This window comes from Bradyrhizobium sp. IAR9, assembly GCF_013408065.1.
Lineage (GTDB): Bacteria > Pseudomonadota > Alphaproteobacteria > Rhizobiales > Xanthobacteraceae > Bradyrhizobium.
In genome coordinates this window covers 169,833-224,775 of record NZ_JACBZW010000009.1, presented here as the reverse complement: position 1 = coordinate 224,775, position 54,943 = coordinate 169,833, and the positions used below count along the sequence as shown (strand labels likewise).

Sequence of the window (54,943 nt, the reverse complement as noted above, 5' to 3'; positions counted from 1 at the left end):
CGAACCCGCATGTCGCGCGCCTGCCCGCGGCCGCGGTCGGGTGAGTTTTCGAAGGCGGTGATGGTGGGCATGGGAGGCTCCGGGGTGGTTGCGGTGTTGGTCCAAAGGACGAATGGTGGGGGCGGATTCCGACAATGCGCCCGCTTTCATTTTAGTCGCAGCTTTTTGCTCCACCCAAGGTGTCGTCCCGGCGAAGGCCGGGACCCATACCGCGTGATCGCCGTGTTGCGGACGGTCGCAGTACCGAGCAACCAGTCTCCGCCAAACTCCTCCCTGTGGTTATGGGTCCCGGCCTTCGCCGGGACGACGGCGGAGTGGAAAAAGTGGGGCTCCCTGTCGGAATGCCGCGCGCTCTTTCGTCCTTGGGACACCGGCGCCGCGCCCGAGCCGAAAGGAGCCCCATTCATGACCTCGATCACGCCGTTTCTCTGGTTCGACAACAACGTCCCCGAGGCCGTCGCGTTCTACAAATCGGTGTTTCCCAATGCCAAGGTCGAGACCGTCAGCGACTTCATGGCGGTGTTCGAGCTCGAAGGCCAGCGCTTCCACGCGCTCAATGGCGGGCCGCACTACCGCTTCAACGAGGCGGTGTCGTTCTTCATCAGCGTCGAGACGCAAGAGGAGGTCGATTACTTTTGGCAAGCGCTCACCGCCGACGGCGGCGAGGAATCGAGGTGCGGCTGGCTCAAGGACAAATTTGGCCTGTCCTGGCAGGTGATCCCGACGGCGCTCGGCCGCTATCTCGGCGACCCCGACCGCACCAAGGCGAACCGCGTGATGCAGGCGATGATGGGGATGCGGAAGATCGTGATCGCGGAGCTCGACAAGGCGTATGCGGGGTGAGGCGACGGTGCCGTAGGGTGGGCAAAGGCGCGCTCTTCGCGCCGTGCCCACGCACTGCTGGGACTCGCGAAGAAATCGTGGGCACGGCGCTGACGCGCCTTGCCCACCCTACGAGGCTTTGTGTTTGAGCAGGACCTCGAGTCAAACCCACGATGTCGTCCCGGCTTAGTGCGTAATTGCGCACGGGGGCCGGGACCCATACCGCGTGATTTATATGTTGCGGATGGTCGTAGTACCGGGCGACCAGTCTTCGCCAAACTCCTCCCTGGGGTTATGGGTCCCGGCCTGCGCCGGGACGACGGCGGAGTGTGACGCGCTATCATTCGCCGATCCTACGCCGCGATCCAAGCCGCCAACTCCCGCCACGGCTCCAGTGTCCAACTCCCCGACGCTGCACCGGACGGCGAGGGCAGCACGAAAATCTCCGGCCAGCTCCCATCCCGCTCTTGCCGCCCCAGCGCAATCGACGCCGACGGCCGGCCGTAAAACAGGCTCGCCGCCTTCTTGCTCGTGAACGCAATCGTCCGCGGCCGGTACTTTTCCATCTTCGCCCTGAAGCCCGGCACGTCGATCGCCTCCGCCGCGATCTGGTGATCCATCCCCGCGCCCGACTTGGAGAGATCGGTGAAGCCGATCCCGAGCTCGATCAACTCCGCAAACTCGCTTGGCTGATAGCGCCGCGGCGTGATCCCGGCCTCATGGATCGCCCGCCAGAAACGGTTGCCGGGATGGGCGTAGTAATGCCCGAGCTCAGCCGAGCGCGTCGAGGCGGCAGTGCCGACGAAGACGAGGCGGAGGTTGGGGCGGAGTTGGTCGGGGAGGCGGTGGGGAGTGGGCCCGGGCAATGTCAATGATCCACGTGTAGCCCGCATGAGCGGAGCGATATGCGGGACGACAAAGACACCAGACCTCGCTACGCTTATCCAGCTTTGCCTACCGGCGGTAAAACGGGAAGACGATAGAAATGGCAATTGGATTTAGCGAACGCTTTGATTTTGGTCCCATCATAGGATGGGAACTCTATCAGGTGACGATCGACAAGTATCACATCATGTTCTGGTTTGAGGACGAGCATGCCTTGTTGAATGTCGCGGACCGTTTCTCGTTTCGATCCTCCGATGGTGCGGTCAATTTCTCTTACGAGATCTACGGCAACGAAAAATCCTTGAATGTTGATCGCATTCTACGAACGAAAATCGTCGAGACGAGGATTGTCAGCAAGGATCAGCTCGATCTCATGTTTGAAAATGGAGACGTGCTATCCATCTACGATAATCCAGAGCTTAGGTCCTGGTGGTTCCTCGGCGGTCGCCAAAATGATCCGGTCATCCAGAGAACGGGTTGGTCACTTGCAATCGGAGATCGAGATCCGGAGGACCTCACAGAGCAAGAGTACCAAGGTCGGCGCACCCAATGTTAACCGCTGGCCGCATGTTTCTAGCATCTTGTTTGATCGACGCCGTGCCAAATTAAAAGAGGCCAGGCTTTTGCCCGGCCTCTCAATTTTCGGATGGATGCCCGGGGCAAGCCCGGGCATGACGACAAGCGCGTGAAGCCCCTCACAGCACCCGATTGCTCTCCTTCACCTTCTCTGCATCCAGATAAACGCTGCTCCCCATCTCCTTGAACTTCGCGCTCATCTTGGCCATGCCGTCCTCGGCGGTGCCGGCCATCGACATGCCGACGCTGTTCGGATCGTTCAGCGTCGCTGCGTAGTCCCGCACGTCCTGGGTGATCTTCATCGAGCAGAACTTTGGTCCGCACATCGAGCAGAAATGCGCGACCTTGTGGGCTTCCTTGGGCAGGGTTTCGTCGTGGAAGTTCTTGGCGGTGTCGGGGTCGAGGCCAAGGTTGAACTGGTCGCTCCAGCGGAAGTCGAACCTCGCACGGGACAGCGCGTCGTCGCGCAGTTGCGCGGCGGGGTGGCCCTTGGCGAGATCGGAGGCGTGGGCGGCGATCTTGTAGGTGATGACGCCGACCTTGACGTCGTTGCGATCGGGCAGGCCGAGATGCTCCTTCGGCGTGACGTAGCAGAGCATGGCGCAGCCGAACCAGCCGATCATGGCGGCGCCAATGCCCGAGGTGATGTGGTCATAGCCCGGCGCGATGTCGGTGGTCAGCGGTCCAAGCGTGTAGAACGGCGCCTCGCCGCACTCCTTGAGCTGCTTGTCCATGTTGATCTTGATCTTGTGCATCGGCACGTGGCCGGGGCCTTCGATCATGACCTGGCAGCCCTTGTCCCACGCAATCTTGGTGAGCTCGCCGAGCGTCTCCAGCTCCGCGAACTGCGCGCGGTCGTTGGCGTCGGCGATCGAGCCCGGACGCAGGCCGTCGCCGAGCGAGAACGAGACGTCATACTTGCGCATGAGGTCGCAGATCTCGTCGAAATGGGTGTAGAGGAAGCTCTCCTTGTGATGCGCTAGGCACCACTTCGCCATGATCGAGCCGCCTCTGGAGACGATGCCGGTGACGCGGCTGGCGGTGAGGTGGATGTATTGCAGGCGCACGCCGGCGTGGATGGTGAAATAGTCGACGCCCTGCTCGCACTGCTCGATCAGCGTGTCCTTGTAGAGCTCCCAGGTCAGCTTCACCGGGTCGCCGTTGCACTTCTCCAGCGCCTGGTAGATCGGAACGGTGCCGATCGGCACCGGCGAGTTGCGCAGGATCCACTCACGCGTGGTGTGGATGTTGCGGCCCGTCGAGAGGTCCATCACGGTGTCGGCGCCCCAGCGGATCGCCCACACCATCTTCTCGACCTCTTCCTCGACCGACGACGTCACCGCCGAGTTGCCGATGTTGGCGTTGATCTTGGTCAGGAAGTTGCGGCCGATGATCATCGGCTCGAGCTCGGAATGGTTGATGTTGGAGGGGATGATGGCGCGGCCGCGCGCGATCTCATCGCGCACGAACTCCGGCGTGATGAAGGCGGGCACCGAGGCGCCGAAGCTCTCGCCGTCGGCAAGGGCTGCTTCCGCACGCTCGAGCTGCTGCTTTCGGCCGAGATTCTCACGGGCGGCGACGTAGATCATCTCCTTGGTGATGATGCCGGCGCGGGCGAATTCGAGCTGGGTGATCTTGTGGCCGTCGAGGCCGCGCAGCGGCTTGTGATAGGCGCTGAAGGCGCGCGCGGCGTTGTCGGTGGAGACGCTGCCATTATCCTCCGGCTTGATCTGCCGGCCCTGATATTCCTCGACGCCGCCGCGCTCCAGCACCCAGGCCTTGCGGTTGCGGGCAAGGCCGGCGTTGACGTCGATGGTCACGGACGGATCGGTGTAGGGGCCCGAGGTGTCGTACACCGGCAGGTTCGGCTCGCCCGCGCCTTCGGAGAGGATGATCTCGCGCAGCGGCACGCGCAGATCGGGCGCAGCGTCCGGCGAGGCGAAGATTTTTCGCGAGGAGGGCAGGGGGCCGGTGGTGACGGCGGGGACGGTTTTCTCGGGATTGGAGCGGATGTTCATGGGATCCTCCGGTTTAATTCCTGGGCGCGTTTGTTGATCTCGTCATCCTGAGGTGCGAGGCCTGCGGCGCGTATGCGCCGCTGGGCGAGCCTCGAAGGATGAAAGAGCCGGGCCGTCGCCCTTCGAGGGCCGCTGAAGAAGCGGCCACCTCAGGGTGACGGGATGAAAAGGGGACGGCGTACATCACGCATCCTCCTTTGAACCGTCGAGCCATTGCCGCACGCGGGCATCCGGGTCGGCGTTCTGCGTGACGTCGCTGACGACGGCAATGGAATCCGCACCCGCCGCAAATATCTCCGCGGCGTGCTCGAACTTGATGCCGCCGATGGCGACCAGCGGGATGGAGCCGATGCGCTTCTTCCATTCCGTGATCTTCGGAATGCCCTGCGGCTCGAAGCGCATCGATTTGAGCGTGGTGAAGAAGATCGGGCCGAGCGCGACGTAGTCGGGCTTGGCCTTGAGCGCGGTTTCAAGCTCGGCATCGTCATGGGTGGAGATGCCGAGCGAGAGGCCGGCCTCGCGGATGGCCTTGAGGTCGGCTTCGGCCAGATCCTCCTGGCCGAGATGCAGATATTTGGCGCCGGCGACGACGGCGGCGCGCCAATAGTCGTTCACGACCAGCTTGGCTTGCGTGTCCTTGGTGATCGCCAGCGCGTCGGTGACGATCTGCAGCGCGTCGGCGTCGTTGAGCTCCTTGGCGCGCAGCTGGATGGTGCCGACGCCGAGCTTTGTCAGTCGCTCGACCCATTTGAGGCTGTCGACGACGGGATAAAATCGATCAGGATACGGCATGCCAGAACGGAGTCCCAACGACAGGGGTGGAGGGGGAGGCGAAGTCGCGGGCGTTCATCAGCCCGGCTTCATAAGCGGTGCGGCCGGCATCACAGCCGAGGCGGAAGGCGTTCGCCATCGCGACGGGATCGGCGGCTTTTGCGATCGCGGTGTTGAGCAGCACGGCGTCATAGCCGAGCTCCAGCGCCTCGGCCGCGTGGCTGGGAGCGCCGAGGCCGGCGTCGACCACCAGCGTGATGTCGGGCAGGCGCTCGCGCAGCAGCCTCAAGGCATCGCGATTGGTGATGCCCTTCGCGCTGCCGATCGGAGCCGCCCACGGCATCACCACCTTGCAGCCGGCATCGATCAGGCGGTTGGCGACCGAGAGATCCTCGGTGCAATAGGGGAACACTTCAAAGCCGTCCTTGATCAGGATGGTGGCGGCTTCGACGAGGCCGACGACATCGGGCTGCAGCGTGTCGTTGTCGGCGATCACCTCGAGCTTGATCCAGCTCGTCCCGAACAATTCGCGCGCGAGCTTTGCCGTGGTCACGGCCTCGCGCACGCTGCGGCATCCCGCGGTGTTCGGCAGCACGGTGACGTCGAGCTCGCGGATCAGCTTCCAGAACGCGTCCCCGGTCTTGCCGCCGGCGGATTCGCGCCGCAGCGACACCGTGACGATGTTCGAGCCGGAGGCGCGGATCGCTTCCTGCATGATCGCAGGCGAGGGATAGAGCGCGCTGCCGATCAGCAGGCGGGAGGCGAAGGATTTGCCGTAGAAGGTCACCATGGCTTCAATTTCCTTGCGGGCGACTTGCACAGACCGTCATCCTGAGGTGCGCGCACTTGCGCGCCTCGAAGGATGACAGCGCCGCTTGCGGCCATCCTTCGAGGCGAGCCGAAGACGGCTCGCACCTCAGGATGACGGCGTCGTTTGTGGCGACAGGCATCACCTCACCCTCCCTGCCGCGGCGTGATGATCTCGATCTCGTCGCCGGCCTTCAGTGCCGTCTCGGCCCAGCGGCTCTTTGGCACGACGTCGTAGTTCAGCGCGATCGCAAAATGCGTGCCCTCGTAGTCGAGCTCCGAGAGCAGCGCATCGACGCTTCCCGAAGTCACCTCGCGCTGCTCGCCGTTGACGATCAAACGCATCGCATCACCTCGTTGTCGATCTGGCCGCGCTCGACATAGGCGAGCGTCAGCTCGGCGAGCGCCGGCGCGATCAGGAAGCCGTGCCGGTAGAGGCCATTGACGGAGATCGTCTTGCCGCGAATGCCGATGCGCGGCAGATTGTCGGGGTAGGCGGGACGCAGCCCCGAGCCGAATTCGACGATGCGGGCCTCGCCGAAGGCGGGGTGCACGGCGTAGGCCGCGCCCAAAAGCTCCAGCGCGGAGCGGACACTGACGCCGGTGTCCTCGGCCTCGATCGAGGTCGCGCCCAGCATGAACAGATTGTCCTCGCGCGGGATCACGTAAAGCGGCCAGCGCGGATGCATCAGCCGCACCGGGCGCGCCAGCTGCACCTCGTCTGTCTCGATCAGGATCATCTCGCCCTTGACGCCGCGAAGCTCGCTCTGCTCGTCGCGGGCGCCAAGGCCGCGACAGTCGATCACGATGCCGTCGAGATCCCCGGCTGCGACGTCGCTGGAGAACTTGATGGTGCCGCCGGCGGCGCGGATGCGATCGTGCAACTGCGGCAGCACGCGGCGCGGCTCGACATGGCCCTCGGCCGGGAAGAACAGCGCGTCGCGGAAGCGGCCCTCCAGCGAGGGTTCGAGCGCGGCGAGGCCTGAGGCATCGAGCCGGCGGTGGTCCTCGGTCATGCGCGCAAAACGCTCGAAATCGTTGCGTTCGCGCGGATGGGCGACGACCAGCGAGCCGTTGAAGGGCGTGTCGGGCAGCTCGCGCCGCCAGAGGTCGAGCGAGCGCAGCCCCAGGCGGCTGACGATGGGTTCGGCGACCTCGGACTCGCAATAGGGCGCGAGCATGCCGCCGGCCCAATGGCTGGTAGCGTCCGTCATCGCCTCGTCACCGCGCTCGTGCAAGGTCACGGCATGGCCGGCCTGCGCGAACAGCAGGGCTTGCCAGGCTCCGGCGATGCCTGCGCCGATGATGGATACCGGTGAATCCGGTCGCTTGGTCGTTTGCAACATCCCTGTCCCTTCGCCGGCATGACCCGGATCAGGTTCAAAGGGTCACCGCGGTCCTGGGCGGTATTGCCCATTTAGCGGTATCTCAGCTCCTCCTCGGAGCACCCCTCGGAACGGCTCTAATGTATGCCACGGAGGCGGGGTGGTCAACGCGTGTTGCGGGAACCCTCATGCCCCGGACGCAGCGCATCACGCAGTGCTGCGCTGCTGAGCCGGGGCCCATGCTGATGCAGGGATGCTGGGTCCCGGCGCTGCGCAGCAACGCTACGCGCTGCAGCGCGTCCGGGACACGAGCGGCTATTGCGAGGCTTGCGCCCGCGCATTGCGGACACGCTGGGCCAGCTTCCTGTGCGGAGTGGCGCCGAACATCGGCTGCGGGTTGCCGTTGGGCTCGAGCCAGGGTTGGCCCATATTGCCCATATTGGTATCGCCCATATTGGCGATTTGCACGGCCTGCTGCCGCTGGCGTTTGGCGGCGTAGTAATAGCCGCCGGCGAAATAACGCACGGCCCGGGCATGGTCGCCGTTGGCGGCACGATAGGCGCCGGCGAGGTATTTCACGGCATAAGTGAGGTTGGTGTTGGGATCGCGCAGGCCGGCGGCGTCGCCGGTGTAGCCGACCCCGCGGGCGGTCGCGAGCTTGATCTGCATCAGCCCGATGGTGCCGCCGCGGCCGACGAGGTGCGGCTGGTAGCGGCTCTCGCGCATGATCACGCGATGCACCAGCGCTTCCGGCACGCCGTTGGCGCGGGCATGCGCCGCGACCATCTCGGCATATTCGGCTTCGCCCGCGACTGCGGCCTGCGGCAATGTCAATCCGGCCGCGAGCAGCGCGGCAATGCATAAAATTTTCATCAGATATCCCTGAGGTCCCCTAGGTGACCTGCGCCCAGCCGCCGTTAGGCCTTCCGAACGCGGCGATGATGTGACCAAACGCCGCCATCGCCCGATTTTGCGGTGCCGAGCCGCGGTTACGACTCAAAGCTGGCGCAAGAGAGCTTCGGGGACGGACGATCCCCGCTCGCGGCAGCACGCCTGTCTATTCGCGCGTGCCAGCGAAAGCGAGTAAGAAGACGCTGCAAATCGGGAGAGGTGCCATGACAAAAGCAAACCTCGGCGACATCCCCAGACAGAACCCCTGTGCCCAATGCGGCACGCCGATTCCAAAGCCTGACTGGATCGAGCCGGGCGAGGGGCGCGTCTCCTATCTCTGGAATTGCCACGCCTGCAATTATCGCTTCGAGGCGGTGGCCATCTTCGACGAGACCGCCATCGAGCACCCGCCGCTCGCGGCGTGAGTCAGGCGGCGAGCCGCGGCTGCTGCCAGAGCGGCAATTGCATTCGTACGATCAGTCCATGTGGGTTGCGGTCGTGCAGCGACAGCTCGCCGCCATGGGCGAGCGCGATGGCGCGCGCGATCGACAGGCCGAGCCCGAAGCCGGTGGATTCGTCCATGGTGCGCGCATCGTCGCCGCGCACGAACGGCTCCAGCATCTCCTGCTTTCGGGCATCCGAAATGCCAGGGCCGTCGTCCTCGACGTCGATGACGAGCGTGGTACCCGAGATGTCGAGGCGGATCGTCACCTCGGCGCCGAAGCGCACCGCGTTCTCGACCAGGTTGGTGACGCCACGATGCAGATCGTCGGGCCGCGCGGCGGCGGTCGCGGACGCCGGCCCGTCATAATGCACGACATGGCCCATGTCGCCGAACTGGTCGGCGACGAGCTGGAGCGTGCTGGCGATGTCGACCAGCGTCACGGCTTCGACCTTGCGGTCGTTGCGCAGTAGCGACAGCACCGATTCCAGCATCGCGCGCATCTGGTCGAGGTCCATCAGCATGCGCTTGCGGTTGCCCTCGTCCTCGATGAATTCGGCGCGCAGGCGCAGCCGCGTGATCGGCGTGCGCAGATCGTGGCTGATCGCGGCGAGCATCCGGGTGCGATCCGACATCAGCCGGGCGATCCGCTCATGCATGCGGTTGAGCGCGCGCGCCACCGAGCGGATCTCTTCAGGGCCGCGCTCCGGCAGCGGCTCCGCCTCGCCGTCGACGCTGAAATTCTCGGCGGCCTTGGCGAATGACGATAGCGGTGCTGCCAGCGCGCGCGCCGCCCACAGGCCGAGCACGCTGACGCAGATGAAGGCGGTCATCAGCGCCGTCAGCCAGGGGCCGCCCCAGAACCACGGGCGCGGGCCGCCCTCGACATGTCCGGCGATCACGGTGCCGTCGGGCAACTCGACGCCGACGCGGGATGCTGTGCCGCCCGAGGTCAGCTGGACCGCCCTGTAGCCGCGTCCGAGATGACGGCGCATCCCGCGCAGATGCTGATTGTCGCTCTCTGCGACGTTTGCGGTGCCAGGTGCGAGCATTTCGATGCCGAGCTTGGGGAAGGCGCGCGCGAGATCGGCGACGAGGCGCGGACGCTCGCCGGCCTCGGCCGAGCCGAGCAGCAGCGCGGCATCGGTCAGCTGATGCGCTCCGTCCGGCGGCGTGTCGGGGCGGTCGGGCCGGCTGATCAGGAAGGCGGTGGTGACGACGAGATGGAGCGCGACGGTCGAAGCCAGCACCAGCGCGGCGATCTGCCCGCCGATCCCCTTGAGGTGGAAGAATCCGATCGGCTTCATCGTTGGCGTCCCCTTCAACTGCTCAGGGGCGCCGCAACCGCTTCAATGCTCGCTGCTTGAGTGCCTTGAGGACTCGCCACCTGCGTTCGCGGCGTGAACAGATAGCCGCCGGAGCGCACCGTCTTGATGAGCGTGGGATCGGTTGGATTGGGCTCGATCTTGCGGCGGATGCGGCTGACCAGCACGTCGATGGAGCGTTCGAACGAACCGGTGCTGCGCCCTTGCGTGAGGTCGAGCAGGCTGTCGCGCGACAGCACGCGGCCGGGCCGTTCGCAGAACGTGCGCAAGAGATCGAATTCGGCGCTGGTCACCGCGACGCGCGCGCCTTCGGGATTGCGCAGCTCGCGCAGGCGCAGGTCGATGTGCCAGCCCTCGAAGGTGAGCGTGGAGGCGCCTTCGATCGAGCTCGCCGCCTGGGCCGCGGCCTGGCGGCGCAGCACCGCGTTGATGCGGGCGAGCAGCTCGCGCGGGTTGAACGGTTTCGGCAGATAGTCGTCCGCGCCCATCTCGAGGCCGACGATGCGGTCGACGTCCTCGCCGCGCGCGGTCAGCATGATGATCGGCGTCTGCGCCTCGGCACGCACCTTGCGGCACAGGCTGAGGCCGTCCTCGCCCGGCAGCATGACATCGAGGATGATGAGGTCGACGCGGTGATCGGCCATGGCGCGCGACATCTCGCGGCCGTCGCTCACGGCGGTGACGTTGCAGGCGTTGTTGCGCAGGTACTTCGCAATCAACGTCCGGGTTTCGCGGTCGTCTTCGACGACCAGGATGTTGGGATTGGGAATGGCCATGCGCTTTGTTTGTCCAGGATTCGGGCCAAATGGCGAAGATTTTTGTTTCGGATTGTTTCTGCCGGGCTTCCCGCAACAGGCGGCAATCGCGCCGTCGCGAAGCGGCAAGGTCTCGTTAAGGCCGTTAACCATAGCGTGGCGTGGTCCGCGACGAAACCCCGCAAAATCCACGGAGCCATCATGACCTCGATTTCGGCGGCCTCCGCCAACAACCACCCCTCGCCGCTGCAGCGGCTGCAGCAGGAATTGCAATCGGAAGTGTCCGCCGGCACGATCTCGTCGTCGGACCAGTCAGCGCTCTCGACGGCGCTGACCGACATCGACACGGCACTCCAGCAGAGCCGCTCGAGCGACCAGTCGAGCGGCACGCGTCCCTCCAAGGAGGACATGAAGTCGAAGATCGACGACCTCATCTCGAACGAGGTGTCGAACGGCACGCTGACCTCGGACCAGGCCGAAGCGCTCAGGGGCGTGTTTCAGTCCGCCTTCGCGAGCGGTCCGGGCGGGCCGGGTGGCGCCGCCGGTGCAGGCGGACCTCCGCCCGGTCCGCCGCCGGACGACAGCGCTTCGGATTCGGCGTCGTCTGCGGATTCGACCAGAAGCACGTCGACCGATGCCTCCGCGGCCGAAATTCTCCAGCAGTTCCTGCAGGCGCTGCAGCAGTCGCAATCATCGAGCTCGTCCTACGGCGCCAACGGCAGCTCGTCCGGCAATTCCGACCTCTCCGCGCTTCTGATCGACTACAAGAGCTGACCCTGAGCGACGCGGGTCGGCGCGGGTCCTCGCCACGATCGTGCTTCACCCAGGGCACATGATCGTCGGCGGGGAACCGTGCGCCGCAAAATGTTCCTGGGTGACACAGTCCCTGCGAGGTTTCCGCACTCGCGCATCGCGCGACGAAATTGCGGCGCGCACGGAACTGCGTGTGATCAGCGCTGTTTTCTCCACACGAGTTTTTTTCTGTGAAGGAGAGGACAACATGCTGACGAAATCCATCGCCGCCGGCCTCGCCGGCACCGCACTGCTTGCGACCATTGCGTTCGCGCAATCGCCGACCGCCACCACCGACAAGGCGCCGACCGCGGCAACCGCGACGACGGCCACCACGACCGCTTCCGGCGAGTGGCGTACGTCGAAGATGTCGGGCCTGAAGGTCTATAACGAGGCCAACGAGAACATCGGCTCGATCAACGAGCTGCTGATGGACAAGAGCGGCAACGTCAAGATTGCCGTGATCGGCGTCGGCGGCTTCCTCGGCATGGGCGAGCATCTGGTCGCCGTGCCCTATGAGAAATTGAAGTTCGTCAACGAGGCCGTCGCCTATACCGGCACCGGCACGAACCCGGGCGCCAAGCCCGCCGCATCGACCACGACAGGCGCTGCGACCGGCACCGACAGGCCGGCTGCGACCACGACGTCGTCCACCTCGAAGTGGTATCCGGACCACGCCGTGTTCAATGCCAGCAAGGACGAGCTGAAGAACATGCCGGAGTTCAAGTACGCGGAGTAATGCAGCCCGCGTAACTGCCTAAACGAAGCGCGCCTGGTTTTCGCCGGGCGCGCTGTCGTGTCTATTTCTTACCTCATCCCGCTAGCGGGGCGAGGGAGACGGCTCTCAGTGCGTCACCAGCGGGCAGCCGCCCTTGTCGAGCGGGCGGAAGGCCTCGTCGCCGGGCACGGTGGCGATCAGCTTGTAGAGGTCCCACTCTCCCTTGGATTCCTCGGGCTTCTTGACCTCGAACAGATACATGTCGTGGACCATGCGGCCGTCGATGCGGATCTTGCCGCCTCTTGCGAAGAAGTCGTTGACCGGCGTCTTGCGCATCTGCTCCATCACCTTCGGCGCCTCGTCGCTCTTGATGGCGTCGATCGCCTTCAGATAGTGCATGGTCGCCGAGTAGAGCCCGGCCTGGATCATGGTCGGCATGTGGCCGACCTTCTCGTTGAAGCGCTTGGAGAAGGCGCGGGTCTCCTCGTTCATGTCCCAGTAGAAGGCGTCGGTGACGATCAGGCCTTGGGTTGCCTTGATGCCGAGCGAATGCGTGTCGGTGATCTCCTGCAGGAGCGCGATCATCTTCTGGCCGCCCTGGGTCAGGCCGAACTCGGACGCCTGCTTCAACGCGTTGGTGGTGTCGCCGCCGGCATTGGCCAGCGCGACCACCTTGGCCTTGGAGGCCTGGGCCTGGAGCAGGAACGAGGAGAAATCCGACGAGTTGAGCGGATGGCGGACTTCGCCGAGCACCTTGCCGCCGCTCTCCTTGACGACGTTGGCGGCGTCGCGCTGCAGCGCCATGCCGAAGGCGTAGTCGGCGGTGACGAAGAACCAGCTATCCTCGCCGCGCTTGACCATCGCCTTGCCGGCGACGTTCGACAGCGCATAGGTGTCGTAGGTCCAGTGCACGGTGTTGGGCGAGCAGGCGGTGCCGGTGATGTCGGACGAGCCGCCGCCGGAATTGATGTTGATCCTGTTCTTCTCGCGCGTCAGCGCCGAGACCGGCAGCGCCACCGATGACGTCGGCACGTCGAAGATCGCGTCGACCTTGTCGTTGTCGTACCAGTTGCGGGCGATGTTGACGCCGACGTCGGGCTTGTTCTGGTGGTCGGCGGCGACCACCTGCACGGGCTTGCCCGCGACCTTCGCGCCGTAATCGGCGACCGCCATCTCGACGGCGGCGAGCGAGCCCTTGCCGGTCGCGTCCGCATAAAGGCTGGACATGTCCGTGAGCACGCCGATCTTGACGACATCGTCGGAAATCTGCGCCTGCGCCGCGCCGGACGTAGCGGCGAGGGCGAAACCGGCCGCGACGGCGGCGATGAGTTTTTGCATGGTTGTTCTCCCTATGTGTTGTTGTTCGGGCTTTGTTGCGGGGACTGTTCTAGCGACAATCGACCGCGGCAGCTAAGCGATGCGCGCCATAGCGGAATGCAAAAAGAGAAGGGGCGGGCAGTGTTCCCTTCGCCTCTCCCCGCAGCTGATGAGGCTCAGCAGGATCAGCGAGCTCAGGATCGTAGGGTGGGCAAAGGCGCACTTGCGCCGTGCCCACCATCTCAGCATGATCGAGGGACATGGTGGGCACGCTTCCGCCTTCGCTCTTCGAGCTACGGCGGACAAGTCGCTTTGCCCACCCTACGATACTGCCGTCGTCCTTGCGAAGACTTCCCCTCACCCTGCAATCGTGGAGAAGGAAGAGCGCTCAGCCGCCGGCCTTGAGCCGTTCATTGCGGCGGCGCAGGCCTTCGAGGGTGGCGAGGAGGATCACCGAGACCGCCGTCAGGATCACCGCCGCTGCTGTAATCGTCGGGCTGATGTTCTCGCGGATGCCGCTGAACATTTCGCGCGGCAGGGTGCGCTGCTCGGGACCTGCCATGAACAGCACGATCACGACCTCGTCGAAGCTGGTCGCGAAGGCGAACAATGCGCCCGAGGCGAGGCCGGGCAGGATCAGCGGCAGGATCACGCGGCGAAACGCTTGAAGCGGCGAGGCGCCGAGCGAGGCGGCGGCGCGCGAAAGATTGGTGTCGAAGCTCTGCAGCGTCGCGCCGACCGTGATCACCACGAAGGGCGTCGCCAGCGCGGTGTGGGCCAGGATCAAGCCGAGATAGCTGCCGGTCAGCCCGATCGGCGCGAAGAAGAAATACAGGCCGACCGCGGTGATGACGCCGGGCACGACGACCGGCGACAGCACGAAGGCCAGCACGAGCGGCTTGAACCTACTCTTCCACTGCGCCAGGCCGAGCGCCGCGAGCGTGCCGAGCACCATGGACAGCAGCGTCGAGGCGACGCCAATGATCATGCTGTTCTTCAGCGAATTCATCCAGCGCGGCGAGCTGATGAAGTCGTCGTACCAGCGCAACGACAGGCCCGGAAGCGGATAGGTCAGGTACGAGCCCGAACTGAAGGACAGCGGCATGATCGCCAGGATCGGCGCGATCAGGAAGATGAACACCAGCGCGGAGACAATGACGGTTGCGGTCCACGCAATGCGCTGGCTCGGCGTGCGGAGGGAAGCATTGTCGCTCAATTCTTCATGCCTCCCGTGACCTGCTGGCCCTGCACCAGCTTGCCGTAGACCAGTGCCAGCAGAATGGTGGCGAGCAGCAGCACCGCACCGAGCGCCGAAGCAAGACCCCAATTGGCCGTTTCGGTGGTGTAGAGCGCGATGAAGTAGCTGATCATCTGATCGGCGGCGCCGCCGACGAGCGCAGGTGTGATGTAGTAGCCGAGCGCCAGGATGAAGACGAGCAGGCTTCCTGCGCCGATGCCGGGCAGCGTCTGCGGCAGGTAGATCCTCAAGAAAGCGGTGAACGGCGGCGCGCCGAGCGAGGCGGCGGCACGCATGTAAGCAGGTGAGATCGCCTTCATGCTGCTGTAGAGCGGCAGGATCATGAAGGGCAGGAGCACGTGGGTCATCGCCACGCAGACGCCGAAGCGGTTGTAGATCAGGCGCAGCGGCTCGTCGATGATGCCGAGCCAGTGCAGGCTGTCGTTCACGACGCCCTTGCTTTGCAACAGCACGATCCAGGCGCAGGTGCGAACCAGGAGCGACGTCCAGAACGGCAGCAGCACGAAGATCATCAGCAGGTTCGATCGTCCCGGCGGCAGTGTCGCCAGGAGGTAGGCGACCGGGAAGCCGAGGATCAGGCAGAGCGCGGTGACGCTGAGGCTGATGATGAAGGTGCGGGTGAACAGGCTGCGATAGATGGCCTGGTCCGGCGGGGCCGCGACGATCGCGCCGTCGACGTTCCTGACCAGGTCGAGCGCCGCCAGCAGGTAGAAGCCCGTGATGGGGCCGCTGGCGTCCCTGATGGTCGTCCAGGTGGCGCGTTCGCGCCAGGCCGGATTGATCTTGCCGAGCGTCTCCTTGGCCGAGCCTGGCTCCGGCATCGTCTTCAAATTGCGTGCCGTGCTGGTCAGGATCGTGCGAAAACCGTTGAGTGCGTAATTCAGCCGCTTCGCCGCAATCGCGATGGTGCCAGAGGCGCGCGCCGCCACGATGTCGCTTGCCAGCGCAGCGTACGCCTTTTCGTCCGGCAGGTCCTTGCCGTCCCAATCGGCGAGAGCCGCGGCGGTTTGAGGCAGAACCTGACGCACCTCCCTGTCATCGACCGCGCGCCACAGCATGCCGGCGATCGGGCCTGCGAAGGTGAAGAGCAGAAAGACGAGAAGCGGCAGGACCAGCGCCAACGCCTTGACCTGGCGTGTCCGCTCCGCGCGCCTCAATCGGCGCTTGAGCGGCACCTCGGTCGACGCATTGCCGCCGGTCAAGAGCGCATCCGTCATGGGGCGAGCCTTGCGGCGCGCGTTATTTCGCGGCCCATTTGTTGAAGCGCTCGGTCAGGCGGTCGATGTTCTCGAGCCAGAAGCCGACGTTGATCTCGACCGCGTTCTTGATGTTGTCAGGCGCCGTCGGCAGGTCCTTCAGAACGGCGGGCTGCAGCTTGCCGGCGGCGTCCTTGTTCGAGGTGCCGTAGGCAATGTTCTCGGAAAGCTTGGACTGGTTCTCCGCCTTGCCGACAAAATCCAGGAATTTGTAGGCCGCGTCCTTGTTCGGGCTGCCCTTCAGGATCACCCAGCTGTCGAGGGTGAACAGCGCGCCGTCCCAGACCATGCCGAAGTTCTTCTTCTCGTTCTTGTTCGCGGTATCGATGCGGCCATTGTAGACCGAGGTCATCGCGACTTCGCCGGAGGCGAGCAGCTGCGGCGGCTGGGCGCCGGCCTTCCACCAGACGAGGTCGCCCTTGATGGTGTCGAGCTTCTTGAACGCGCGGTCGACGCCCTCGTCGGTCGCCAGCACCTTGTAGACGTCCTTCGGCGCGACGCCGTCGGCCATCAGCGCTATCTCCAGCGTGGTCTTCGGGCCCTGACGCAGGGCGCGCTTGCCGGGAATCTTCTTGGTGTCGAAGAAGTCGGCCCAGCCCTTCGGAGCCTCCTTCAGCTTGTCCTTGTCGTAGCCGAGCACGAAGTCATAGAGGATGGCGCCGACGCCGCAGGGATTGACCGACGGCGGGATATAGGCGGCCTCGCCGCCGATCTTGGAATAGTCCATCTTCTCGAACAGGCCTTCCTCGCAGCCGACCGCGAGCTCGTCGCTCTCGACCTGGACGACATCCCAGGTGGCGGCGCCGCCCTGCACCTTGGCGCGCAACACGCCGACGCCGCCGTCCCAGGACTCGTCATTCATGGCAATTCCGGCCGCCTTCTTGAACGGTTCGAAATAGACCTTCTTCTGGGCATCCTGATACGCGCCGCCCCACGACACGACGGTGAGATCACGCGCTTGCCCGACCGTGGCCAGCGCGGCGCTGGCGGTGAAGGCCGCGGCGAAACCCAGAGCAATCTTGCCAATCTTGCGCTTCAGCATGGTCATTGTTCCTTCTTCATGTGCGTTGCATTGAGTTCGATCGCTGGATCAGACGGGATCGAGGGCGAGGCAGTCCTCGGGGCGAAAGGTGACGACCACGTTTGCACCATGTGTCAAGCTGTCATGCGCGCCCGGCTGAAGCTTGACCATGAACTCGGCATTCCCCGAGACATCGAGCACGGCCAGCGCGTGGTCGCCGAGATAGATGGTGTTTTGCACCTTGGCCGGCAGCCGGTTCGGTCCGTCACGGGAGGTGCCGTCCGGGATAATGGTGATCCGCTCCGGCCGCACCGACAGCGAGGTCGATGCGCCCGCGCCTGATATGTTGATCGCCCGCGCGGTGACAGTGCCGCCGGCAGCCAGCGCGACGCGGCAATAATCCTTGTCGACCGTCTCGACGGTGCCGGCCAGCACATTGTTCTCGCCGATGAAATGGGCGACGAAGCTGTTCACCGGGTGCTCGTACAGCGCGTCGGGCTTGTCGATCTGCTGCACGATGCCGTCATTGAACACGGCGATGCGGTCCGACATCGTGAGCGCTTCACTCTGGTCATGGGTGACGTAAACGACGGTGATGCCCATCGTCTCGTGCAGTTGCTTGATCTCAAGCTGCATCTGCTCCCGCAGGCGCTTGTCCAGCGCCCCTAGCGGCTCGTCCATCAGCACGAGTTGCGGATTGAAGACCAGCGCGCGCGCCAATGCCACGCGCTGCTGCTGGCCGCCGGACAGCTGTCCGGGCCGCCGGTGCGCCAGGTTTTCCATCTTGATCATGCGTAACGCCGACCCGACGCGCTCCTCCACGTCCGCCTTGTTCGTCTTGCGAACGGAGAGCGGGAAGGCGATATTCTCCGCGATCGTCAGGTGTGGAAACAAGGCATAGTTCTGGAACACCATGCCGATGTCGCGTTTGTGCGGCGGCATGTTCTTGATGGGCCGGCCTGACAGGTAGATCTCGCCATGGGTCGGAACCTCGAAGCCGGCCAGCATCATCAGCGTGGTGGTCTTGCCCGAGCCCGACGGGCCGAGCAGGGTAATGAACTCGCCCTTCCTGATGTCGAGGTCGAGGTTCTTCACCACGAGATGCTCGCCATCATAGGTCTTCTGAATGCCGGAGAAGCGCACCAGTGCCGGCGCAGGCGTGACCATGCCGGCTTCCATCTTGTCCCTCGCGTTACCCAATACAGTGCTGTCAGCACCTCATTCGAGGTTGCGAGGAACAGCTTAGCACCCTCCGATCAGAATGCCAGCGGCGCAACCGATCAAGAGGCGCCCAGATACGGCGAGCGAAGGCGAGCTACATCCCCGACAGCTTCGTCACCGACACATTCAGCGTGCCGCCGGCTTCCGCGACCACGCGCAGCGTCTTGGAATCGAAGGCGATGTCGGCCAGCGTCAGGCTGTCGATCTTGGCGTCGACCTTGACACCATCCTCGCTTTTCTGGAAGTCGGCGATGACGCCAGCGATCTTCTCACGCGCGTTCGCCGCAATCGGCTTCAGGTCGAGCGTCGCCCTCTGCAGCAACGCCTGTTGCATCTGCGGCACCACCGCGCGCGCCGCGGCACCCAAGAGGCCAAAAGCGGCTTCCGACTCCACCGCGAGCTGAATGTCGGTGAGCCGCAGCGTCTGCTGGGCCTGATCGAGCACCGGCCGGCCCCAGATGTGCACGGTCGCCTCGGCGCCGAGACCGAGCCAGCTCTTCTTTTCCTTGGCGCGGACCAAAAGCGAGATCAGCAGGCGCTCGCCCGACGGGACCACGTTGACGCTCTTGACGGTGACGTCGACCGGGCCGGAGCCGTCCTCGGGATAGGTGTGGCCGACCATCTGCGCGGCGATCAGCTTGTTGATCTCGGTGAAGGGCACGTCGATGGGCACGCCGATGTTCACGCCGGTGCCGGTCGGCGGCACGATCGAGATCTTGTCGGGGAACGGGCAGTCCGGCTTGGTCTGCGTCGACGTCACGCGCGTCTCCGCTTCCAGGCCCATCAGCAAGGTCACGGCCTGCGCGTCCACGCGCGGCTGCGCGGCAATGGCACGGATCGGCTTCATCTCCAGCCAGAGCGGCGGAAGCGCGGTCGAGCCCGAGCCCTGCAGCGGGATCGAGCGGCAGGCCTTGGCCCATTGCAGCTTCGCATTCTCGCGCAGCGAGGGATCGTTGCGGATGCGTTCGGAGACGATGTTGATCTGCTCGCCGACATTCTTGTCGATCAGCGGCTTGACCTGCGCCGGCACGTTGACCTTGGCGCCGGCGACGTTGAGATTGGTATCGCCGAGATTGACCTGGGCGCCGAGATTGGGCTCGAGATGCCAGTTGGCCGCAAGCTTCGGGCGCGAGGTGACGACCACGTTGCCCTTGATCTCGGCGCTGGCGTTCAAATTCTTGATGTTGACCGCGCCGATCCGTTTCGCTGCGTCACCACCAAGCACGCTGCCGAGCGCGTCGCCGAGCGCGCCTGTGGCCTTCGAGGACAGCGAGCCCGTCACGTTTAGCTTGCCGCTCAGCGGTGTCGAGATCGTCAGCACGTCCTTGTCGCCGGCAGTCGCCATCGGCCCGCGCACGGCGGTCCAGCCGATATCGGCGTTCTCCAGGATCTGCGAGATCGGGTTGTCGGCCTTCCCTGCGAAATTGCGCGGGGCGGCCTTCTCGGCCTGGTCGCGGATCGCCGACAGCGCGATGGCGACCGGCGCCACCACGATCGAGCTCTTCGCGACCGGCGGCAACGGCGGCAGTTGCGCCACCGGCGGCGCGGAATTCGTCGCGCGCGGCGACAGCCAGTCCATCGCCTTCAAGCTGATGAAGAACGACGCCGCGAGCACTACGACGGCGATCGTGATGGTCTTCAAGTTTAACGTCAGTCGCATCAATCCCCCAGGCCGCCCCGGGGCAGAAGTCTACAGGGCAGGCGAGGAGGGCGCTAGAGCGCACCGATGGGGTGGAATTGGGGCGAACGGGTTAACGGCAGCGACCGCATCGCTGCCGTGCATTCAGGTCATCGTCGGGGGCTAGCCGCGCCGGGGACGGCGGACCGCTCTCACATTGCCGTTAGGGCCACCGCCGCAGAAGAAGCGGTCACCGCCGTCGGACTCCAACCCTGACACCATCGTTCCGGCAGGCAGGTCGAGCTGCTCGAGCACCTTGCCTGTGGCGGGATCGATCCGCCTGATATCGCTATCCTCGCCCTCCCAGGTGCCGTGCCAGAGCTCGCCGTCGACCCAGGTCACCCCGGTGACGAAGCGCTTGCTTTCGATGGTGCGAAGGACCTTGCCCGTGTCCGGATCGACCTGATGGATCTTGCGCTCGCGATATTGTCCGACCCACAGCGAGCCCTCGGCCCAGGCCAGGCCGGAATCGCCACCGCCGCCGGGCGCCGGAATGCTGGTGAGCACCTTGCCCGAGGCCGCATCGATCTTCTGGATGCGATCCTCGGCGATCTGGAACAGGTGCCTTCCGTCGAACGCCGTTCCCGCATGCGCGGCGACATCGAGGGAGCGCTCGACCTTGCCGCTATCAGGATCGACTGCATTCAGCTTGTCGCCGGATGCGAACCAGACATGGCTGCCATCATAGGTGACGCCGTGCACGGCCTCAACGCCCTCAAACGGCCCGTACTCCCTGACGATCTCGGCGGCTGAACGCTTCATGTCTCGCTCCCTGTGATGTGCTCCTACCTTACGTCTTCAGCAGCGGCGTGGGGAGTAACAAGCCTGTCGGGAAACCCGGGACGGGCGGCGTCATCCAGCGCCGCGCCCGCCCATGTCCGAACGACTGCACCTTGTTCGATCGCGCCAGCTCGTCGAGCGCGCGCTGCACCGTGCGCGCACTGGTTCCCAGAGCTAATGCGAGCGCAGAGCTCGACCACGGCTCGCCATCGGAGAGGAAGGCGAGGACAGCGGCATGCTTCTCCTCGACGGGCCGCGCCAGCACCATGACCTGCCGCGTCTTGCGAGGCGTCAGTGCAAAACCCTGCTTCGTCGCAGTCACATCGGCCACAGGCTTGAGCTTGGCGCGGAGGCGGCCGATCTCCACGCGCAAGCGCGCGCGATGCGATTCATCGACGTGCCTTGCGCCGAACGCTCCGGTGATGAGCTTTTCTCGCGAGACGTCCGCGGGCCAGGCCTGCGCCAGGAGGCGGACGAGCGCGAACAGCACCGGGCGAGTCCCGAGCGCTACGATCGTGCCTCGCCTGCGCACCGAATGATGGAACGTGTCCACGACCAGCGCGTCCGAGATCGCGAGCTCCTCGACCTGTTCCAGCAGCAACGGACGTTCGTTGCCATGCGTGATCAGGCGTGCTGCGGGCGTATCGAGCACGCGGTTCGTGCTCTCGACCTCGGCTGTCAGCCCAGGGATGCCCGCCAGGCTCGCTGCGTGGGCCGCCCGGCCAAGCGCCGCGCGCGCGTCTTTGGTTCTGAGCCGCCGTATTGCGATGCCGGCGACCACGAGCTCGCGGACGACCTGCGGGGCAGGCGGAAGCGGAGAGGTACCGAGCTCGGCGAGGATACGCTCGGCGTCGTCGAGCCGTCCGACGAGAAGAAGACGGCGTGCCTCGATGTGGCCCGCATGCGTGGCATTGGCGACATCGCCGTGCTTTTCGAGCGTCGTCCGTGCCGCCGCGAGTGTCTTCGTCGGCCAGCTCAGGTCGCGTGAGACCAGCGCAATCTCTGCTTCGGCCACCACGCATCTGGCGCGCGCCACCGCCTCGCGCGGACCGAACGCGCGCGCCGCGCTTCGCAGCAGCGTCTTCGCCTTCGCGAGATCGCCGAGCTGCGCCATCGCGATGCCGCGCAGCGCCAGCGACGGCGCATCGTTGCGCAGCGCGACGCGGTTCAGAGCGCCGAGCGGATCGCCGGCCTCGAGCGCGCGCGCGGCGGCGGTGATCAGCGACTCCATGTCAATCCCGCCACACTTGTTACTCCCACCGCGCAACCGCGAGGTGCCAGAATTCGTTGACGGCCGACAAGGTGCGGTGAAGGGCGAGCGGTTCCGCGAGACGCGGAGTGATCACCCAGGCAAGACGTCAAGCAAGAGATTCGGAGAGTCATGATGACATTAGCTCAAAACGAACGGAACAACGGACAGGCAGGCATGCAAACACCGCCGGTGGTGTCGCCGCAGGACTGGGAGGCCGCCCGTCAGCAACTGCTCGTGAAGGAAAAGGCGCATACCCGTGCCCGCGACGCCCTGGCCGCCGAGCGCCGGCGCATGCCGTGGATGGAAGTGAGCAAAACCTATGCGTTCGAGGGGCCCGGCGGCAAGGTCAGCCTGCTCGACCTGTTCCAGGGCCGGCGGCAGCTGATCGTCTACCGTGCCTTCTTCGAGCCCGGCGTGTTCGGCTGGCCCGATCACGCCTGCCGCGGCTGCTCCATGGTGGCGGACCAGGTCGCCCACGTCGCGCACCTCAACGCCCGCGATACCACGCTGGTGTTCGCCTCGCGGGCGCCGCAGGCCGACATTGCGCGGCTGAAGCAGCGGATGGGCTGGACCATGCCGTGGGTCACCGTCACCGACAGCTTTGACGCCGATTTCGGCGTCGACGAATGGCATGGCACGAACGTGTTCTACCGCGACGGCAACCGCATCTTCCGCACCTATTTCGTCAAGAGCCGCGGCGACGAGCAGATGGGCGGCACCTGGAATTATCTCGACATCACGCCGCTCGGCCGCCAGGAGGTCTGGGAGGATTCGCCGAAGGGCTATCCGCAGACGCCGACCTACAAATGGTGGAACTGGCACGACAGCTACACCGAAGGCGCGGCGCCCGACAAAAAATGGGTCGAGATCTCCGACGCCGGCGAGAAGGCCTTTCGCGACGAGGCCGCGGAAGGACGTGACTAGTCCGCTCAACGCATCGGCCGGCGCTGGTCGCGATGGCGTGGTGGCTGCGCGCCATCTCACCAAGTGGCTGGCCTTGGCGGCGACGCCAACCTTCGCGATCATGGCCGTGCTGACGGCCATGATCGGGGGTGGGCCGGACATGCTGTGCGGCGCCGGGCAAGAATCTGTGCTCGGCGGCATGGTGCCGATGTATCTCTTGATGAGCGCGTTTCACTCGGCGGCGTGGCTGAGGTTGATTGCGGAGCGGCGGATTCGTTAGGGCGTCCCGCCTGCCTGCAAATAAGCAACGATCTTCCCCGCTTCCTCCGCCGAGATGCCGCCATAGGGCTGCATCTTGTTGCCGGAAACGACCTCGTCCGGCTTGACCATGAAGCGCGTGAGCTTGTCCTGGTCCCAGACGAAACCGGCATCCTTCATCGCAGAGGAATAATTATAGTCCGGGAGCGCGCCGGCCTTGCGTCCCAGAATCTTGTTGAGGTTGGGGCCGAGACGGTTGTCGCCTTCCTTCACGGAATGGCAGGTGCGGCAGGAATTGTTGAAGGCTTGGTGGGCTGCCTCGTTGCCCGCAGGCTGCTGCGCGAGCGAGGAGGGTGTCGAGAGAAGCAGTGTCACCGCTCCGGCGGCCGCAATCGTGCGCAGCGATGAACTTCGTGACGTCTGCAGGCGTGATTGCATTTGCGCCTCCATCGGGGACCCGCGCCGCAGCAAGCGCGCGCCGGAATGTCGAGGGCAAACGAAAGCGGCCCCGGGGATGTTCCGGGGCCGTTTGCGTCACAATGTCCTGTCGGTTCAGCGCGTCGCGGTTCCGAGCTCCGCTCTCCGTTCCGTCATCGGCAGCACAATCACCTTGGTGCCGACGTTGACGCGGGAATAGAGGTCGGAAACGTCATCATTGGTCATGCGGATGCAGCCGGAGGAGACGCGCTTGCCGATGGTGTCGGGGGCGTTGGTGCCGTGGATGCGGTAGATGGTGCCGCCGAGATACATGGCGCGGGCGCCAAGCGGGTTGCCGGGGCCACCGGCCATGTGGCGCGGCAGATAGGGCTGGCGGGCGATCATTTCCGGCGGCGGAGTCCAGGCCGGCCACTCTGCCTTTCTGGTGACGGACTGCGTGCCCGACCAGGTGAAGCCGTCGCGGCCGACGCCGATGCCGTAGCGCAGCGCCTGGCCGTTGCCGAGCACGTAATAGAGATAGGTGTTGGGCGTATCGATGATGATGGTGCCCGGGGCCTCACGCGTCGCGTAGGACACGGTCTGGCGACGGAAGCGTGCCGGCATCTCCACGGCATCCTGATCTTCGGACGGCTCGGTCTGATAGGTCGGCGCCTGGTAGGGCTGATAGGGCTGGATCGGCTGCGGCGCGGCGAACGGCGGCAGCGGCTGGAAGAAGGGGAAGAGCTGCACCGGCGCGGCCTTGGCTGCGCCTGCGAATGTGATCGCGGAGACCGCGACTGCGCCAAAAGCAACGGCGCGCGAAAACGTCTTGAACGTGTCCAGATTGAACATGTGATCGCCCCTGTTTGCTCGGTGGTCTCGGCCACCGCGGCACCGTTGCGGTGCTCCGTTGCGCAAGATCACTAACGGCAAAACGTTTCGGGACATTTGCGCGGAAAACCGAAAACGGTTTCACGGCGGCAAGGATTGTTTCATGACAGTTTCGTGGCCGCAGGCGCCCGTTAACGAACAAAACGGTGGGCCGACACTTCTGTGACGTCACACGCCTGAAATATCCTTCGTTGATGGTCGGAAACCGAGAATCATCAAACTCTCGGGATTTCCCCATGCGGGTATTAATCGCGACTGACGCCTGGCATCCCCAGGTTAACGGTGTGGTCCGCACCCTGACCTCGCTGGCGAATGCCGCCAAGGCCCTCGATGTCGAGATCGACTTCCTGACGCCGGACGGCTTTCCGTCCTGGCCACTGCCGACCTATCCGGGCCTGCGCATCGCGCTGCCGAGCGGAAAGGAGATCGCGCGGCGGATCGAGAAGGCTGCGCCGGACGCGCTCCACATCGCGACCGAAGGTCCGATCGGCTGGGCCGCGCGGGCCTATTGCCGTCGCAACCGGCTTGCCTTCACCACGTCCTACACGACGCGCTTTCCCGAATATGTTGCGGTGCGGACCGGCATTCCCGCCGCCGTCGGTTATGCCGTGCTGCGCCACTTTCATGATGCCGCCGCGATGACGATGGTGGCGACGCCCTCGCTGCGCCAGGAGCTCTCCGAGCGCGGCTTCAAGCGGCTCGGCTTCTGGACCCGCGGCGTCAACACCGAGCTGTTTCATCCCGATCATCCGGCGCGGCTCGATCTGCCGGGGCCGATCTTCATGACCATGGGCCGGGTCGCGGTGGAGAAGAATCTCGAAGCGTTTCTTTCGCTCGATCTGCCCGGCACCAAGGTCGTCGTCGGCGACGGTCCGCAGAAGGCGGCGCTCGAGAAGAAATATCCGGACGTGGTGTTCCTCGGCGAGAAGAAGGGCGCGGATCTCACCGCGCATCTCGCCGCCGCCGACGTGTTCGTATTTCCGAGCCTGACCGATACGTTTGGCGTGGTGCAGCTCGAGGCGCTGGCCTGCGGCACGCCGGTTGCGGCGTTTCCGGTGACGGGTCCCAAGGACGTCATCGCCGATCATCCGATCGGCGCGATCGACCACGATCTGCGTACCGCGTGCCTGCGCGCGCTCACCATGTCGCGCGAGACCTGCCGCAACTTCGCGCTGGAGCGTTCCTGGGAAAACAGCGCGCGCCAGTTCGTCGGCAATCTCACCTCACTTCAGCCCAGCCGCGTCCTGCGCGCCTCGCCTCGCATGGCGCGGCGGCCGGTGCGCGGTTGATCTTTCATTTGAACCACAGCGAGAACCTCATCGATGGCTAAGATCATGAACCTTGACGGCACCCAGCAGCTCGACCTCACGCGTGGCACGGTCGAGCAGGCCTATGACCGCTGGGCGCCCGTCTACGATCTCGTGTTCGGCGGTGTGTTCGCCAAGGGCCGGCAGGCTGCGATCGCGGCCACCAACAAGATCGGCGGCCGCGTGCTCGAGGTCGGCGTCGGCACCGGCATCTCGCTGCCGCTCTATGCACCGAACCTGCGCATCTTCGGCACCGACATCTCGGAAGCAATGCTGGACAAGGCGCGCCAGCGCGTCACCGAGGGCAAGCTGAAGAACGTCGAGGGGCTCGCGGTGATGGATGCGGAGAAGCTCGAATTCCCCGACAATTCCTTCGACGTCGTGATGGCGCAATATGTCGTCACCGCCGTGCCGAACCCGGAGAAGGCGCTCGACGAATTCGCCCGCGTGCTGCGTCCCGGTGGCGAGCTGATCATCCTCACCCGCGTCAGCGCCGACGCCGGCATGCGCCGCTTCATCGAGCAGAAGCTGCAGCCGGTGGTGCGTCCGCTCGGCTTCCGCACCGCCGAGTTCGCCTGGTCGCGCTATGCCAAATGGCTGGCCGGCGCGCACGGCATCGAGCTCGCCGAGCGCCGCCTGATTCCGCCGCTCGGCCATTTCTCGCTGGTGCGCTTCCGCAAGGTCGACGTCGCCAAAGCGGCGTGAGCTGAAGCTCACGCGTTAAGTGCGTCATCGCGCCGCTGCACATCGTCACATGACAAAATGATGATGTCACACGGCCTACATCGAATCCCTGTAATCCCGTACCCGAAAGCATTTTGGGGGAGAGCATGATCAAGAATTATCTCGAGCAGCTGCGGATCCAGCGCTGGGACGACCATCGCTACTATCACCACAGCCGCATCAACCAGAGCCTGCACTTCGTCAGCGCGCTGAGCTTTCTCTTCGCCTATGTCTGGCTGTTCATCGATCCCGTCGTCTCCGCGCTGGTCGGCTGGCTGGTCTCGATGACCTCGCGCCAGGCCGGTCACTTCTTCTTCGAGCCGCACGGCTACGACCACATCAACCAGGCCACCCACGAGCACAAGGAAGAGATCAAGGTCGGCTACAACCTGCAGCGCAAGGTGGTGCTGATGGCGATCTGGGCGGCTTCGCCGCTGGTGCTGTTCGCCGATCCGACGCTGTTCGGTCTGTTCACACCCTGGGCGAGCGCGACCGACTTCATGCGGCAGGTCGCCAAGATCTGGCTCGTGGTTGGCGGCGGCGGTCTGTTGTTCCGCACCGTGCACCTGTTCTTCATCCGTGACGTCGAAACCGGCCTCGTCTGGATGACCAAAATCCTGACCGATCCCTTCCACGATCTGATGCTCTATCGCAGCGCGCCGCTCGCCCTGATGCGCGGCGAGCTGATGGACCCCGGCCTGCACCTCAACCCCGAGCACACGCTGGGCCTCATCGGCGAGCCCACGCTCGAAGAGCAGCACGCCTGAGCGCGCTGCGTACACGACACACTCCGATGTCTAATGGTTGCGTCATGCCCGGGCTTGTCCCGGGCATCCACGTCTTGGGGGCTTCTTCTTCGCCTCTCCCCGCTTGCGGTCGGACAATCGCATATGGTGCACACAGTACAGCGGCAAAGGCAGCGGGCTCCCTCTCCCGCTCGCGGGGGAGGGCTGGGGTGGGGGTGTCTCCGCGTCGGGATTGTTGGGGATTACCGAGGATGTCCCAGTGCGGTGAGAACCCTCACCCGCCGCGCGCGGGACGATGCTTTCGCATCGCCCGGGGCGCGTCGGCCTCTCCCGCAAGCGGGAGAGGCGGAGCAAGCTCGCGCAGTGTGGCCTCAGCGCCCGAAGCGCTTGGCCAGCATCTCCTTCAGGATCTGCCGCTTGATCTGCTTGTTGGTGAGCACGCCGTCGTGCCACCAGAAGCCGTCCGCCTTCATCTTCCCGGCGGCGCGGACGAAGCGTTCGGCAACCTCGGTGAAGTCGGCGTCGGTGTAGTTCAGGCTGAAGATCAGCCGGCCGGTGCCGACCCAGCTCAAGGACAGGCCTTCAGCGCGCAGATAATATTGCAGCATCCAGTTGTAGCGGGACGGCGTGGTGTATTTCACCGTCCAGATCGACGAGAAGTTGGCGAACCGCACCGGCAGGCCGGCGCCGGTCATCATCTGGTTGAGCTTCTGCGCGCGGCTATTCCAGGTCGCGTCCAGCCCGTCATAGATGGCGCGGAAGTTCGGGCTGGCGAGCCGGCTCAGGAACTCGTCCATGGCCGTCATGACGTAGGGATGCGAGTTGAAGGTGCCGCGGGCAAAGCAGATGTCGGCGGGCCGGTCGTCGCGGAAGCGGCGCATCAGCTCGCGCTTGCCGCAGACCACGCCGACCGGCAGGCCGCCGGCGAGGCTCTTGCCGTAGGTCACCATGTCGGCGCGCACGCCGAAATATTCCTGGGCGCCGCCAGCGGCGAGGCGGAAGCCGACGAAGACCTCGTCGAAGATCAGCACGATGCCGCGCTCGGTGCAGACTTCACGCAGCTTCGTGAGCCACTCGGTGTAGGCCGCGCGATCGAAATTGCCGCCGCGAGAGGAATCCACCAGCGAGGAATCGCCGGGCGCGTTGGCGTTGGGATGCAGGCCCTGCAGCGGATTGACCAGCACGCACGCGATGTCCTTGCGGGTGCGCAGGACGTGCAGCGTCTTCTCGGACATTTCGGCGAGGGTGTAGGTCTCGTGCGCGGGAATCGGGTTGCCGACGCCGGGCTGCACGTCGCCCCACCAGCCGTGATAGGCGCCGGCGAAACGAACCAGATGCGTGCGCTTGGTGTGGTAGCGCGCAAGCCGCACCGCCTGCATCACGGCTTCGGTGCCGGACATGTGGAACGAGACTTCGTCGAGGCCGGAGATCTGGCACAGACGCTGCACGTTCTCGAGGATGACGGGATGATAGGGGCCGAGCACGGGACCGAGCGCATGCGCGCGCTTCTCGGCGCCCTCGATGCACTCCTTGTAGAAGTCGTTGCCGAAGATATTGACGCCGTAGGATCCCGTGAGGTCGTAGGACGTGTTGCCGTCGACATCCGTGACGGTGACGCCGCTGGACGATTCCATGAAGGTCGAGGTGCCCAGGTGCTCGCGGACGAGACGCGAGAACTGGAATGGCACGCGGTAGGTCTCGGTGAAGTGCAGGTCGGAGATCTTTTCCGCCGCTTCCTTCGTCATCGCGCGTCCCTTGGGATAGCGCTCGGCGTAGAGTTTGGCGAGGCGGAAGAAGGCGTCCTTGCGCTGCGTCACGACGTGATCAGGCGCGCCATCGCAGCCGAAATACTGATCCCCGCTGAACTCGTAGAACGGGAGCAGCTTTGCCACCCGGCGCGACATCTTGGAGTGCCCTGCGAGCGAGCGGTGCTTGGCGCGGGACAGTTCGACCCGCGCCTTGATCTTCGGGAAGACGGGGGCAGCAGACGCTGCGGCGGCCACGGACATCGAGAGAATCGGGAGTGTCGTTTCCATGACAACAAGCGCTAATACTGTGAGCTGACAGATTCATGACAGTCAAAGCCCTCATCGCCTCTTTCACCCAGCAGGAAGACCTCAACTTCCTGTTGACCAACCGCATTCCGCGCGCGGCCCTGACCCGCTTCATGGGCTGGTTCTCCAAGATCGAGAATCCGCTCGTGCGGGACTTCTCGATTGCGCTGTGGAAGCTGTTCTCCGACCTCGATCTGTCGGAGGCGCGCAAGACGCATTTTAAGAGTCTGCACGATTGCTTCACCCGGGAGCTCAAGCCGGGCCTGCGACCCTTTGATCCGGATCCTTCCACTGTCGCCAGCCCCTCTGACGGCATCGTCGGTGCCCACGGGAAGATCGCCGACACCGAGCTGTTTCAGGTCAAGGGCGCGCCCTATTCGCTATTCGACCTGCTCGGCGATTCCGCGCTGGTCGACCAGCACCGCAACGGCTCCTTCGTCACGCTGCGGCTGACCTCGAGCATGTATCACCGCTTCCACGCGCCCTATGACGCGCATATTGAGCGGGTCACGCTGATCCATGGCGATGTCTGGAACGTCAACCCGATCGCCTTGAAGCGGGTCGAGCGTCTCTTCTGCAAGAACGAGCGCGCGGTGATCCGGACGCATCTTTCGACCGGCGAGGCGGTGACGCTGGTGCCGGTCGCCGCGATCCTGGTCGCGAGCATCCGCCTGCACTTCCTCGACATGGTGCTGAACGCGCAGACCCGCGGGCCGGTCAATTTCCCCTGCGACGTCAACGTGGCCAAGGGCGAGGAGCTCGGCTGGTTCGAGCACGGCTCGACCATCATCATCCTCGCGCCCGGCGATTTTACCTTTTGCGAGGGCATCGCCGAGGGCACACGCATTCGCGCAGGAGAGGCGCTGTTGAGGAGAGGATAGCCTTCAATCCGCCGCGTCCGCCGCCTATATCGTCCTTCGGGGATGCATAGATCGACACGGATGTGAGTGATGGCGCGAGCGCCGGTGATGGCGGCGGGTGGTATTGTGCTGCGGCGGGGAGCGGTGCCGCTGGTTGCAGTCGTGCGTCAGCGCAAGCGCAATGAATGGGTCCTGCCCAAGGGCAAGCTCGACGACGGTGAGACTCCGAAAGAGGCCGCGCACCGCGAGGTGCTGGAAGAGACCGGCCACGACGTCGCGATCCACGAATTTCTGGGCACGCTCGTCTACCAGTCCGGCGGCCGCTCAAAAGTCGTGCATTTCTGGCGGATGGAAGCAGACGGCGGTCCGGTTCGCAAGCTGATGAACGACATCAAGGCGGTCGACTGGCTGCCGCTGGACGACGCGCTTGCACGCCTGTCGCGGGAATACGAGCGCGCCTTCCTGACCCAGATCGGCCCGATCGCGCTTGCGGCCGCGGGGTTGGCGTCCGCGCCGGTGGCCGAGCCGGTACCGTCGAGCGACGACATCGATGCCGCCTTGCAGACATTGACACCCGCCGAAGCCGCGTCCGTCGAGGAGCTGAGGCATGGTCTGCTGCAAAAGGTGAAGGCCTGGCTGCGCGGCGAGGCGTGAGTTCAAGCGCGCTGCTTTCGCGAGTTAATGCGGTTGGGCGAGCGCCAACTCCCTCCACATCGTGATTGCGAGCGCAGCGAAGCAATCCAGGATCCTTCCGCGGAAAGATCCTGGGTTGCTTCGTCGCAAGGGCTTCTCGCAATGACGAAGGAGAAAGCGGCGCGGCGAGGGCGGCGCTATCACCGCCGCTCCTTCTCCTTCGGAGCCGGCGCCGGTCTGCGCGGCGCGGCTGGGCGTTGCGGGGCAGGGAGGCGCTGCTGGAAGCCGCCGGGGCGCTGCATGCCCGGCTGTTGAGCTGCGGGCGGCTGGCCCGGCTGCATCCCGGTGCGCGGCAGTTGCGGCTGCGGATGAGTCCCGCCCGGCTGTGACGGCATGACTCCACCGGGCTGAATTTGCCCACCACGCTGCGGCTGTGTTTGCGGCGTGCCGTTTGGCTTTGCGCCCTGTCCTTCGCGCGGTGCACGTGGACGTCCGGCGCCTTCGCCGCGCTGCGGCTGGCCTTGCTGCTGGCCTCGCGGCTGCTGCCCCTGGCCCGCACGCTGGCCACCCGGCTGCACCGCGCCACCTTGTCCCTGCCGTTGCGGCGGCTGGGTGCCTTGCCGGCTTGGTGTGCCCGGCTGCTGCTGACCCGGACGGTTGTTCTGGCCGGGCTGGCCGTTCGGTCGCTGCGGCTGCTGTCCCGGCGCGGTCGTCGGCCGCAATTGTTGTTGCTGCGGCGGCTGGACCGGCCGCGGAATGCGGCTGAGCGCGGTCGGATTGGCGCGGCGGAAGTCGCGTTGCTCGGTAACGATCTGGCGGCCCGTGGTTTGCGCCAGGTGCACTTGGCCGACGAAGCCGCGGTCGCGCGCGATCTGCTGCGCGGGAATCGTGATCGGCACCGCGGCGAAGAGCATCGCGCCGGCAATGCCCGCGCCGGGGCGGATCGCAAACCCGCTCGCGCCTTGCGTCAGTGCGCCGAGCCGAGCGCCGCTGCTGCGGTCGTCGACGTCGATGTGGCCGACGCGGCCGTCGGCGTCGGGATAGAGCTTGATGTTGACGTTGCGCGCGTTGCTCGCTACCGCGCCCTCGGGCACGTCGACGACGCCGGTGGTGCCGCGGATGCCGAGCGTCGCGGTCGGCGTCGTGATCTTCATGTTGCCGGTCTTCGCCACCGCAGCCGCGACGAAGGCGACCGTGCCCCTGCCGACGTCGAAGATCGCGGAGTTCTGCTTGCCGCCGTCCTCATAGACGTAATTGTCGATGGTGATCTTCGAGCTGGCTGAAAGATTGAACGTGGTGGCGTCGTCGAAAGTGATGCCAACTGTGGAGTTCGACGAGGTCTGCACGACGTCGTTGAGATAGATATCGTCGCGCACGCGCAGCGGATAGGAATTCTTGTCACGGATTACGGTCGCGATGCCTGTCACCGTCGCGACGTTGCCGATCGGTTCGACGGCGGCGGGTTGTGCGTCCGCGGCCGGTGTCGGTGAAGCCGACGGCGCCGGGGAGGACGCTGGCGCCGGCTGCGCTTGTGGCTGGGCCTGCGCAACTTCGATCGCATCGGATGCGATCGCAACGCTCGCGCCGGCCAGCGGCAGGGCCAGCAGGGCGAGCGCGAACACGAAGCGGCGCCAGGCCAGCATTGATGGCACGAGGAAGTCCCGGTGAGAACGCGAGGCGAGATCGGTTGATATCAGCCGGGAGGACCTGAATGGCGGATGAACGTGTGTGGCAGGAGGAGGGCCGAACATTCAAACGGCGCTCTCTCTCCTTATGGTGGAGGAGCGCGCCCCTTTGCGCGCGTGGCGGACGACGCTGCGCGTCGCCGCGAGAACCATGCAGGCCCGCTGTCGATCCGGGCCTCGCCCTTCGAGACGCCTGCTATGCAGGCTCCTCAGGGTGAGGGGATAGAGTGGGGCCGACGTGCGAGATCCCGGGTCGCCCGGGATGACGAGGATAATGTCAGCTCACGCGCTTCCAGGTCTGGCCGCCGCAGAACATGCCGCCGAAGGCACAGCCCTGCACGCGCATCGCATTCGGGCCCTTCATCGCGATGGTCGAGTCGTAATTGCGGCCGGAGTCGGGATCGTGGATGCGGCCGCTCCACTTCGAGCCCTCTGGCTTCATGTTGATCAGGATGCGCGCATTGGTCTTCACGGCATAGCCGCAGAGATTGGCGCCGCACTGCTCGACGCGGACATTGCCCTTGTTCTCTTCGGTCGCCCAAACGCCGATCGGCGTGTTGGCGGCTTGCACGGGCGCGGCGGCCGCCGGAGCCGGAGCAGGAACATAAGCAGGGGCCGGCGCAGCGGCGACCGGAGCAGGAGCCGCAACGGGCGCGGGCTGCGTCGTCGCATCGATGGACGGCGCGGCGGCGACGGTCGCCGCAGGGGCCGCGGGAGCAACAACGGGGGCGGCCGGCGCGATCGCTTGCACGGGCGCCTGTTGCACGGGCTGCGGCGCCGGGGCGGGCTGCGCGGTGGTGGCGGGAGCCGGCGTGGTGTCGACGTCATCGTCCTTGGAGCCGCCGAGGCCCTTCAGGTTGATGTTGTTCAGCTTGATCGGCTTGTCCGACAGGCCCGGCGCAACGATGGTCACGCAGTTGAGCGAGGCGCAGTTGCGCGGCGTCTCGATGCGGATGTGCTGGCCCTCGATCTGGAACGAGATCGTGTTGCCGCCGGCATGGGCGGCGGTCGACGCCAGAAAGAGCGCGGCGGCGACGGTGAGCTTGTTCATGACAACCTCCGAAAATGGCGTGATCCCGATGGACTGAAGTCGCTGGTGGATGAAGCGTGGTTCGACCCTACGCCGGACCGGCCGGGCGTTCTGTGATGGGGGTCACAACGATGCGCGCCGTCTGGGTGAGGCAGCGCACATTCAGCGGCAACGCCTCTGCGTAAGCTCGTGGCGACACTCAAGGAGGTGTGGATGAAACGGCTTGCGACTTCGCTTGGCACCTTGATCGCACTGATGGCGATCACGCCCGCGGCCGTGGCCGGCTCCTATTCTTTCTCGATCGGCGGTCACCGCTTCCGCGTTGAGTCGCCGCGCAATTGCCGGTCTGCTTCTTGTGTTTCGGTGTCCAGCCGCAGCCTTCGACCGACAGAGGACGTCAACACGACGTCAGCCGCGCCGCCTGCGGTCGCGGCGCTGCAGCCGGCCTATCCCCCGGCGCCGGTCAAACCGGCGCAAGCGAGCGTCGTCGCGGCATCGCCAGCGCCGACCGGCCCTGTTGTCGCCGCCACGACGTCGCAGCCCGTTGTCGTGCCGCCGACCGGGGTCGAGACGCCGACACTCGCGGCGTCGAACCTCAATCCACCGCGGGTCGACCTGCCGCCGCGCATGGAGCCGCCGCCCTTCCCGAGTCCCGAGATCAAGCAGACCGCAACGATCGCACAGCCCAGCGAGGACGAGCCGGCCTATATGCCGCTCGGCGAATGGGAGAGCCCCGGCGCCAAGGGCACGGTCCGCATCGAGCGCTGTGGTCCTGCATTGTGCGGTTACGCGCTGACGGAGGCGTCGAGCCGCGGCGAGAGCGTGCTCGTCAACATGAAGCCGAAGTCGCACGACGTCTGGACCGGCAACATCTACAGCCGCTCCAGCGGCAACACCTATTACGCGACCATGACACTGAAGAGCTCCGGCAGGCTCCACGTCGAAGCCTGTGCGCTCGGCCGTTTCCGGTGCTCCGGCAATGACTGGACGCGGATCGAGGCGCCGCGAGAGCAACTGATCACGACATCGCGGCAATGAGGAGAGACTGTCACCCCACCCCGTCTCACATTCAGCTGCGCTTCATGTGAGCCGACCCTCCCCCTCCAGGGGAGGGTAAGCGGCCGCGATGTGGTTGATCGATGCTAGATCATGCCGAGCACGATGGCGCCAACGAACGCCATGGCGAGGTACGCGGTGACTATGCTCAGTCTCCCGGCGAACGTCATGAGGTCGCTCCCTCCGTGCGCGCCGCTTTGCGCGCGGGCATTATGGTTAACAGAGAGTCTCCTCGCGAAAAAGTCAGGCTTGCTGTCGCTCGATCCTGCCGGCTCCGGGCGCGCACCGGCCCGTATGGTTAAAGAACTCTGAAATCAACGTGTTGAAGAGTCTTTAAGTAAATTCACCGAACGTGCGTGCATGACGCGCGGAGTTCGTTTGTATCTCGTCGGCTCCATCGTCCTTGTTTCGCTAGCGGGTTGCGGACGCGGCTTCTTCCAGGCCGAACGCGAACCGTGGCGGGCCGAGGCCGAAGCCGCATGCCTGAAATCGGGTGCGGTAAAAGAGGGGCCGGATCTCGTCCGCATCGACCCGATCTCCGGGCCCGGCATGTGCGGCGCCGAGTTTCCGCTCAAGGTCGCCGCCATCGGCGAAGCCTCGAGCAGTTACGGCTTTGCCGACGAGGAGCTGCGCCCGCCGGGCAGCATCGGCGGCCAGCCGCGCTGGCCGGTGACGCAGCCGCGGTCGAATTACCCCCAGAGCCAGAATTATCCGGCATCGTCCTATCCGCAACGATCGAACTATCCCGAAAGCGCGGTGCGCCAACCCTCCGGCTATGGCAGCTCGAGCGGGCCGGTGTCGCTAAACGCGCCCGGCGTCGCCGCGCAGGAGGACGAGATCGACCTGCCGCCCGATGGCACCGACGCCGCGGGAGCGGCACGCTACATGAATGCGCCGAGCTATCCGGCGCGGCCTGCACCTTACTCCCAGGCGCCTGCGCAGCAGCCGCCGCCGCGCCTTGGCCCGGCGCAGGGCAATCCCGTCACGGCCGTCGGTCCGGTCGCGATCAAGCCGACCGCGACGCTCGCCTGTCCGATCGTGTCCGAGCTCGACCGCTGGCTCGCCGACACCGTGCAGCCCTCCGCGATGCGCTGGTTCGGCGTCCGCGTCGCCGAGATCAAGCAGATCTCCGCCTATTCCTGCCGCGGCATGAACGGCAATCCGCATTCTCACATCTCCGAACACGCCTTCGGCAACGCGCTCGACATTTCCGCCTTCGTGCTAGCCGACGGCCGCCGCGTTACCGTGAAGGATGGCTGGCGCGGCATGCCGGAGGAGCAGGGATTTTTGCGCGACGTGCAGTCGGGTGCCTGCGCGCATTTCACCACGGTGCTCGCGCCGGGGTCGAACGTCTATCACTACGATCACATCCACGTCGATCTGATGCGCCGTGCCAGCCGCCGTCTGATCTGTCAGCCCGCCGCCGTCTCCGGTGAAGAGGTCGCCTCGCGTGCGCAGTCGCGCAGGCCGTACGCGAATGCGCGCGAGCCTTCCGTGACCGGCTCGCTCGGTGCGCGCAAGAGCACGGGGCACAAGCGCGAGGAAGACGACTACGCCGACGATTAGACGGAGCAGTTGCTCTTGTAGCTGCGCTCACGGAGGCTACGATCTACTTCGGCTTCGCCGGTGCGGGGACCAGCCCCATGCAGAGCTGCACCTCGCCCGGCACGTTGTAGGTTCGCATGATATGGCGGCTGTCGCGCAGACCGGACGCCTCACGCTGCACCACGAACATCCAGAGCGCCTGGCCGGCTTCCGCCACCAGCTTGCGCCTGGCCGGCTGCAGCGAGGCCGGCGCCTCCGAGGAGGGGTGCGCGGCGTCGAACTCGCGCAAGCGCGTCAGCGCCTGTTCGAGTGAGCGGCCCATTCGTCCAAGCGCGGAGGCCTGTTCCTGGACGATCTCGTAATGGAGGATATCGACGGGCGGGCGAAGATCACGGGACATGGCCGCAAATATAGGGCCGCCTGACTGGTCCGCGCAACGCGCCGCTACTTCGCCTTATACGCGGCCAGGAACATCCGCGTCGCGCTGTCGACCACCTCGGTCATGCGCTCTTCCGACGGCGCGGGCGCAGCCTGGAACACGAAGGGCAGGAACAGCGAGGCCTTGCACAGCTCCATGAACTGCGACGCTGCGAGGTCGCAATCGTCGATCCTGAGATCGCCGGAGGCGACATGGACCTTGAGATAATCGGAGAGGCGGTTGATGGTCTTGTCCAGCACTCGCGCATAATAGCGGCGGCCGACATCGGGCATGCGCTCGGCGATCGCCATCACGGTGCGGATCGCCGATCCGCCGCCGGGCCGGCAGAGCAAGTGGATGTAGGCCCGGCCGAACTCCTTCAGTGTGGTCTCGGCATCGCGCGTGGGATCGAAATTGAACACGACCTGGCCGAACTGGAGCGCCTCCTGCTCGAGGATGGCTTCGAACAGCGCGCTTTTGTCGGCGAAGTAGACGTAGAGCGTGCCCTTGGAGACCTGCGCGGCGCGCGCGATCTCGCCCATGCTGGCGCCGTCGAAGCCGAGATCCATGAACACTTTGCGGGCGCCATCCAGGATCTGGCGACGTTTGGAGCCGTCCTCCTCCTGGATGACGTGCAGATGATCGCGGCCGGCTACAACCATTGGTTCAGGGTCTCGGCAGGTTTTTGAGTCGGGTCGGCGGCCATGAAACCCGAATAAAGGATTCTCGTCAGTAGGGTGCGGCCGGGATTATTATGTATATTGACCGAACCGTTCGGTCAATGATATTTGGATTAGCGAGAGGGAACAGGCCGCACGCCGGGTGCCCCTTTGATCGCGCTTTTTGGGGAGGCCTTTATGGCCGTATCGAGAGACCAGGCCGCGCGCGTCCTTCGCCAGGATCCGGTAGAGGAGCACGCGGACGGTGATGCCGCGATCGAGAACGCTGCCCCCCTTGCCGAGCAATTGCGCGCTCAATTGGCCGAGGAAGCCAAGCGCCGCACTGCCGAGGCGCCGGAGAAGCCCGCGACCGACAAGCCGGCCGCATCTGCGCCGGAGGCACCCGCTGCCGGCGCTCCCAAATCCGGCAAGCGCAAGTTCGTCCTGATGGGCGTCGGCCTCCTGCTGGCGCTCGCGGCCGCGAGCTATGCCGGCTACTACACGCTGGTTGGCCGCTTCTACATTTCCACCGATGACGCCTATGTCCGCGCCAACAACACCATGCTGGGCGCGCGCGTCTCCGGCCACATCGCCTCGATCCTTGCCGGCGACAACACGACCGTGAAAGCGGGCGACATTGTCTTCCGCATCGACGAGGGTGACTACAAGATCGCGGTCGATGCCGCCGCGACCAGGATCGCGACCCAGCAGGCCACCATCGATCGCATCGGCCGCCAGGTCGCCGCGCTCGACAGCCAGGTGACGCAGGCCAAGGCACAGCTCGTCTCGGCCGAGGCCGGCCTCAAGCGCGCCGATCTCGACTATGAGCGCCAGCAGGCCCTGAGCAACAAGGGGTTTGCCTCGCGCGCCACCTTCGAGAGCTCGGAAGCCGGACGCGACCAGGGCGCCGCTGCGGTCAAGGCCGCGCAGGCCGCCTACGACGTTGCAATCAGCAATGTCGACGTCGCCAAGGCGCAGCAGGCCGAAGCGCAGGCCCAGCTCGCCGAGCTCAAGACCACGCTCGCCAAGGCCGAGCGCGACTTGGCCTTCACCGCGGTCCGCGCGCCGGTCGACGGCACGTTCTCCAATCGCCTCGTCAACACCGGCGACTTCGTCGCGGTCGGCCAGCGCCTCGGCAACATCGTGCCGCTGGACGCCGTCTATATCGACGCCAATTTCAAGGAAACGCAGCTCAAGCGCATCCGTCCCGGCCAGCCGGTGACGATCAAGGTCGATGCCTACGGCATGCGCAAGTTCTCCGGTGTCGTCGACAGCATTGCGGCGGGTGCGGGCTCGGTGTTCACTCTGCTGCCGCCCGACAACGCCACCGGCAATTTCACCAAGATCGTGCAGCGCGTGCCGGTCCGCATCCGCGTGCCGAAGTCGGTGGCGAAGCAGAACCTGCTTCGTGCCGGCATGTCGGTCTATGCAACCGTCGACACCAACAAGGGCGCGGCCGACGCCGATAGCGAGGTCGACCTCGACGATCCCACCGCGATCCACCCGCAGTAGCCACAGCCTGAGCGCTGCGAGGTCAGACCATGGCCAACGCCACCACCGCTTCGCCCGCCATGATGGCCGATCCCGCTTCGGAGCGCATCGCGCCGAAGCGGCTGTTCGCGTTCATCATCATGGTGTTCGGGATGTTCATGTCGATCCTGGACATCCAGATCGTCTCGGCCTCCCTGAGCGAAATCCAGGCCGGATTGTCGGCGAGCTCCAGTGAGGTCTCCTGGGTTCAGACCGCCTATCTGATCGCCGAGGTCATTGCGATCCCGCTGTCCGGATTCCTGTCGCGCGCCTTCGGCACGCGGTTGTTGTTCGCAATCTCGGCGGCCGGATTCACTGCGTCGAGCCTGCTCTGCGGCTTCGCCACCACCATCGAGGAGATGATCCTCTGGCGCGCGCTGCAGGGTTTCCTCGGCGCCGGAATGATCCCGACGGTGTTCGCCTCGGCCTATACCGTTTTTCCACGCTCCAAATTCCACATCGTCGGTCCCATCATCGGGCTGGTCGCGACGCTGGCCCCAACCATCGGGCCGACGGTCGGCGGTTACATCACCGACCTGATGTCGTGGAACTGGCTGTTCTTCATCAACGTCGTACCCGGCATCGGCATCACCCTGGGCGTGCTGGCGCTGGTCGATTTCGACGAGCCGCATTTCGAGCTGCTCGACCGCTTCGACTGGTGGGGTCTCTTGTTCATGGCCGGCTTCCTCGGCACGCTGGAATATGTGCTGGAGGAGGGGCCGCAATATGAATGGATGCAGGATACCTCGGTCGCAATCTGCGCCTGGATCTGCGCGATCTCGGCGATCGCCTTCTTCTGGCGCGTCTTCACGGCGGCCGAGCCGATCGTCAACCTGCGCACCTTCTCCAACCGCAATTTCGCGATCGGCTGCGTCCTGCAGTTCTGCATCGGCATCGGCCTCTACGGCCTGACCTACATCTATCCGCGCTATCTCGCCGAAGTGCGCGGCTACAGCGCGCTGATGATCGGCGAGACCATGTTCGTCTCCGGGATCACGATGTTCCTGGTCGCGCCGCTGGTCGGCCGCCTCATGGTGAAGCTCGACATGCGCTACATGATCGCATTCGGCCTCGTCGTGTTCGCGATCGGCTCCTACCAGATGACCTGGATCACGCGCGACTACGATTTCTACGAGCTGCTGGTGCCGCAGATCCTGCGCGGCGTCGGCATGATGTTCGCGATGGTGCCCACCAACAACATCGCGCTCGGCACGCTGGCGCCTGATAGGGTGAAGAACGCCTCGGGCCTGTTCAACCTGATGCGCAATCTCGGCGGCGCGGTCGGACTCGCGGTCATCAACACCGTGCTCAACGACCGCACCGATTTGCACATCACCCGCCTGCAGGAGCGCGTGACCTGGGGCAATGCGTCGGCGACTGAAACTCTGACCATGTTCATGCAGAAGTTCCAGGGCCTCGGCGATTCCACGCTGATGGCGATGAAGCAGCTCTCCCAGCTCGTGCACCGCCAGGCCGTCGTAATGAGCTTCGGCGATGCCTTCTTCGTGCTGACGCTGTTCTATCTCGGCCTCAGCCTGCTGGTGACACTGCTGAGCAAGCCGGCCCCACTGACCGGCGGCGGCGGCGACGCGCATTGATCTTGCCACACACGCGGTGTCATCGTCCGGCTTGACCGGACGATCCAGTTTTCCAGAGGCGCGTTGGTGAACTCGCTCTCACCACATCCGCCGCGGCGTACTGGATGCCCCGCTTTCGCGGAGCATCACGGCGGAGGGCGGGGCGGCTGTGGAGCGCACCAAGGCCGCGCGCACCAAATTGCAACACTCATCCGTGATCTCGCGCGAGCCCCGTTGCAAGTCGCAAACGACACATCTATAAAGCGCACCTCATTCATTCGAACCGGGGAGAGATTTGCATGATTTCGTCGCTTTCGCAGATCGTACGCCCGCGCTCGATGATGTTCTGGTTCGGTATGTACGCGGCCTGTTAGAGGCCTCCTCCGCCAGTTTCGATTGGGCCAAGTTTTCGACCAAGCGTCCCGATCGCTTTCTTTCCCAAGCCAAAGCCAACCTTAAGTGACGCCGTCTCGGCCCTCGCGGCCGGCCTGCGTCCATCGATGGAGCCGGCCCGCGCCAAAAGCGGCCGGATGATGTCATGACCGCTCTGTCAAAAAAGCCCGCGGCGATACGCCTGGTGCTGCCCTTCGTATTCCGGCACTGGCTGAAGCAGCCGGGACGGGGGCTCATCGTGGCCGGCGGCCTGCTGGGTGCGACCATTGCCGACCTGTTCATGCCGGTCTTCTCGGGCCGGCTGGTCGATGCGCTGACGCGTGGCCCATCCGATCCCGATGCGCGGCATGCCGCCCTGGTTGCCTTCGGCGCCATCGTGGCGCTGGGCGCTGCCTCCGTGGCGCTGCGGCTGGCCGGCCTGCAGGCGATCGTGCCGTTCACGCTCAAGACCATGTCGGACGTCGCACAGGAGGCCTTCATCCGTGTGCAGCGCTTCTCCACCGACTGGCACGCAAACTCCTTCGCGGGCTCCACCGTGCGCAAGATCACGCGCGGCATGTGGGCGCTCGACCTGCTCAACGACACCATCCTGATGGCGTTGGCGCCCTCGCTGCTGGTGTTGATCGGCTCGATGGTCCTGATCGGGTTGCATTGGGCCTCGCTCGGCGTGGTGATCGCGGTCGGCGCGTTCTTCTACGTCACCATCACCGTCGTGTTCTCGACGCGCTACATCGCGCCGGCCGCCCGAGTCTCCAATGCCTGGGACACCAAGGTCGGCGGCACGCTTGCGGATGCCCTGACCTGCAACGCGGTGGTGAAGTCGTTCGGCGCGGAAGCGCGCGAGGATACGCGGCTCGCCCGCGTCATCAACCGATGGCGCGTGCGGGTGCGGCGGACCTGGCTGCGCTACAATTACACGGCCATGGCGCAGCTGTCGCTGCTGCTCTGCCTCCGCACGTCCGTGATCGGCGGCGCGGTGCTGTTGTGGATGTCGGGACGCGCCTCGCCTGGCGACGTGACCTATGTGCTGACCAGCTACTACATCATCCACGCCTATTTGCGTGACGTCGGCATGCACATCAACAACCTCCAGCGCTCGGTCAACGACATGGACGAGCTGGTGGCGATCCATGCCGAGCCCATCGGCATCGCCGATGCAACCGATGCGCGGCCGATCGCGATCGAGGGCGGCGAGATCGTGTTCGACGACGTGACGTTCCACTATGGCGGCCATCGCGCGCCGCTCTATGACGGGCTGTCGGTGACGATCCGGGCCGGTGAACGTGTCGGCCTCGTCGGACGCTCCGGCTCCGGCAAGACGACCTTCGTCAAACTGGTGCAGCGGCTCTACGACGTCACCGGCGGCCATGTGCTGATCGACGGGCAGGACATCGCTATGGCGACGCAGCAATCGCTGCGCAGCCAGATCGCGATCGTGCAGCAGGATCCGATCTTGTTTCACCGCTCGCTCGCCGAGAACATCGCCTATGGCCGGCCCGGCGCCAGCCTCGAGGCGATCGAGCAGGCGGCGCGGCTTGCGAACGCGCACGACTTCATCCTGCGCCTGCCCAAGGGCTACGGCACGCTGGTCGGCGAGCGCGGCGTGAAGCTGTCGGGCGGCGAGCGGCAGCGCGTGGCGCTGGCGCGCGCGTTCCTGGCGGATGCGCCGGTGCTGATCCTGGACGAGGCGACCTCGAGCCTCGATTCGGAATCGGAGGCGCTGATCCAGGAGGCGATGGAGCGGCTGATGAAGGGCCGCACCTCGATCGTGATCGCGCACCGGCTGTCGACGGTGCGCAGCCTCGATCGCATCCTGGTGTTCGACCGCGGCGAGGTCGTCGAGCAGGGCACCCACGCCGTGCTCGCGAGCAAGCCTGCAGGCATCTATCGCGGCCTGTTCGAGCGCCAGGTGGTGGAGCTCGGGCGCGTCGCAGCGGCGGAGTGAGGGGGCGGCAGCGGGGCGAACGTCCCGCTGTCACGCCGCCAAGGAATTCGTCAAGGAATGCGTCAAGGATGGAATGAGATGAAAGACCTGACGAACGGCTCCATCGTAAGACACATCCTGGCCATGGCACCTCCGATCATGGCCGGCATGATCTCGATCATGATCTGCCAACTGGTCGATCTGTACTTCGTGTCGGGCCTGGGCGATGCCGCCGTGGCGGGCGTCGCCGCGGCCGGCAATGCTGGCTTTCTCGTCAACGGGCTGATGCAGGTGCTCGGTGTCGGCGCGGGGGCACTGATCGCGCATGCCGTGGGACGCAAGGACCGGCCGGATGCGAACCTGATCTTCAACCAGGCGATCGTGCTGTCGGTGCTGTTCGGACTGTCGACCCTGCTCGCAGGTGCCGCGCTGTCGCGCGCCTACATGCGTTCGATCGCAGCGGACCAGGCCACGATTGAGGCCGGGACCACTTATCTGCTGTGGTTCATGCCGGCGCTCGCGCTGCAGTTCGCGACCCAAGTCATGGGGGCTGCGTTGCGCGCGACCGGTATCGTGCGTCCCACCATGCTGGTGCAGGCGTTTGCTGTGGCCATCAATATCGCGCTGGCGCCGGTCCTGATCACGGGCTGGGGCACCGGTCATGCGCTCGGGGTCGCCGGTGCGGGGCTGGCGAGCTCGATCGCGGTCGCCATCGGCGTGCTGGTGCTGCTGGCGTATTTCCGCAAGGTCGAGCGCTATGTCGCTTTCAATCCGGCGCAATGGCGCCCGCAGCCGCACCATTTGAAGCGCATTCTCAATGTCGGCCTGCCGGCCGGCGGCGAGTTCGCGATGATGTTCATCTTCATGGCGGTGGTCTATTACGTGCTGCGCGATTTCGGCGCGGCGGCGCAGGCCGGCTTCGGCATCGGGCAGCGCGTGCTCGGCCTGATCAACATGCCGGCGCTTGCGGTCGGGCTGGCGGCCGGGCCGATCGCCGGCCAGAATGTCGGCGCAGCCAACGCTGCGCGCGTGCGGGAAACTTTCGTCAAGGCCGCCTTGATCGTCACGATCGTGATGACCGGCTTCATGATCCTTGCGCAGGTGAAGCCGGAGCTGCTGCTCGCCGGATTCTCGAACGACCGCGAGACCATGGACATCGCCTACCTGTTCCTGCGGATCATCTCGCTCAACATGGTCGCACAGGGGTTGATCTTCACCTGCTCGAGCATGTTCCAGGCGCTCGGCAACACCAGGCCGGTGCTCTTGAGCTCGGCGACGCGCGTCTTCACCTACTCGCTGCCGGCGATCTGGCTGTCGACGCGGCCGGGCTTTCGCATGGAGTACGTCTGGTATTTGTCGGTCGCGGCGACAATATTGCAGGCGGGCTTGAGCCTGTGGTTGCTGCGCCGCGAGTTCAGGAAGCGCCTGACTTCGGCGCCGAAGGAGAAGGCCCCAGAGCAGGAGAGCGCCGAACCCATTGTGCCTCTCGCCCGCGAGCCTGCGTAACGGTGGCTTGTTCCATCCCGGCTGCTCCGGCTAACTTGCCGGGCGGTTGAGGATGGTGGGCTGCAGAAGGGCCAATGACCGGAGTGACGAACGAGCCGCGGGCGGCGTCATGGCTCTCCGCGATCTGGGCGGCGCGCTATCGCACGCCAGCCCGCTTCGTTGCGTTGATCGCGCTGCTGCTGCCGTGGACCACGACCGGGCTGATCTTCGCGCTCATACCCTGGCTGATCGCGTTCGCATTCGTCGATCTTCGCGCGTTTCCACGTTCGCTGCTTCGCCCGATCTGCCTGCTGCCGATCGCGCTGGTCGCGCTCGCCGTCGTCGGAACGTTCTGGTCGGATGCGCCATGGCCGGAGCGAATCCACGCGATCGGGCCGTCGGCGAAGCTGCTGGTCATTCCGCTCCTGATCTACCAGTTCGAGCGCTGGCCCTACGGCCATTGGGTGTTTTCCGCCTTTCTGGCGTCCTGCGCGGCCTTGATGCTCTATTCCTTCGCCGTCGCCTTCGACCCCGCACTCTCGCTGAAGCTCTATCTGTCGCGTGGGCCTTTCAGGGTCGAAAGCGGGATCGCAGTGCGCAACTATATCGACCAGAGCCAGGAATTCGCGCTCTGTGCGCTCGCGCTGGTCTATCCGATCGTGTCGCTGCTGCGACAACGCCGCGCCGCCACCGCGGCGCTGTTCGCGGTGCTCGCGATCGGATTTCTCGCCAACATGTTCTTCGTCGTGGTCTCGCGCACGGCGCTGGTGACGCTGCCGATCCTGGTGGTGCTGTTCGCGCTGCTGTATCTGCGCCTGCGTGCGGCGCTGCTTGCCGCGGGCGCGATGGGGCTGCTGGCCGTGCTGCTCTTTGGCGTGTCGCCGCATCTGCGCATGACGGTTGCGAAGTTTCAGGCCGATTATGAGACGAGCGTGCAGGATCGTCAGGTCAGCGGCATGGGTTCACGTCTGGAATACTGGAGGAAGTCCCTTCGCTTCATCGCCGATGCGCCGCTGGTCGGCCATGGCACCGGCTCGATCCGCGGCCTGTTCGCAAGCGTGGCCGCCGATGCGAAGATCGATCCGCTGCGCGGCGAGGTCGTCAGCAACCCGCACAATCAGACCCTCAGCGTAGCCGTGCAGTGGGGCGTCGTCGGTGTCCTGATCCTCTACGCGCTCTGGTTTGCGCATCTCTCGCTGTTTCGCGGCGCGGGGCTGGCCTGCTGGATCGGCCTACTGGTCGTGGTGCAGAACATGCTGACCTCGCTGCTCAACACGCATTTGTTCGACTTCACGCCGGGCTGGATCTACGTCCTCGGCGTCGGTGTCGCCGGCGGCATGGCGCTTGGCAGGAAGACGCAGAATTAGAGTGCGCCGAGACTGTTCCAGACGAGGGTCAGGCCCGACAGGAACAGCAGGCCGAGCACGACGTCGCCAAAATGCTTGTCGTTGAGGGCGTGATAGACGCGCGCGCCGGCCCAGGCGCCGATCAAAGTGCCGGGAAACGCGACCAGCGCCAGCCAGATCACCTTGAGCTCGACGAGGCCCGATGCGGTCTGCAGCACCAGTGCTGTCGCGAGCACCGTGAAATTGAAGAGCTGAAAGATGCCGCGCCGCTCATGCTTGTTCCAGCCGCGGATGTTGGCCCACAGGATCGGCAGTGGCCCGGACAACCCGGCGAGGCCGCCAAGAATACCGCCGGCAAAGCCGATCGCGCCGTCGGCGAGGCGGCCGCCGAACTTGATCGCGAGCGGCCTCTTGTTCAGATAGAGCGCGCTCGAAAAGACCAGAATCAAAATGCCGACGCTCAGCTTGAACACTTTTGGATCGGCGGAGGCGATCAGCATGGTGCCGAGCGGCACGCCGATCAGACCGCCGATCAGGAACGGCCAGACCAGCGAGAGATCGAAGCTCTTCCACATCGAGGGCAGCGTCGAGGTTTGCGCGATCACCGAGCAGATCAGCACCAGGGGCACCGCGAGCGAGGGCGGCAGCACGTAGAGCCAGATGCCGAGCGCCATCAGTGCCGTGCCGAACCCGGCCAGGCCCGAGACGAAGCCGCCGGCCAATGCGCCGAGCAACAGCAGCGCGTAGGTGAGCGTTTCCAACAGAATGTCCTCGTCGCCGGGCGATCCCGAACTGTTGATCGCCGTCGCCCGCATAGCATGCTTGCTGCTGTGCAAGTCAATCCGCCCTGCACGCAAGCGTGATCTGCGGCGCCGGGCGTTCGCGAAAGACACGCCTACATGACGGTCGTACTTCAAATCGGGGCCCGCCGCCGCCATCTGCGCTCGGATCGGACGGCCCGGAATGCGACGATGGAGAATGACCATGACCCGCACTGAAATCGCCGCTGCAGCCGCGCTGTTGGCGGCCGCCTTGATGCCGACAATGGCCCAGGCGCAGCTTTCAGAGCCTGCGGCCTATCAGGCCGCCCATCCCGACCGCGACGTGCTGAATGGCGGCCAGCTCACGCCTGCGGCGCGTGCGGCTCTCGGTCAGCGGGGCGCGCCCAGCGATGCATATGCCTTGCAGGCCTATCCGTCGCCTGGGGCACCGGTCGTGCGCTCGACCCATCGCCGTCATCGTCGATGATCTAGACGATCTGTCTGGTGTCGGCGGGCTTCTGCAGCGCGCCGACCAGGATGCGTAGCGCTTCCGTCAATTCAGACCTGTTCCGTGCCGCGCCCAGCGAGACGCGCGCCGCATGCGGCGGTGTCCCATCGATCGTGAAGGCATCGCCGGCGACGACCGCAAGTCCGTTCCGCAACAGATGCGCCGCGACATCGGGCCGGTCCTCAGGCAGCCGCAGCCACAGATGATGCGCCGCCGGCTTGGCCAGGAACTGGAAGCCTTTCAGTGTGCGCTGCGCGAGCTGTTGACGGCCGACCGCCTCGCTGCGGATGGCCGTGATGATGCGATCGGCAATGCCGCTTTCGATCCAATGCGTCACCAGCGCGACCATCAGCGGCGCCGGCATCTGCACGGTCGCCTGCAAATACGTCCGCATCTCCCGCTGCGCCTCGCTGTCGGGCGTCACCAGATAGGCAACGCGGAGCGCCGGCGCGATGCATTTTGACAGCGTGGTCGCAAGATAAGTCCGCTCCGGAATGAGATTGGCGATCGGCGATGCCGAGCGGTCGAGCAGGCCGTAGGCGTCGTCCTCGATCAGGATCGTGCCGGTATCGCGGATGATCTTTGCGATCGCGCCGCGCCGCTCGGGGACAAGCGTCGCGGTGGTCGGATTGTGCAGCGTCGGGATGAGATAGACGGCCTTCGGCTTGTGCACGCGGCAGGCCTTTGCCAGCGCATCGGGCTGGATGCCGCCATCATCCATGGCGACGCCGACGAGCTTGATGCCGAGCCGCGCTGCTGCGGCCTTGATGCCGGGGAATGTCAGCGCCTCCGTCAGCACGATGTCGCCGGGCCGCGCCAGATGGGCGAGCAGGTTGAACAGGATCGTCTGCGTGCCCGGAAAAATCACCAGCCTGTCGGCATGCGCGTGCGGCACCCGTGCGCGCATCCAGCGCGCGGCGACCTCGCGCTCATGCGCGCTGCCGCCGGGCGGCTGATAGTTGAGATACGCCGTCAGGCCCGATTGCGCGCGGATCGCTTCCATCCCGGCGATGATGCGCTCGTCGAGCTGCGCCTCCAGCGGATGCGGCGGCACGTTCATTGAAAGATCGATCGCGACGGGATGCGGCAGATCGACCGCGCGGCGCGCGCTGGTCTCCGACACGAACGAGCCCTGTCCGACCCGCGCCTCCATGATTCCGCGACGCCGCGCCTCGGTGTAGGCGCGCGTCACCGTGGTGAGGTCGACGTCGAGCGCCTTTGCAAGCGCGCGCTGCGTCGGCAGTTGTTGGCCACGCACGAGCCGGCCGGCGGCGATGTCGGCCTCCATGGCCTCGACGATGCGCTGGTAGCGCGGCCCTGATAGCTCCGAGATTGTCGGGGTCCAATCCATGCAATTTAGGTCCGCATTCTTTGAATGTCTGGATACAAAAGATTATTGTATGGATCGTCGAAAAGGAAGAGGTGTAGTCATGGCGGCCGATTCAGTCTCTCTGACGAAGGCGATGTGGCGCGGCTTTCGCGGCAAGTGCCCGAACTGCGGCGAAGGACATCTGTTCGGCCGTTTCCTAAAGGTCGCAAACAGCTGTGATCATTGCGGCGAGGAGCTGTTCCACCAGCGCGCCGATGACTTCCCCGCCTATCTCGTGATCGTCCTGGTCGGCCATCTCGTGGTCCCCGCGATCCTGGCGGTCGAGACCGCGTATGCGCCGGCGGTCTGGCTGCAACTCGTGGTGTGGTTGCCGGTGACGCTGTTCGCCTCGCTCGCGTTGCTGCAGCCGACCAAGGGTGCCATAGTCGGGCTGCAATGGCAGATCGGCATGCACGGTTTTGAGGTGAGCAAGCAGCGGCGCGAGGCCGTCCAGCTCGCGCCGGTGCTGGTAAAAGCGGACACGCGCGCGGCCCGAGGCGCGGCGACGTTAAGTCGTTCCTGAAAATGGTGAGGGGTTCGATGCGGTCAGCATCGAACCCCTCGTTGCTTCCTTAGCGCTCGAAAACGCTTTAGAATATCAGCCGGCCTGTAAGCCGGGTTCTGTAAGGCATCGTCCGCTTGCGCGAACGATACGTGACGGCCATTCCTCTGGGACCATGTTTGCACATGGCCTCGAGCAACCTACCCGGACGGCGGGCCTGACATCGCCCCGCGGCGTTATCGCTTGCGCGAGCAGCCCGCTACGCCGTCCCTATTCGGTTTTGCTCCCGGTGGGGTTTGCCATGCCGGCTCCGTTGCCGGACCCGCGGTGCGCTCTTACCGCACCTTTTCACCCTTACCCGTCTACGCAGCGTTCGCTGCTACGACGCGGCAGGCCCGAGGGCTTGCCGCGCCAAAGCCCCGTAGGGGCGAAGGCGGGCGGTTCGTTCTCTGTGGCACTTTCCCTGGGGTCGCCCCCGCCGGACGTTATCCGGCACCGTATGTCAAGGGAGCCCGGACTTTCCTCCCCGGCGGCCTTTCGGCACCTGCCGGAGCGGCCGTCCGGCCGACTGACTGACAACGCATGGGGCATTTGTGACGGTTTCGTCAAGCCGATATCGCGGCCCACGATCCGCCCGAAATAATTTATCCTGAAGATGTCGTTTGCTGCGTGCCCCGTTCGACTGGATGTCGGCGACACAGCCGAACAACAGGAGTGAAGCGATGCAATATCTGCTCATGATCTACCAGAACGAGGCCGAGTACGCGAAGATTGACACCGGAACCAGCCAGAAGATGTCGGCGGAGTATGAAGCCTTCACGCAATCCATCATCCGGAACGGCAATTTCAAGGCCGGCGATCGGCTGCGACCGACCACGACCGCGACGACGGTGCGTGTGCGCGACGGCAAGATGCTGACGACCGATGGACCGTTTGCGGAGACCCGCGAGCAGCTCGGCGGCTACTATCTGATCGAGGCCAAGGATCTCGACGCCGCGATCGAGATCGCGGCGCGGATTCCGAGCGCGCGCGTCGGTTCGATCGAGGTGCGGCCGATCTGGGTCTACGACAAGTGACGGCCGGGCCGCGCGTCGCCGCATGACCCCAGGCGAGATCGACAAAATCTTCCGCGACGAGGCGGGGCGGGCGCTGGCCACGCTGATCCGCCTCGTCGGCGATTTCGATCTCGCCGAGGACGCGCTTCAGGATGCTTTTGCCGTCGCGCTGGAACGCTGGGTGGCGTGCGAGGTCCCCGACAATCCGCGCGCCTGGCTGGTCAATATCGCCAGGCACAAGGCGATCGATCGTGTCAGGCGCCAGGCTGTCTTCCGCGGCAAGCAGCAGGCGCTCCTGCACGAGATCGAGCTCAACGCGCAAACGGTCGACGAGCCGGCGACAACGCTCGACGACGACATGCTGCGGCTGATCTTCACCTGTTGCCATCCGGCCTTCGCGCCAGAAGTTCAGGTCGCGTTGACGCTGCGCACCGTCTGCGGGCTGTCGACCACGCAGGTCGCGCGCGCCTTTCTCGTGGGCGAGGAGGCGATGGCGCAGCGGCTGGTCCGCGCCAAGCAGAAGATCAGGCTCGCCGGCATCCCCTACGAGGTGCCCGAGCGCGAGGCGCTGGCGCCGCGGCTCGATGGCGTGCTCGCCGTGATCTATCTGGTCTTCACCGAGGGCTATGTCGCGACCGCTGGCGCGGATCTGATGCGGCCTGATCTTGCGGCCGAAGCCATCCGGCTCGGCCGCTTGCTTGATCGGCTGATGCCGGATCGCGGCGGCATCAAGGGCCTGCTGGCCCTGATGTTGCTGCACGATGTGCGCCGCGCCGGACGCGAGACCGCGGCCGGCGATATCGTGCTGCTCGAGGAGCAGGACCGCATGCTGTGGGATCGCGTGCAGATCGAGGAGGGCTTGGGCCTGGTCGAGGATGCGCTGCGCGTGCCCGGACGGCCGCAGCCTTATGCTGTGCAGGCCGCGATCGCCGCGCTGCATGCCCGCGCGCCGAGCTTCGAGCAGACCGACTGGCGGCAGATCGCCGGGCTCTACGAGGTGTTGCTGCGCATCTCTCCCTCTCCGGTGATCGAGCTCAACCACGCTGCCGCCGTGTCGATGGTCGACGGGCCGGCACGTGCGCTCGATCTCGTCGATGCGATCAGCGCCCGAGGCGGGCTCCGCGGCTATGAGCTGTTGCCCGCAGTGCGCGCGGATCTGTTGCGGCGAATGGGGCGCAAGGATGAAGCATGCGAGGCGTATCGGGCAGCGACGGAGGCGACGCAGCTCGAGCCGTTGCGGCGGCTCTATGCGCGGCGGGTGAGGGAGATGAATAACTAGCGCCGTCACTTCGACGCGACGGTCGTCCCCTCTGCCGGCAGGCTCGCCAGCAGCGCCTGCAATGTCGACAGCGTCGAATGATCCGCGACACCGTCCAGCCGCGCCGGGCGGAAGTGGCGCTGGAAGGCGGTGACGACTTCCATGGTCGCGGCGTCGTATTTGCCTGTCAGCGGCACGCCGTAGCCGTATCTGGCGAGCGCCTGCTGCAGGCTCAGCACCTCGTCGCTGATAGTGCCCAGCATCAGAGTCTCGCCGCGTACGACCGGGGCCGGCGTCACCCAATGACCGACGCCGGAATTGGCCAGCGAGTGCCACGGAAATTTTTCGCCGGGGTCCTTCTTGCGCGCGGGTGCAACGTCGGAATGGCCGAGCACCCGGTGGGCCGGCACCTTGCGGCGAAGCATGATGCCGCGGCACAGCGCGATCACGGCGGCGATCTGGCGCAGCGGATATTCCGGATAGCCCCAGTCATGGCCGCGATTGATGATCTCGATGCCGATCGAGCAGGAGTTGATGTCGTCCTCGCCGGCCCAGGACGAGACGCCGGCGTGCCACGCGCGCCTGGTTTCGGGCACGCATTGCACGATGCGGCCGTCCTCCAGCACGACGTAATGCGCCGAGACGTCGGTCCCGGCCGTGCACAGCCGCGCCAGCGCGCCCTCGACATCGGGCATGCCGGTATAGTGCAGCACGATCATATCGGGCTGCCGTGCCTTGCTGCGCTCGCCATAGTTCGGCGAGGGGATGATGTCGGACACGATCGAGGAATCCGGCTCGAACGCCCTCATGCTCGCCGCGGCCTTGGGAACCGGGAGAACGCGTTGACGCTTCGAATCAGATCCAGACGGTGTGGACGAACCGGACGGCGGCATAGGCAAACCAAGGTGGGACGGAGAGTGGGCCAAGCCCTTCTCTTTACTATTCCTTTACCCTCCACCCCGCGCAATCGCGCAGCGCGGTTAACGGATGCATTTTGGCGCAAGTGTGTGGATGAAGCATCACCGCCGCATCAGCTTTTCGACTTGTCACGAGCCGAGCAACGCTTTCTTAACGCTAAGGGCCGTTACTGAGGGATGAAGAGCCGACCCGCGTCCGGAGGCGGCCAAAGCGTATTTTGGCTCGAAATCCCATGGCTGCCCGACAAATTCCGCTGGGAACATTGGGTTTGCCGCCCGGGACGACCGGGCTCGGTAACCATGCTGGACGGTGCGGTCGTGGAACCGCCGCGATACGGAGTCATTCGAGGCGTCATGGGCTTGTTCGTCCCCAATCTCGCTTGGACGTCAGGCTGGGCCTCCAGCAGGCCTGGCGCATGAGCCCGGCTCCGCACATTCCCGTTCTTGGCCCTGAGGCCATCGCCCATCTCGCCCCGCGCGATGGCGGTATTTATGTCGATGCCACCTTCGGCGCCGGCGGCTATAGCCGCGCCATCCTCGACGTGCCGGGAACCCGGCTCATTGCCATTGACCGCGACAGCACCGCCATCGCCGGCGGCGCCGAGCTGGTCGAACGCTCCGCGGGCCGGTTGACGCTGGTCGAGGACCGATTCTCCAATCTTGCCGAGGTCTGCGCCGCGCAAGGCGTGGACGCCGTGGACGGCGTCGTGATGGACGTCGGCGTGTCCTCGATGCAGCTCGACCAGGCCGGTCGCGGTTTCTCGTTCCGGCTCGACGGTCCGCTCGACATGCGGATGGGGCAGGCGGGGCCGACCGCGGCGGACGTCGTCGCCCGCGCCTCGGAAGGCGATCTCGCCGACATCATCTATCTCCTCGGCGAGGAGCGGCATTCGCGCCGCGTCGCCCGCGCCATCGTCGCGGACCGTCAGGAGACGCCGTTCACGACCACGCGCGCGCTCGCCGATCTCATCGGCAGGGTGGTGCGCTCCAAGCCCGGCGACATTCATCCGGCGACGCGGACGTTCCAGGCCCTGCGCATCTTCGTCAACGAAGAGCTCGAGGAACTTCAGACCGCGCTCGCTGCGGCCGAGCGCGTGCTCAAGCCGGGCGGGCGCCTCGTCGTGGTCTCCTTCCATTCGTTGGAAGATCGCATCGTCAAGAATTTCCTCTCCGAGCGTTCCAAGACCGGCGGCGGCTCGCGGCATTTACCGGAGGTGGCGCAGGTTTCGCCGAGCTTCCAGCTCCTGACGCGGCGGCCCGTAATCGCCGGTGAGGACGAAGTCGCGCATAACCCGCGCGCGCGCTCCGCAAAGCTCCGCGCCGCCGAGCGCACCTCGGCGCCCGCGCATCAGGATGGCGAACCATCGTCCTGGCCAAAACTCTCCGACGTGATGAGGGGCGGCTAGCGCATGCGCATCATCCACCTCTTCGTCATCGGCGCGCTGATCTTCGCAGCGGCTTATGTCTACCGGATCAAGATGGATTCCACTGCGCGCGTCGAGAAGGTGCTGCGGCTGCATGCGGAGATCCGCGAACAGCGCGACGCGATCGCCTCGCTGCGGTCCGAATGGGCCAAGCTCGACGCGCCCCATCGGCTGCAAGGCCTGTCCGACCGGCATCTGCAGCTCAAGCCGGTCAACGGCACGCAATATGATCAGCTCAAGAACCTGCCGGAGCGTCCGCCGCGGATGTTCAGGCCGGGCGAGCCCGATCCGATCGGCGCCATGCTCAACACCATCGAAGCCGCGAGCGATCCTGACAATGTGACGGGCTCCGTGCCTCAGCCCGAGGACAAGCAATGAGCGGTGCGACTCCGGCCAAACCAACGGAACCCTGGCGCCAGCGGCTGATCCGCAGCCTGCTTTACGGGCGCAATGTCGATCGCGCTGCGAAGGCGCGCGCGCGCGTTGGACTTGCCATGCTCGCCTTCGCCTCGGTCTACGCCCTGATCGGCGGCCGGCTCGTGATGTTTGCGATCGGCGCCGATGCCCATGGCGCGCGCCGCGCCGCGGCGCAGGAGGTGGTGGCGACCGCACGTCCCGACATCGTCGACCGCAACGGTGCCATCCTTGCGACCGACGTCAAGGCGGCGAGCCTGTTCGGCGAGCCGCGCCGCATCATCGACAAGGACGAGGCGATCGAGCTTCTCACGGCGACCGTGCCCGACCTCGACGAGGCCGAGGTGCGCGAGCGCCTGAGGACGCGCAAGGGCTTCGTCTGGCTTAAACGCGAGGTCACGGCGAAGCAGCAGCAGGCCATCCACAAGCTCGGCATTCCCGGCATCGGCTTCCTGCGCGAAAACAAGCGCGTCTACCCGACCGGCAACGAGGTCGCCCACCTCATCGGTCTCGTCAACATCGACAACCAGGGCATCGCCGGCATGGAGAAGTGGCTCGACAACCAGGGCCTCGCCGATCTCCATCGCGCCGGCTTTGCCACCGACCGGCTGCAAAAGCCGATCGAGCTCTCGATCGATCTGCGCGTCGAGCACGCGCTGCGGGACGAGCTCTTGAAGGCCAAGGAGAAGTTCCACACCAAGGCCGCCTCCGGCATCGTCTCCAACGTCAAGACCGGTGAGATCGTGGCGATGGTCTCGCTTCCGGACTTCGATCCGAACAATCCGAAGGAGGCGCACGACCCGGACCGCATCAACCGCCTGACCACGGGCGTCTACGAGATGGGCTCGACCTTCAAGGCGTTCACGCTGGCGATGGCGCTCGATTCCGGAAAGATCAATTTGAACACGTCGTGGGATGCCCGCGGAAATCTGCACTACGGCAAGTTCACCATCCACGACAGTCACCCGCTCGGACGCTTCATCAACACCAAGGAAGTGTTCACCTACTCGTCGAACATCGGCGCCGCGCGGATCGCGCTCGGCCAGGGTGTGGAAGCGCACAAGGCGTTCCTTGCCAAGATGGGCCAGCTGACGCGGCTGCGCACGGAACTTCCGGAGAGCGCGGCTCCGCTGATCCCGCGCCGCTGGGGTGAGCTGAACACGGTCACCATCGCGTTCGGCCAGGGCATGTCGGTGGCGCCGCTGCAGGCGGTGATGGGCATCAACGCGCTGGTGAACGGCGGCTATCTGATTCCGCCGACCTTCATGAAGCGCAGCGAATCCGAAGCGGCGGCGATGGCCAAGCGCGTCATTAAGACGGAGACCAGCGACAAGATGCGGTTCCTGATGCGGCTCAACGCCGAAATCGGCACCGCCAAGACAGCC

General features: G+C 65.4%; 54 protein-coding genes, 1 other RNA gene and 1 riboswitch (2 of these 56 only partly in view). Of the genes, 26 read left to right on the top strand and 29 right to left on the bottom strand.

Annotated features, from left to right (window positions below; all coding sequences use genetic code 11):
- Positions 1–71, bottom strand: partial view of a glutathione S-transferase family protein gene (locus tag GGD67_RS23930; RefSeq protein ID WP_179736263.1) — the 5' end (the start) only. 577 nt of this gene lie to the left of the window's left edge; the window shows 71 of its 648 coding nt (coding positions 1–71); it begins with the start codon at positions 69–71; the stop codon falls past the left edge of the window.
- Between the two features lie 334 nt (positions 72–405).
- On the opposite strand from GGD67_RS23930, the gene GGD67_RS23925 reads away from it, so the two are divergent.
- Positions 406–843 (top strand): VOC family protein, encoded by a 438-nt coding sequence (locus tag GGD67_RS23925; RefSeq protein ID WP_018318616.1) that lies wholly within the window; start codon positions 406–408, stop codon positions 841–843.
- A 332-nt stretch (positions 844–1,175) separates the two neighbouring features.
- Here the strand turns inward: GGD67_RS23925 and GGD67_RS23920 are convergent, their stop codons facing one another.
- Positions 1,176–1,688 carry a uracil-DNA glycosylase family protein gene (locus GGD67_RS23920; protein ID WP_018318617.1) on the bottom strand — a complete coding sequence of 171 codons (513 nt, stop codon included), beginning with the start codon at positions 1,686–1,688 and terminating at the stop codon, positions 1,176–1,178.
- A 119-nt stretch (positions 1,689–1,807) separates the two neighbouring features.
- On the opposite strand from GGD67_RS23920, the gene GGD67_RS23915 reads away from it, so the two are divergent.
- Positions 1,808–2,263 (top strand): hypothetical protein, encoded by a 456-nt coding sequence (locus tag GGD67_RS23915; protein WP_018318618.1) that lies wholly within the window; start codon positions 1,808–1,810, stop codon positions 2,261–2,263.
- 139 nt (positions 2,264–2,402) lie between these two features.
- Here the strand turns inward: GGD67_RS23915 and thiC are convergent, their stop codons facing one another.
- From thiC to GGD67_RS23885, 6 genes are all read right to left on the bottom strand, one after another.
- The gene (gene thiC, locus GGD67_RS23910) at positions 2,403–4,301 is read right to left on the bottom strand and encodes a phosphomethylpyrimidine synthase ThiC (RefSeq protein ID WP_179736262.1); all 1,899 of its coding nucleotides are present in this window, start codon (positions 4,299–4,301) and stop codon (positions 2,403–2,405) included.
- A gap of 183 nt (positions 4,302–4,484) precedes the next feature.
- Positions 4,485–5,093: a thiamine phosphate synthase gene (locus GGD67_RS23905; RefSeq protein WP_179736259.1), complete on the bottom strand. Its 609-nt coding sequence runs from the start codon at positions 5,091–5,093 to the stop codon at positions 4,485–4,487.
- Complete coding sequence (locus GGD67_RS23900; protein WP_179736393.1) at positions 5,080–5,862, bottom strand: thiazole synthase; 783 nt, start codon at positions 5,860–5,862, stop codon at positions 5,080–5,082. The genes GGD67_RS23905 and GGD67_RS23900 overlap by 14 nt, the downstream gene beginning before the upstream one ends.
- A 164-nt stretch (positions 5,863–6,026) precedes the next feature.
- Positions 6,027–6,224, bottom strand: a complete 198-nt coding sequence (thiS, locus tag GGD67_RS23895; RefSeq protein WP_028145578.1) for a sulfur carrier protein ThiS — start codon at positions 6,222–6,224, stop codon at positions 6,027–6,029.
- Complete coding sequence (locus GGD67_RS23890) at positions 6,215–7,225, bottom strand: FAD-dependent oxidoreductase (RefSeq protein WP_179736257.1); 1,011 nt, start codon at positions 7,223–7,225, stop codon at positions 6,215–6,217. Before GGD67_RS23890 ends, thiS begins: the two co-directional genes overlap by 10 nt.
- Positions 7,213–7,341, bottom strand: a riboswitch (TPP riboswitch). Its footprint overlaps the gene before it by 13 nt.
- Positions 7,342–7,519: 178 nt before the next feature.
- Complete coding sequence (locus tag GGD67_RS23885) at positions 7,520–8,077, bottom strand: lytic transglycosylase domain-containing protein (protein ID WP_092253535.1); 558 nt, start codon at positions 8,075–8,077, stop codon at positions 7,520–7,522.
- Between the two features lie 242 nt (positions 8,078–8,319).
- On the opposite strand from GGD67_RS23885, the gene GGD67_RS23880 reads away from it, so the two are divergent.
- Positions 8,320–8,520, top strand: coding sequence for a hypothetical protein (locus GGD67_RS23880; RefSeq protein ID WP_018318626.1), 201 nt, complete (start codon positions 8,320–8,322; stop codon positions 8,518–8,520).
- A gap of 1 nt (position 8,521) precedes the next feature.
- On the opposite strand, the gene GGD67_RS23875 is transcribed toward GGD67_RS23880, so the two are convergent.
- The gene (locus GGD67_RS23875; protein ID WP_179736255.1) at positions 8,522–9,844 is read right to left on the bottom strand and encodes an ATP-binding protein; all 1,323 of its coding nucleotides are present in this window, start codon (positions 9,842–9,844) and stop codon (positions 8,522–8,524) included.
- A 14-nt stretch (positions 9,845–9,858) separates the two neighbouring features.
- Positions 9,859–10,638: a response regulator gene (locus GGD67_RS23870; RefSeq protein ID WP_179736253.1), complete on the bottom strand. Its 780-nt coding sequence runs from the start codon at positions 10,636–10,638 to the stop codon at positions 9,859–9,861.
- Between the two features lie 180 nt (positions 10,639–10,818).
- Here GGD67_RS23870 and GGD67_RS23865 point away from each other — a divergent pair, with 180 nt between their 5' ends.
- The gene (locus tag GGD67_RS23865) at positions 10,819–11,391 is read left to right on the top strand and encodes a hypothetical protein (RefSeq protein WP_179736252.1); all 573 of its coding nucleotides are present in this window, start codon (positions 10,819–10,821) and stop codon (positions 11,389–11,391) included.
- A 226-nt stretch (positions 11,392–11,617) separates the two neighbouring features.
- Entirely contained in the window at positions 11,618–12,148 is a 531-nt protein-coding gene (locus GGD67_RS23860) for a PRC-barrel domain-containing protein (protein WP_179736250.1), read from the top strand.
- A 105-nt stretch (positions 12,149–12,253) separates the two neighbouring features.
- On the opposite strand, the gene GGD67_RS23855 is transcribed toward GGD67_RS23860, so the two are convergent.
- From GGD67_RS23855 to GGD67_RS23820, 8 genes are all read right to left on the bottom strand, one after another.
- Positions 12,254–13,465: an ABC transporter substrate-binding protein gene (locus tag GGD67_RS23855; RefSeq protein ID WP_179736248.1), complete on the bottom strand. Its 1,212-nt coding sequence runs from the start codon at positions 13,463–13,465 to the stop codon at positions 12,254–12,256.
- 367 nt (positions 13,466–13,832) lie between these two features.
- Positions 13,833–14,660 (bottom strand): ABC transporter permease, encoded by an 828-nt coding sequence (locus tag GGD67_RS23850; RefSeq protein ID WP_179736246.1) that lies wholly within the window; start codon positions 14,658–14,660, stop codon positions 13,833–13,835.
- Positions 14,657–15,919, bottom strand: a complete 1,263-nt coding sequence (locus GGD67_RS23845; protein WP_179736244.1) for an ABC transporter permease — start codon at positions 15,917–15,919, stop codon at positions 14,657–14,659. Before GGD67_RS23845 ends, GGD67_RS23850 begins: the two co-directional genes overlap by 4 nt.
- Before the next feature lie 22 nt (positions 15,920–15,941).
- Entirely contained in the window at positions 15,942–17,000 is a 1,059-nt protein-coding gene (locus GGD67_RS23840) for an ABC transporter substrate-binding protein (protein ID WP_179736391.1), read from the bottom strand.
- 48 nt (positions 17,001–17,048) lie between these two features.
- The gene (locus GGD67_RS23835; protein ID WP_179736242.1) at positions 17,049–18,158 is read right to left on the bottom strand and encodes an ABC transporter ATP-binding protein; all 1,110 of its coding nucleotides are present in this window, start codon (positions 18,156–18,158) and stop codon (positions 17,049–17,051) included.
- 136 nt (positions 18,159–18,294) lie between these two features.
- Positions 18,295–19,860 carry a DUF4403 family protein gene (locus GGD67_RS23830; RefSeq protein WP_179736240.1) on the bottom strand — a complete coding sequence of 522 codons (1,566 nt, stop codon included), beginning with the start codon at positions 19,858–19,860 and terminating at the stop codon, positions 18,295–18,297.
- 141 nt (positions 19,861–20,001) lie between these two features.
- Complete coding sequence (locus GGD67_RS23825) at positions 20,002–20,640, bottom strand: PQQ-binding-like beta-propeller repeat protein (protein WP_179736238.1); 639 nt, start codon at positions 20,638–20,640, stop codon at positions 20,002–20,004.
- A 28-nt stretch (positions 20,641–20,668) separates the two neighbouring features.
- Positions 20,669–21,889: a helix-turn-helix domain-containing protein gene (locus tag GGD67_RS23820; RefSeq protein ID WP_179736236.1), complete on the bottom strand. Its 1,221-nt coding sequence runs from the start codon at positions 21,887–21,889 to the stop codon at positions 20,669–20,671.
- Between the two features lie 153 nt (positions 21,890–22,042).
- Here GGD67_RS23820 and GGD67_RS23815 point away from each other — a divergent pair, with 153 nt between their 5' ends.
- The gene (locus GGD67_RS23815) at positions 22,043–22,834 is read left to right on the top strand and encodes a DUF899 domain-containing protein (RefSeq protein WP_409333958.1); all 792 of its coding nucleotides are present in this window, start codon (positions 22,043–22,045) and stop codon (positions 22,832–22,834) included.
- Entirely contained in the window at positions 22,827–23,093 is a 267-nt protein-coding gene (locus tag GGD67_RS23810; RefSeq protein WP_179736231.1) for a hypothetical protein, read from the top strand. Before GGD67_RS23815 ends, GGD67_RS23810 begins: the two co-directional genes overlap by 8 nt.
- On the opposite strand, the gene GGD67_RS23805 is transcribed toward GGD67_RS23810, so the two are convergent.
- Positions 23,090–23,509, bottom strand: a complete 420-nt coding sequence (locus GGD67_RS23805) for a c-type cytochrome (protein WP_246784439.1) — start codon at positions 23,507–23,509, stop codon at positions 23,090–23,092. The genes GGD67_RS23810 and GGD67_RS23805 overlap by 4 nt on opposite strands.
- Before the next feature lie 114 nt (positions 23,510–23,623).
- Complete coding sequence (locus GGD67_RS23800) at positions 23,624–24,340, bottom strand: L,D-transpeptidase (RefSeq protein ID WP_179736227.1); 717 nt, start codon at positions 24,338–24,340, stop codon at positions 23,624–23,626.
- 275 nt (positions 24,341–24,615) lie between these two features.
- Here GGD67_RS23800 and GGD67_RS23795 point away from each other — a divergent pair, with 275 nt between their 5' ends.
- The 3 genes from GGD67_RS23795 to GGD67_RS23785 all read left to right on the top strand — a co-directional run bounded on the left by GGD67_RS23795 (position 24,616) and on the right by GGD67_RS23785 (position 27,176).
- A complete protein-coding gene (locus tag GGD67_RS23795; protein ID WP_179736225.1) occupies positions 24,616–25,668 on the top strand; it encodes a glycosyltransferase family 1 protein in 1,053 nt (350 codons plus the stop codon).
- Positions 25,669–25,701: 33 nt separating this feature from the next.
- Positions 25,702–26,391 (top strand): methyltransferase domain-containing protein, encoded by a 690-nt coding sequence (locus GGD67_RS23790; RefSeq protein WP_095426049.1) that lies wholly within the window; start codon positions 25,702–25,704, stop codon positions 26,389–26,391.
- A gap of 125 nt (positions 26,392–26,516) precedes the next feature.
- Complete coding sequence (locus GGD67_RS23785) at positions 26,517–27,176, top strand: hypothetical protein (protein ID WP_018318645.1); 660 nt, start codon at positions 26,517–26,519, stop codon at positions 27,174–27,176.
- A gap of 350 nt (positions 27,177–27,526) precedes the next feature.
- Here GGD67_RS23785 and GGD67_RS23780 read toward each other — a convergent pair whose 3' ends face one another.
- Positions 27,527–29,191 carry an aminotransferase class III-fold pyridoxal phosphate-dependent enzyme gene (locus GGD67_RS23780; RefSeq protein WP_179736223.1) on the bottom strand — a complete coding sequence of 555 codons (1,665 nt, stop codon included), beginning with the start codon at positions 29,189–29,191 and terminating at the stop codon, positions 27,527–27,529.
- A 35-nt stretch (positions 29,192–29,226) separates the two neighbouring features.
- On the opposite strand from GGD67_RS23780, the gene asd reads away from it, so the two are divergent.
- The gene (gene asd / locus GGD67_RS23775; protein ID WP_179736221.1) at positions 29,227–30,090 is read left to right on the top strand and encodes an archaetidylserine decarboxylase; all 864 of its coding nucleotides are present in this window, start codon (positions 29,227–29,229) and stop codon (positions 30,088–30,090) included.
- 69 nt (positions 30,091–30,159) lie between these two features.
- Positions 30,160–30,723, top strand: a complete 564-nt coding sequence (locus tag GGD67_RS23770; protein ID WP_018318648.1) for an NUDIX hydrolase — start codon at positions 30,160–30,162, stop codon at positions 30,721–30,723.
- Between the two features lie 179 nt (positions 30,724–30,902).
- Here the strand turns inward: GGD67_RS23770 and GGD67_RS23765 are convergent, their stop codons facing one another.
- A complete protein-coding gene (locus GGD67_RS23765) occupies positions 30,903–32,345 on the bottom strand; it encodes a FecR domain-containing protein (RefSeq protein WP_179736389.1) in 1,443 nt (480 codons plus the stop codon).
- Positions 32,346–32,664: 319 nt separating this feature from the next.
- A complete protein-coding gene (locus tag GGD67_RS23760) occupies positions 32,665–33,438 on the bottom strand; it encodes a DUF2147 domain-containing protein (RefSeq protein WP_179736219.1) in 774 nt (257 codons plus the stop codon).
- A gap of 192 nt (positions 33,439–33,630) precedes the next feature.
- Here GGD67_RS23760 and GGD67_RS23755 point away from each other — a divergent pair, with 192 nt between their 5' ends.
- Together GGD67_RS23755 and GGD67_RS23750 are read left to right on the top strand one after the other, a co-directional pair.
- Positions 33,631–34,455: a DUF2147 domain-containing protein gene (locus GGD67_RS23755; RefSeq protein ID WP_179736217.1), complete on the top strand. Its 825-nt coding sequence runs from the start codon at positions 33,631–33,633 to the stop codon at positions 34,453–34,455.
- Between the two features lie 378 nt (positions 34,456–34,833).
- Positions 34,834–36,039, top strand: a complete 1,206-nt coding sequence (locus tag GGD67_RS23750; protein ID WP_018318653.1) for an extensin family protein — start codon at positions 34,834–34,836, stop codon at positions 36,037–36,039.
- 43 nt (positions 36,040–36,082) lie between these two features.
- Here the strand turns inward: GGD67_RS23750 and GGD67_RS23745 are convergent, their stop codons facing one another.
- The gene (locus GGD67_RS23745) at positions 36,083–36,418 is read right to left on the bottom strand and encodes a DUF6665 family protein (RefSeq protein ID WP_018318654.1); all 336 of its coding nucleotides are present in this window, start codon (positions 36,416–36,418) and stop codon (positions 36,083–36,085) included.
- A 44-nt stretch (positions 36,419–36,462) separates the two neighbouring features.
- Positions 36,463–37,098, bottom strand: a complete 636-nt coding sequence (locus GGD67_RS23740; RefSeq protein WP_179736215.1) for a TetR/AcrR family transcriptional regulator — start codon at positions 37,096–37,098, stop codon at positions 36,463–36,465.
- A gap of 195 nt (positions 37,099–37,293) precedes the next feature.
- Here GGD67_RS23740 and GGD67_RS23735 point away from each other — a divergent pair, with 195 nt between their 5' ends.
- The 5 genes from GGD67_RS23735 (at position 37,294) to GGD67_RS23715 (ending at position 45,371) form a co-directional block, all read left to right on the top strand.
- The gene (locus GGD67_RS23735; RefSeq protein WP_179736212.1) at positions 37,294–38,607 is read left to right on the top strand and encodes an HlyD family secretion protein; all 1,314 of its coding nucleotides are present in this window, start codon (positions 37,294–37,296) and stop codon (positions 38,605–38,607) included.
- A gap of 29 nt (positions 38,608–38,636) precedes the next feature.
- Positions 38,637–40,223, top strand: coding sequence for a DHA2 family efflux MFS transporter permease subunit (locus tag GGD67_RS23730; RefSeq protein WP_179736210.1), 1,587 nt, complete (start codon positions 38,637–38,639; stop codon positions 40,221–40,223).
- A gap of 517 nt (positions 40,224–40,740) precedes the next feature.
- Positions 40,741–42,540, top strand: coding sequence for an ABC transporter ATP-binding protein (locus tag GGD67_RS23725; RefSeq protein ID WP_179736207.1), 1,800 nt, complete (start codon positions 40,741–40,743; stop codon positions 42,538–42,540).
- Positions 42,541–42,618: 78 nt separating this feature from the next.
- Entirely contained in the window at positions 42,619–44,025 is a 1,407-nt protein-coding gene (locus GGD67_RS23720; protein WP_179736205.1) for an MATE family efflux transporter, read from the top strand.
- 74 nt (positions 44,026–44,099) lie between these two features.
- A complete protein-coding gene (locus GGD67_RS23715; protein WP_179736203.1) occupies positions 44,100–45,371 on the top strand; it encodes an O-antigen ligase in 1,272 nt (423 codons plus the stop codon).
- On the opposite strand, the gene GGD67_RS23710 is transcribed toward GGD67_RS23715, so the two are convergent.
- Entirely contained in the window at positions 45,368–46,111 is a 744-nt protein-coding gene (locus GGD67_RS23710) for a sulfite exporter TauE/SafE family protein (RefSeq protein WP_179736387.1), read from the bottom strand. The genes GGD67_RS23715 and GGD67_RS23710 overlap by 4 nt on opposite strands.
- Positions 46,112–46,334: 223 nt before the next feature.
- Between GGD67_RS23710 and GGD67_RS23705 the strand changes: the two genes are divergently transcribed.
- Positions 46,335–46,598: a hypothetical protein gene (locus tag GGD67_RS23705; protein ID WP_179736201.1), complete on the top strand. Its 264-nt coding sequence runs from the start codon at positions 46,335–46,337 to the stop codon at positions 46,596–46,598.
- Between the two features lies 1 nt (position 46,599).
- On the opposite strand, the gene GGD67_RS23700 is transcribed toward GGD67_RS23705, so the two are convergent.
- Complete coding sequence (locus GGD67_RS23700; protein WP_179736199.1) at positions 46,600–47,970, bottom strand: PLP-dependent aminotransferase family protein; 1,371 nt, start codon at positions 47,968–47,970, stop codon at positions 46,600–46,602.
- Between the two features lie 49 nt (positions 47,971–48,019).
- Here GGD67_RS23700 and GGD67_RS23695 point away from each other — a divergent pair, with 49 nt between their 5' ends.
- Complete coding sequence (locus GGD67_RS23695; protein WP_179736385.1) at positions 48,020–48,511, top strand: DUF983 domain-containing protein; 492 nt, start codon at positions 48,020–48,022, stop codon at positions 48,509–48,511.
- 71 nt (positions 48,512–48,582) lie between these two features.
- Here the strand turns inward: GGD67_RS23695 and rnpB are convergent.
- Positions 48,583–49,062: RNase P RNA component class A (gene rnpB, locus GGD67_RS23690), an RNA gene on the bottom strand.
- Between the two features lie 150 nt (positions 49,063–49,212).
- Between rnpB and GGD67_RS23685 the strand changes: the two genes are divergently transcribed.
- Both GGD67_RS23685 and GGD67_RS23680 read left to right on the top strand, forming a co-directional pair.
- The gene (locus tag GGD67_RS23685; protein WP_026202052.1) at positions 49,213–49,566 is read left to right on the top strand and encodes a YciI family protein; all 354 of its coding nucleotides are present in this window, start codon (positions 49,213–49,215) and stop codon (positions 49,564–49,566) included.
- Between the two features lie 22 nt (positions 49,567–49,588).
- A complete protein-coding gene (locus GGD67_RS23680; RefSeq protein ID WP_179736197.1) occupies positions 49,589–50,824 on the top strand; it encodes an RNA polymerase sigma factor in 1,236 nt (411 codons plus the stop codon).
- Between the two features lie 5 nt (positions 50,825–50,829).
- Here GGD67_RS23680 and GGD67_RS23675 read toward each other — a convergent pair whose 3' ends face one another.
- Positions 50,830–51,612 (bottom strand): N-acetylmuramoyl-L-alanine amidase, encoded by a 783-nt coding sequence (locus GGD67_RS23675; protein WP_092253477.1) that lies wholly within the window; start codon positions 51,610–51,612, stop codon positions 50,830–50,832.
- A gap of 524 nt (positions 51,613–52,136) precedes the next feature.
- On the opposite strand from GGD67_RS23675, the gene rsmH reads away from it, so the two are divergent.
- The 3 genes in view from rsmH to GGD67_RS23660 are tightly spaced (at most 3 nt apart) and all read left to right on the top strand, a layout consistent with a single transcriptional unit that may run on beyond the window.
- Positions 52,137–53,126 (top strand): 16S rRNA (cytosine(1402)-N(4))-methyltransferase RsmH, encoded by a 990-nt coding sequence (gene rsmH, locus GGD67_RS23670; RefSeq protein ID WP_179736195.1) that lies wholly within the window; start codon positions 52,137–52,139, stop codon positions 53,124–53,126.
- Between the two features lie 3 nt (positions 53,127–53,129).
- The gene (locus GGD67_RS23665; protein WP_092253473.1) at positions 53,130–53,522 is read left to right on the top strand and encodes a hypothetical protein; all 393 of its coding nucleotides are present in this window, start codon (positions 53,130–53,132) and stop codon (positions 53,520–53,522) included.
- Positions 53,519–54,943: the 5' portion of a penicillin-binding protein 2 gene (locus tag GGD67_RS23660; protein ID WP_179736193.1), read on the top strand. It continues 318 nt past the right edge of the window; 1,425 of the gene's 1,743 nt are visible here — the first part of the coding sequence; its start codon is at positions 53,519–53,521; its stop codon lies beyond the right edge, outside the window. The genes GGD67_RS23665 and GGD67_RS23660 overlap by 4 nt, the downstream gene beginning before the upstream one ends.

Excerpts from the sequence above, each read along its gene's own strand:
- GGD67_RS23925 (WP_018318616.1), top strand. The coding sequence starts at position 406 with ATGACCTCGATCACGCCGTTTCTCTGGTTCGACAACAACGTCCCCGAG.
- GGD67_RS23915 (WP_018318618.1), top strand. The coding sequence starts at position 1,808 with ATGGCAATTGGATTTAGCGAACGCTTTGATTTTGGTCCCATCATAGGA.
- thiC (WP_179736262.1), bottom strand. The coding sequence starts at position 4,301 with ATGAACATCCGCTCCAATCCCGAGAAAACCGTCCCCGCCGTCACCACC.
- GGD67_RS23905 (WP_179736259.1), bottom strand. The coding sequence starts at position 5,093 with ATGCCGTATCCTGATCGATTTTATCCCGTCGTCGACAGCCTCAAATGG.
- GGD67_RS23900 (WP_179736393.1), bottom strand. The coding sequence starts at position 5,862 with ATGGTGACCTTCTACGGCAAATCCTTCGCCTCCCGCCTGCTGATCGGC.
- thiS (WP_028145578.1), bottom strand. The coding sequence starts at position 6,224 with ATGCGTTTGATCGTCAACGGCGAGCAGCGCGAGGTGACTTCGGGAAGC.
- GGD67_RS23890 (WP_179736257.1), bottom strand. The coding sequence starts at position 7,225 with ATGTTGCAAACGACCAAGCGACCGGATTCACCGGTATCCATCATCGGC.
- GGD67_RS23885 (WP_092253535.1), bottom strand. The coding sequence starts at position 8,077 with ATGAAAATTTTATGCATTGCCGCGCTGCTCGCGGCCGGATTGACATTG.
- GGD67_RS23880 (WP_018318626.1), top strand. The coding sequence starts at position 8,320 with ATGACAAAAGCAAACCTCGGCGACATCCCCAGACAGAACCCCTGTGCC.
- GGD67_RS23875 (WP_179736255.1), bottom strand. The coding sequence starts at position 9,844 with ATGAAGCCGATCGGATTCTTCCACCTCAAGGGGATCGGCGGGCAGATC.
- GGD67_RS23870 (WP_179736253.1), bottom strand. The coding sequence starts at position 10,638 with ATGGCCATTCCCAATCCCAACATCCTGGTCGTCGAAGACGACCGCGAA.
- GGD67_RS23865 (WP_179736252.1), top strand. The coding sequence starts at position 10,819 with ATGACCTCGATTTCGGCGGCCTCCGCCAACAACCACCCCTCGCCGCTG.
- GGD67_RS23860 (WP_179736250.1), top strand. The coding sequence starts at position 11,618 with ATGCTGACGAAATCCATCGCCGCCGGCCTCGCCGGCACCGCACTGCTT.
- GGD67_RS23855 (WP_179736248.1), bottom strand. The coding sequence starts at position 13,465 with ATGCAAAAACTCATCGCCGCCGTCGCGGCCGGTTTCGCCCTCGCCGCT.
- GGD67_RS23845 (WP_179736244.1), bottom strand. The coding sequence starts at position 15,919 with ATGACGGATGCGCTCTTGACCGGCGGCAATGCGTCGACCGAGGTGCCG.
- GGD67_RS23840 (WP_179736391.1), bottom strand. The coding sequence starts at position 17,000 with ATGCTGAAGCGCAAGATTGGCAAGATTGCTCTGGGTTTCGCCGCGGCC.
- GGD67_RS23835 (WP_179736242.1), bottom strand. The coding sequence starts at position 18,158 with ATGGAAGCCGGCATGGTCACGCCTGCGCCGGCACTGGTGCGCTTCTCC.
- GGD67_RS23830 (WP_179736240.1), bottom strand. The coding sequence starts at position 19,860 with ATGCGACTGACGTTAAACTTGAAGACCATCACGATCGCCGTCGTAGTG.
- GGD67_RS23825 (WP_179736238.1), bottom strand. The coding sequence starts at position 20,640 with ATGAAGCGTTCAGCCGCCGAGATCGTCAGGGAGTACGGGCCGTTTGAG.
- GGD67_RS23820 (WP_179736236.1), bottom strand. The coding sequence starts at position 21,889 with ATGGAGTCGCTGATCACCGCCGCCGCGCGCGCGCTCGAGGCCGGCGAT.
- GGD67_RS23815 (WP_409333958.1), top strand. The coding sequence starts at position 22,043 with ATGACATTAGCTCAAAACGAACGGAACAACGGACAGGCAGGCATGCAA.
- GGD67_RS23805 (WP_246784439.1), bottom strand. The coding sequence starts at position 23,509 with ATGCAATCACGCCTGCAGACGTCACGAAGTTCATCGCTGCGCACGATT.
- GGD67_RS23800 (WP_179736227.1), bottom strand. The coding sequence starts at position 24,340 with ATGTTCAATCTGGACACGTTCAAGACGTTTTCGCGCGCCGTTGCTTTT.
- GGD67_RS23795 (WP_179736225.1), top strand. The coding sequence starts at position 24,616 with ATGCGGGTATTAATCGCGACTGACGCCTGGCATCCCCAGGTTAACGGT.
- GGD67_RS23790 (WP_095426049.1), top strand. The coding sequence starts at position 25,702 with ATGGCTAAGATCATGAACCTTGACGGCACCCAGCAGCTCGACCTCACG.
- GGD67_RS23785 (WP_018318645.1), top strand. The coding sequence starts at position 26,517 with ATGATCAAGAATTATCTCGAGCAGCTGCGGATCCAGCGCTGGGACGAC.
- GGD67_RS23780 (WP_179736223.1), bottom strand. The coding sequence starts at position 29,191 with ATGGAAACGACACTCCCGATTCTCTCGATGTCCGTGGCCGCCGCAGCG.
- asd (WP_179736221.1), top strand. The coding sequence starts at position 29,227 with ATGACAGTCAAAGCCCTCATCGCCTCTTTCACCCAGCAGGAAGACCTC.
- GGD67_RS23770 (WP_018318648.1), top strand. The coding sequence starts at position 30,160 with ATGGCGCGAGCGCCGGTGATGGCGGCGGGTGGTATTGTGCTGCGGCGG.
- GGD67_RS23765 (WP_179736389.1), bottom strand. The coding sequence starts at position 32,345 with ATGCTGGCCTGGCGCCGCTTCGTGTTCGCGCTCGCCCTGCTGGCCCTG.
- GGD67_RS23760 (WP_179736219.1), bottom strand. The coding sequence starts at position 33,438 with ATGAACAAGCTCACCGTCGCCGCCGCGCTCTTTCTGGCGTCGACCGCC.
- GGD67_RS23755 (WP_179736217.1), top strand. The coding sequence starts at position 33,631 with ATGAAACGGCTTGCGACTTCGCTTGGCACCTTGATCGCACTGATGGCG.
- GGD67_RS23750 (WP_018318653.1), top strand. The coding sequence starts at position 34,834 with ATGACGCGCGGAGTTCGTTTGTATCTCGTCGGCTCCATCGTCCTTGTT.
- GGD67_RS23745 (WP_018318654.1), bottom strand. The coding sequence starts at position 36,418 with ATGTCCCGTGATCTTCGCCCGCCCGTCGATATCCTCCATTACGAGATC.
- GGD67_RS23740 (WP_179736215.1), bottom strand. The coding sequence starts at position 37,098 with ATGGTTGTAGCCGGCCGCGATCATCTGCACGTCATCCAGGAGGAGGAC.
- GGD67_RS23735 (WP_179736212.1), top strand. The coding sequence starts at position 37,294 with ATGGCCGTATCGAGAGACCAGGCCGCGCGCGTCCTTCGCCAGGATCCG.
- GGD67_RS23730 (WP_179736210.1), top strand. The coding sequence starts at position 38,637 with ATGGCCAACGCCACCACCGCTTCGCCCGCCATGATGGCCGATCCCGCT.
- GGD67_RS23725 (WP_179736207.1), top strand. The coding sequence starts at position 40,741 with ATGACCGCTCTGTCAAAAAAGCCCGCGGCGATACGCCTGGTGCTGCCC.
- GGD67_RS23720 (WP_179736205.1), top strand. The coding sequence starts at position 42,619 with ATGAAAGACCTGACGAACGGCTCCATCGTAAGACACATCCTGGCCATG.
- GGD67_RS23715 (WP_179736203.1), top strand. The coding sequence starts at position 44,100 with ATGACCGGAGTGACGAACGAGCCGCGGGCGGCGTCATGGCTCTCCGCG.
- GGD67_RS23705 (WP_179736201.1), top strand. The coding sequence starts at position 46,335 with ATGACCCGCACTGAAATCGCCGCTGCAGCCGCGCTGTTGGCGGCCGCC.
- GGD67_RS23700 (WP_179736199.1), bottom strand. The coding sequence starts at position 47,970 with ATGGATTGGACCCCGACAATCTCGGAGCTATCAGGGCCGCGCTACCAG.
- GGD67_RS23695 (WP_179736385.1), top strand. The coding sequence starts at position 48,020 with ATGGATCGTCGAAAAGGAAGAGGTGTAGTCATGGCGGCCGATTCAGTC.
- GGD67_RS23685 (WP_026202052.1), top strand. The coding sequence starts at position 49,213 with ATGCAATATCTGCTCATGATCTACCAGAACGAGGCCGAGTACGCGAAG.
- GGD67_RS23680 (WP_179736197.1), top strand. The coding sequence starts at position 49,589 with ATGACCCCAGGCGAGATCGACAAAATCTTCCGCGACGAGGCGGGGCGG.
- GGD67_RS23675 (WP_092253477.1), bottom strand. The coding sequence starts at position 51,612 with ATGAGGGCGTTCGAGCCGGATTCCTCGATCGTGTCCGACATCATCCCC.
- rsmH (WP_179736195.1), top strand. The coding sequence starts at position 52,137 with ATGAGCCCGGCTCCGCACATTCCCGTTCTTGGCCCTGAGGCCATCGCC.
- GGD67_RS23665 (WP_092253473.1), top strand. The coding sequence starts at position 53,130 with ATGCGCATCATCCACCTCTTCGTCATCGGCGCGCTGATCTTCGCAGCG.